Consider the following 46,030-nt stretch of genomic DNA (forward strand, 5'->3'; position numbering starts at 1 on the left):
GCTGGCACGGTCGTAGGCCATCAGCACGGCAGGCCGCGTCCCGCTCCATTCACGTCTCGTGATCTGGGCCTTTCTGCGGACGGTGAGCCCGGCAGGCATGAAACTGGTGGCCTGGATCCACGCATCGCATTTCAAATTCTGGGAAAACTGTTTGAGCTCCTCGGCGAGCACCCGGTGGCCTTCAGCGGTGAGCGCCCGCGTCTCATCGCGAATACCGTCTGCAGGTGGCTCAGTCTGGGCCACTCCCCATCCTGCCATGGCTAGCCACACCGCGGCAAAAACCGGGAAAAGCTGGGGTCGCTTGAGGCGTGGAGCGTATCGCATGTCCGGCCTCAGTCTGTCCCAGACCGGGCCTGAGGGCAACTTCCGGCGTGGCAGCCCTCGGTCCTTGACCCTATAATAAACGGGCTGGAGAGGGTTTTTTGAGGCTGGTTTGAGCGCGCTTGTGAAATTTTTCACAAAATCGCCTTGCCGCTCTTTGGGCAGCGTAGATAGATACCCCTCACGCACGCTACCAGCCCCCTGCTTTTCATGCCCACTGTCACCCGAGAATACGAGGCCCCGGATACCGCCGCCAAAGCGGCCCGGCAGCTCGAAGCTGTGGAAGAAGCCACGACGGACATCGTCGGAGAGAAACTGGTGCTCAACATGGGGCCCAGCCATCCGGCCACCCACGGTGTGTTGCGGCTCATTCTGGAACTCGACGGCGAAATCATCACCAAGTGCGATCCCGATGTGGGCTTCCTGCATCGTGGCGACGAAAAAATCGCCGAGAACATGCACTACAACCAGTTCGTGCCCTACACGGATCGGCTGGACTATCTGGCACCGCTGGCGAACAACGTCGCCTATGCCCTCGCTGTGGAAAAGCTCATGGGCTGGGAAGTCCCTGAGCGTGGCCGCGCGATCCGCGTGATCTGCTGCGAACTGGCCCGCATTTCCGCCCACATGCTCGGAGTCGGGGTGTTTGCCATGGATGTCGGTGCCATGACCGTGTTCCTCTACACCTTCACCGAGCGCGAAAAGATCTACAATCTATGCGAGCAGCTCACCGGCGCGCGCTTCACCACCAGCTACACCCGCGTGGGTGGCCAGATCCGCGATTTGCCGAATGGCTTTGTCGGTGCCGTGAAAACCTTCCTCGATCAGCTGGAGCCTGTCATCGATGAGATCGACAAGCTGCTCTCGCGCAATCGCATCTTCATCGACCGCACGCAGGACATCGGGATCATCTCCAAAGAAGACGCCATCGGTTACGGTCTCACAGGCCCAAACCTGCGCGGTTCAGGTGTCGAACATGACCTTCGCAAGGCGCATCCTTACCTCGATTACGACAAGTACGAGTTCGACGTGCCAGTCGGCACCAAGGGCGACTGCTATGATCGTTATCTGGTGCGCATGGAAGAGATGCGCCAGAGCGTGCGCATCCTCCGGCAGGTGTTCGCGACTCTGCCGGAAGGCCCCATCAATGTGGCCGACGCCAAAGGGCTGCTGCCAAAGAAGGAAAAAGTGCTGATGAAGATGGAGGAGCTCATCCACCACTTCATCATCTCCACCCAGGGCATTGATGCTCCTGCGGGAGAAGTTTATTTCGCCGCCGAAAATCCCAAGGGAGAGCTCGGCTTCTACATCAACAGCACCGGCGGCGGTGTCCCGCACCGCTTGAAAATCCGCGCCCCCTCTTTCCTCAATCTCAGCATCATCTCCAAGCTGATCCCCGGCCACATGCTCAGCGACATTCCTGCAGTGCTTGGCAGCCTGGACTTCGTCATGGGCGAATGTGACCGCTGATTCATCCTAACCATTTCATCCGAGACACTCCCCCGCATGGCCTTTGAAGTTCCAGCCGAATTGGAAAAACGCATGGACGAGGCGATCTCGCACTATCCTGTTTCCAAACGCAGCGCCGTCCTCCCCCTGCTGCATCTGGTGCAGGAGCATTTCCGCTTCATCAGTGAAGAGGCCGTGAACTGGGTGGCCGCCAAGCTCTCTCTGGAGCCGATTCAGGTGCTCGAAGTCGTCACCTTCTATCCGGGCTTCCGCCAAACCGCTCCCGGCAAGTACCACATCCGCGTGTGCCGCACGCTCTCATGCGCCATGGCAGGAAGCTACGAGCTGATGGACGCGCTTTGCAAAGCCGGCAACATCGACCGCTCCCACACGGATCATCATCATCCCATCGCGGTCAGCGCCGATGGCAAGTACAGCATTGAATTTGCCGAGTGTCTGGCAAGCTGCGGTTTTGGTCCGGTTTGCATGATCGAGGACGACTTCTATGAGAAAGTCGATCCTGCCAAAGCGGGTGAACTGCTCGCGCAGCGCGCCTGATCCAGGCATAAAAAAGCGCAGCGGTTTGCCGCTGCGCCTCTAGGTGTAACGGATGTCAGGCCCTGTCACTTGCTCCGCCAGGACACAACGTCGTCTGGAGTCTGTGCCTTCAAGTCCTGGCCCCAGCTGTAAATGGCGACTTCCAGAGGAAGCTTCTGCGGTGGAGGGCTGATGGCGTTCGCAGAGATCTTGGGATCCGAGTTGGTCAAATCTGGATTGGCCACCTGCAGATCACCATTGGTATCAAGCAGCACATAATAGACGGTGCCCCAGAGATCGACCAGCTTGTAAGGGGGCTGGGCATTGACCAGGCCAAACTTGCCATTCCTGGCAATCGGCAGGTCGATGAATTTGATGCCCTTGGGGTTCAGGTTGACTGCTCCACCGCCACCTGAGGCTGAGGATGAGGATGATGTCAGCGTAGTGAGCGCACCGACGATGCCGCTGTTCTCATCTGTCGGCAAAGCCTGAATGTCCTGGCCGGAGGCTGCCGCGCTGAGCAGGCTGGGATTCACCGGCCAGCGGTTGTAATCAACCTGATAGCTCGTGATGGCGCTACGCATGTCTTTGAGGACCACCTGCACCTGCAACTTTCTCCCATCCGCCATCAGCTTGTTGGCCTGTGAGATGACCAGACCTGCAAGGACGGCGATGATGGTGATCACCACCAGCAGTTCGATGAGCGTAAAGCCCGGTCGTGTGGAAAAGTTGGAACGAGGTTTGAGTTTCATGATCTTCGGTTGGGTTTGTGTTGGGCGTGTACCAGGAACGAAAGGGGTTCGAAAAAAACAGTCGTCGTTCCGACTGAAGTATTTAATCGTTTTTGCGTTGCCACGTCAATACTTGTCATGAACAAGCGCCAACTTCGACGGGTGCTGACAAGGTGAACCACGACCCTTGTGACCCTTGATGCGCCGCCTTCACCGGGAGCTTTGATTGTCAACTAATGCTTGCATCATATACTGCAACGATTTAAATCCGCGCTTCAAACCCCACTGAACACACACACAACCACGAATCGCATCAGACGATTCGAAATATCTCATATGGCAAAGACAGCATCCAAGGGCAGCGCAGACAAAAAGAAGTACGTTTACTTTTTCGGACCAGGAAAATCAGACGGCGATGGTTCCATGAAAGCATTGTTGGGCGGCAAGGGCGCCAATCTCGCAGAGATGAGCCGCATCGGCCTTCCCGTTCCTCCCGGGTTCACCATCAGCACAGAAGTCTGCACGTACTTCTACGAGAACAAGAGAACCTACCCTGCCTCTTTGCAGTCGCAGATGGAAGCTGCCGTCAAAGGCATGGAAAAAATCATGGGCTACAAGTTCGGTGACGCCAAAGGCTTCCCGCTTCTCGTTGCCGTGCGTTCCGGTGCGCGTGACTCCATGCCCGGCATGATGGACACGATCCTCAACCTTGGTCTGAACGATCAAACCGTTCTCTCCCTGGTTGCCGCCACGAACAACGAACGCTTCGCCTGGGACTGCTACCGCCGTTTCGTTCAAATGTATGGTGACGTCGTTCTCGGCGTGCAGAAGCTCGAAGGTGAAGACCATGAGCCGTTTGAAATGGCCATCGAAAAGTTCAAACACGAAACCTACGGCAAGGACATCATCGACAGCGATCTGACCGCCGATGACCAGAAGGAACTGGTGAAGCGTTTCAAGGCTCTCGTCAAAGAGCGCACCGGCAAGGTGTTCCCTTCCGATCCATGGGATCAGCTGCGTGGTGCTGCCGGCGCCGTCTTCGGCAGCTGGATGAATGACCGCGCCATCGTTTATCGCCGCAAGTACAACATCCCTGCCGAGTGGGGCACTGCCGTGAACGTGCAGGCCATGGTCTTCGGCAACACCGGTCCGACTTCTGGATCCGGCGTGGCCTTCACCCGCAATCCTGCGAACGGCACCAACGAATTCTACGGTGAGTTCCTCATCAATGCCCAGGGCGAAGACGTCGTCGCCGGCGTGCGCACTCCTGAGCCGGTGATCCAGCTCAAGAAGGAAATGCCGAAGTCCTACGCCGAACTGCTCCTGGTCCGCCAGAAGCTTGAAAAGCATTTCAAGGACGTGCAGGACATCGAGTTCACCATTCAGGAAGGCAAGCTGTTCATGCTGCAGACCCGCAATGGCAAACGCACCGCCGCTGCCGCTCTGAAGTTCTCCATCGACATGGTGAAGGAAAAGCTCATCGACTGGGAGACCGCCGTGCTGCGCAATCCAGCCGATCAGCTCGAACAGCTCCTTGCTCCGATCTTTGACGTCGCTGACGTGAAGAGGGCCAAGGCCATCGCTTCCGGTCTTCCTGCCGGCCCGGGTGCCGCATCTGGCAAGATCTACCTCAACGCCGACCGCGCCGTCATCGCCGAAGCAAAAGGTGAGAAAGTGCTCCTCGTCCGCAACGAAACCAGCCCGGAAGATCTTCGCGGCATGATCGCTGCCGAAGGCATTCTGACCGCACGTGGTGGTGTTTCATCCCACGCCGCTCTCGTCGCCCGTCAGATGGGCAAGGTTTGCATCTGCGGTGCCGCCGCTCTGGAAATCGATTACGACAAGAAGACGGTTTCTGTCGCAGGTGTGACCTTCAATGAAGGGGATTACCTCTCCATCGACGGCACCAGCGGCATCGTTTACGGCGGCGAGCTGAAGACTGCTCCTTCCGAAATCATCACCGGCATGATCAGTGGTGACAAGGCCGCGCAGAGCACCGAAAAATTCAAGAGCTTCCAGCAGCTCATGATCTGGTGCTCCAAGGCCACTCGCATGCAGGTCCGCACCAACGCCGACAATCCGGAGCAGACGCAGAACGCCATCGCTTTCGGTGCTCAGGGCATCGGTCTCACCCGCACCGAACACATGTTCTTTGAAGGTGACCGCATCGACGCCGTGCGTGAAATGATTCTGGCTGACAACGTGGCTGACCGCAAAAAGGCGCTCGCCAAACTGCTGCCTTATCAGCGTGATGACTTCACCGGCATCTTCAAGGCCCTCAAAGGTCTTCCTGCCACCATCCGTCTGCTTGATCCTCCGCTTCACGAATTCGTGCCGCACGAAGAAAAAGCTCAGGCTGAACTCGCCAAGAAAATGGGCGTGTCGGTTGAGAAAGTCACCGCACGTGTTGCTGCTCTGCATGAGTTCAATCCGATGCTCGGACATCGCGGCTGCCGTCTCGGCATCGCCTATCCTGAGATCACCGAGATGCAGGCTCGCGCCATCTTTGAAGCCGCCGCAGATGTGGCGAAGCTGAAGATCAAGGTGAAACCTGAGGTGATGATTCCGCTCGTCGGCTTCAAGAAAGAACTCGACCTGCAGGTCGAAATCGTGCATAAGGTAGCAAAAGAAGTGATGGCTGAGAAAAAAATTAAGCTCGACTATCTTGTCGGCACCATGATTGAGGTGCCGCGTGGAGCTCTCACGGCTGATGAAATCGCCGAGACCGCACAGTTCTTCAGCTTCGGCACCAATGACCTCACGCAGACTGCGCTTGGCATCAGCCGTGATGACATGGGCAGCTTCCTGATGCCTTACACGGAGAACGAAATCTTCAAGAAGAACCCCTTTGCCACGCTGGATCAAACCGGTGTTGGCCAGCTCATCAATATCGCCATCGAAAAAGGCCGCAAGACCAAGCCCGACATCAAGCTGGGCATCTGCGGTGAACACGGTGGCGATCCTGAGAGCGTCAAATTCTGCCATCGTGCAGGCCTCACGTATGTGAGTTGCAGTCCTTTCCGGGTCCCAGTCGCACGCCTTGCCGCAGCGCAGGCCGCGATCGAAGAAAAGCGCGCCGCCGCTCCGGCCGCCGCAGGAAAAAGTGTCCGTGGAGGTGCCAAAAGCGCGTCCGTGGCAAAACAAAACAACAACGCAACCAACAACAAACAGAGGATAAACACCATGGCTAAGAAAGCTGCAAAGAAAGCCGCCAAAAAGGCGCCCGCAAAGAAAGCCGTCAAAGTCGCAAAGAAGGCCGCTAAGAAGGCTGCGAAGAAGAAGTAACGCATTGGCCTCCTAGGGAGGTCAATGTGGCGGAGCAATCCGCCGCCAAAAGCCCTGTGGGGATCACTCCTCACAGGGCTTTATCTTTGAATGCGATGGCCTTTGTCGCGATCTCGGTCCAGAAATGAACGTGCGTCTGTTCTTAACGCTTCACGTCTTGGTCGTAAACGGAGCCGGGAGGCGGCGCAGAAAGATAGGTTCCCCCGGCCGACATGGCATCATTGCGGATGCTTTTGGATTGGCTGAGCTGTTCATTGGCAGCTCGCATGCTGCCCATGCCTGCGGAACCTCCCATGCCTGTAACGGCCCCATAATTCTGGTAGGATGGGCTGTAGAAGGAGTTGCCTCCCTGAGTGACTTGGACTGAATTCAAAGCCACGGGCTGGTCAGGAGTCGGAACCCCGTCGGATTTGCGCTCTGATTCCGCAAGGTAGTGTTTGTTCCATGCCGCGTTGTTGACGTTCTCAGCGACCTTGGAATCCAGCCGGTGCTTTTCTTCCGCATAGTCAGCCTTGCTCAGTGCACCGCTGGCGCGCTTTTTCTCAAGTTCATCGTACATGACCTGATATCTGGCGCGGACCACTTTTTCGTAGGCATTCAGATCTGCCAATGTGGGGATGCTGTCCATGGTTCTGCTGGCGCATGAAGCCAGAAGACCAGAGAGCACTGCGGCCTGGAGGAGTTTCGAGACGTTATTCATGGCTCATTCTAAGCCCCCGCAGCGGCATTTCAAATCAAAGCGCCGTTGCATACCGCACCCCCGCAGTCCATTTTATGATAGAAAACGCCCCTGTTTTGGACCCCATCGACGCTGCTCTGCAAGCCCCCGAACCCCGCGGCAATTACCTGCCGTACCCAGTTTCGCGCCTGGCTGCCAACATCATCCCCCAGGATCTTACCAACTTCAAATCCCGCGGCGTTTCCCGGGTCGAGCGCGTCCTCCAGCAGGAGATGGTGGAAATCCAGGAGCGCTACATGGAGGTCATCGACGCGTTCAACTGGAACAAGCTCATCTACGAAAGCAGCTTCGGTTTTGAACCTGTCTGTGGCGAGGTCTATCACCTCTACGAAGTCTCGGGCAGGCACCAGCTCAGCATGATTTCTCCCGAGGAGTGGCATCAGCGCTGGCTCGGCAGCGTCAGACTGAACGCGGATGGCCGCTGGCAGATTGAAAAAGCTGCGCCAGATTTCAGCATTCGCGACTGGGTGCAGACCTCGGTCGCCTCTTGATGCAACCCACCTTCTCAGACATCGGCCAGCGCCTAGCGGGCCCCAGCGGCATCCAGGAACTCATGGATGATTGCGGAGCTGCGCTCACCACCCATCCGGACATGCGCATGCTCGGCGGCGGCCAGCCTGCAGCCATTCCCGAGGTGCAGCAGCTCTGGCGCACGCGCATGCATGCCATGCTCGATGACGGCAGCATCGATCGCACCTTGCTCAACTACGATCCTCCCGGTGGCAATCCGCTTTTCAGGGAAGCCTTCGCCGCCTTTCTCCAGCGTGAATGCGGCTGGAACGTGACCCACGAAAACATCGCGGTCATGCCGAGTTCGCAGTCCGCGTTCTTCCTGCTCTTCAATCTTCTCGCCGGTCAGACCGGCACTGCCAGGAAGCGCATCCTCTTCCCGCTGCTGCCTGAATACATCGGCTACGCCAATCAGGCGCTCTCCCCCGGCCAGTTCACCGCTTGTCTCCCCCGCATTGTCGAAACCGCCCCGCACGAGATCAAATACCACGTCGATTTCGATCAGCTGCGCATCACACCCGACATCGCCGCGATGTGTGTCTCGTGCCCCACGAATCCCACGGGCAACGTTCTCACGCAAAACGAGTTCGAAAGCCTGCACGCACTGGCGGATGCGCACGGCATTCCTCTCATCATCGACAACGCCTACGGCCATCCCTTTCCCGGCGTCATTCACAACGGCTTCCAACCCCAGTGGCAGCCGGGCATGATCTTCAGCATCAGCATGAGCAAAGTCGGCCTGCCCGGCGTGCGCACCGCCATGATCGTTGCCGATCCTCACATCGTGAAGGCGCTCTCAAACATGAACGCCATTGTCTCGCTGGCGAATGGCAATCTCGGCCAGGCGCTCCTCATGCCGCTGCTCAAAGACGACACCCTCGTCAAACTCGGCCCCTCGGTCATTCGCCCCTTCTACCGCGAACGCTCCGACTTCGCCAAATCCGTGCTCGCATCAGCACTGGGAGATCGCGTTCCATGGGCTCTGCATGCTCAGGAAGGGGCCTTCTTCCTCTGGCTCTGGGTCAATGGCCTGCCCATCCCAGCGGCAGAATTGTATCGCAGGCTCAAAGAACGCAAAGTCCTCGTCATCCCCGGGCATTACTTCGCCTTCGGTCTGGAGAAGGAGTGGCGCCATCCGCATGAGTGCCTGCGCCTCACCTACTCGCAGCCTGAGCACATCGTGCGCGAAGGCTTGGAAATCATCGCTGATGAAATCATCCGCAGTTTCTGAGCCCTTCTCCGCCTTCATGGCACGTGCCCTGTTCGACCCCGAACGCGGTTACTACACCCGCCACATCAAGACCGTCGGCGCACGCGGCGACTTCTCCACTTCCGCTACTCTCTCGCCAGCGTTGGGTCACGCCATCGCAGCATGGCTCAAAGCGGAATCCCGTTTGCAGCCGCAGGTGCGTCACATCATTGAGGTCGGCGCAGGCGATGGATCGCTCATGCATGCGGTGCACAAGGCGCTCGGCTGGTTGGCGCGCCGTCGCTTCACGTTTCACATCGTCGAGACCTCCCCGGTGCTGCGGCAGGAGCAGCAAAAGAAGCTGGGCACCAAGGTGACATGGCATCAAAATCTCGAATCCGCACTCGCTGCTGCGCAAGGCCACGCGCTCATCTACCACAACGAACTCCTCGACGCCTTCCCCGCCACCCTCGTGCAATGGAACGCTGCCGAGCAGCGCTGGCTTGAGGTCTGGGTGCCGGAGCAGTTGCATCCGCACGCTCTCGACTCCGCCCATTACAGCGCCCTGCGTCACACCACCTTTGCCGACCGCCAGCGCTGTGAGCTTCACCCCAGTGTGCGCGACTGGCTGCACCAATGGACACCGCATTGGAAAGGCGGCGCCATGCTCACCATCGACTACGGCGACGAATTCCCCCGGCTCTACCATCGGCGGCCACACGGCACGCTGCGTGCTTATCTCCTGCATCAAAGACTCACCGGAGCCGACATCTATGTCAATCCTGGCCGCCAGGACATCACTGCCGACATCAACTTCACCGACTACGCCGCCTGGCTGCTTGAACTGGGCCTCACAGAGGCTTCGCGCCAGACCTTGGCCGAATTTCTGCATGCACGCGCTGCACCAGCCGCGCTCACCGACGCCGATGGAGCCGGAACTGCCTTCAAATGCTTCGTGCATCGCCGTCAGCCATGCGCATCATCAAATCACCCCACATGAATTCTGTTAACGACCGCCCCGGCACGCTTGAAAAAGCGCTCAAGATCAATCTCGCGCACACCATTTACGGCACCTTTGCTGAAATCGGAGCCGGACAGGAAGTCGCCAATTGGTTTTTCCGCGCCGGCGGCGCATCTGGCACCGTGGCCAAGACCATGTCGGCTTATGACATGACCATCAGCGACGAGATTTACGGCAAATGCTCCCGCTACGTCTCGCGCCAGCGCATGTGCGACATGCTGGAGCATGAATATCCCATGCTCATTCAGCGGCTGAATGCCAAGCGGGGCGCCACCACCACCTTCTTCACGCTGGCAGACACTGTGCGCGCTCGTTCCTACCGCGACACCAAGGAGGAATGCCACGGCTGGATCGGCCTGCGCTTTCAGACAGATCCCGGCGGTCCCAGCAGCGAAATCCAGATGCATGTGCGTCTCTTGGACGACTCCAATGCGCGGCAGTCGGATGCCCTCGGCAAACTCGGCGTCAATTTCATCTACGCCGCTTTCCATTTGCGGGATGATCTCTCCACTTTCCTTCAAAGCCTGCTCGACGACCTCAGCCGCAAGCGGGTGGAAATTGACATGATCGATTTCACCGGCCCTGCTTTCGCCGCCTCGGAGTTCCAGGACCGTCTCGTGGCATTGAAACTCGTCCGCCTCGGTCTGGCTGACGCCGCACTGTTCGGTGCCGATGGCGAAATCTGGCAGGCTTCCGATGTGCTTTACAAAAAGCCGGTCTTCCTCAAGCGCGGCAGCTTTGATCCCATCACCAAGCTCAATCTCGACATGATCGAGCGCGGTCAGGCCGCGTTTCAGGCAGATTTCGGTGAGGCCGCCCGCAACAACATCGAGATTCTTGAAATCACCATGCACAATCTCCTCGCCAGTGGTGCCGAGGTGCCGGACAGCGAATTCCTCGCGCGTGCAGATGTCCTCCAGGCACTTGGCAAAAACGTGCTCATCTCGACATACCCGGAGTTCCACCGTGTCAGCAGCTACCTTGCGCGCCACACACAGTGCCCCATTGGCATCGTGCTTGGCCTGCCTTTGTTCCAAGAACTCTTTAACGAACGCTGGTGCACGGATCTCGAAGGCGGCTTGCTGGAAGCCTTTGGGAGGCTCTTCAAAAATCAGGTCCGTGTCTATGTCTATCCCATGGGCAATCCCATGAACGGCCAGATTCTCGGGCTGAACGACGTTCGCGTCACTCCTGAGCAAAGGCATCTGCTCCGCTACCTGATTGAAACCCAGAGCGTGCGGGCGCTGGAGGAGCCAAATCAGGACTTCCTCTTTCACACCAGCGCCGAAGTGCGCAACATGATCCACGCACGGGATGGCAACTGGCAGTCCCTTGTGCCAGACATCGTTCTTAAGCAGGGGCCGTGGCGTGAGATCGGGCAGCCAGTTATATAACACCGGCATACCTATTGCTTTTCTGGGCGCAACCGCTTGAATTCGCGGCTTCATGCCGGACTTCAAATTCACCAGCACAGAACCGCTCTGGATCGCAGTCTGGGTCGTTTATATCCTGATTTACTGGGTGACTCTCGCCTACCTGCTCAACCGCAGACGCTTTGGTACCCATGAGCGTATCCTCTGGTTCCTGGTCATTACTTTCGCCCCTGTCATCGGCATTCTGTTGTTTTTCTTCATCAGCGAAGACGACAAACTTCCGGCCACTCACGCCTCCCAAAGCCGCCCTCCGCTTTCAGATACCACCGGCACTCCCTGGCAAAACAAGCCCGGCCACACCAAAGACTCCGCCCCATGAGCGATCAAATGCCAGACGACCTCGACCTCATCACGATCACCCAGCTGCGGCAGGTCGCGAATCCAACACCGCAGCCCTACCGCTTGCACCTGCAGGTCGAATCACGCATCGAAAAAGCCACCAGCTCTGGCAGTCCCTTCTTCGAGGTGAAGCTCGTTGATGCCGCCGATTCGTTCATCTGGCGGGTCTTTGACAACAATCCGCTGTTCCAAGACGCGGCCAAGCTGGGGCGCAATGCTTTCATCCAGCTCGCAGGACAGTGGGTGGAGGGCAAATACGGTCTTGAACCACGGCAGGTGCAGATGCGCATGCTCGCCGAAGATGAAGCCAGCACACTGCTTCTCGGAGATCCCGATCTCTCAGCACGCCAGTCGGCCGATTACACTGACATCGTCTCCTTCGTCGAATCCATGCGTGACCCCCGTCTCGCAAAGCTCTGCCGGGTGTTTCTAGAACGCCACGGCGAGCGCTTCCGCCGCACCGGCGCAGCACGCAAAAACCATCATGCCCGCCGTGGCGGCCTGGTGGAGCATGTGGCGCAGATGATGCGCTGCGCGGTGGCGCTGGCGGGCCTCTATCCGCAGTTGAACCGCGACCTCATGATCGCGGGTGTCTTGTTTCATGACTGCGGCAAACTCTGGGAGAATGTCTATGCCGAGTCCGGCTTCACCATGCCGTACAATCTCACCGCCGAAATGCTCGGCCACATCCCGCTGGGACTGGAACTGGTGAACAAGCTCTGGCGGGATCTGCTGGAAGATCCTTCTGCTGCGGAATGGGCCTCCTTGGAGCCCGCTTCGGAAATCGTGCGTCTCCATCTGCTGCATCTCATCGCGGCCCATCACGGCAGCCTTGAATTCGGTTCCCCGGTTCTGCCAAAGACGCCTGAGGCCGTGGCGCTGCATCACGTCGATAACATCGACGCCAAGCTCGAAATGTTCCGTCGCGGCTATGCCAGCAGCAAAGAACTCGCGCCCGGCATCTTTGAAAAATTTTCCCCATGGCCGGTGAACATCGTTGCACCGTTGCCTACAGTGCATCTGCCACCGGCGGAGAGCGTAGCTTCTTAGGCGCGCAGTTTCATCAGTGCTGCGCGTACCATGAGGGTCTCACCCACGTTTTCCGTGGTGAGCAGGCCGATGAGTTCACCGCTGATGGGATCAAGGACCGGCAGGGCCGGGCAATTGCTGGAGTTCAAGGTTTCCAGCGCCTGAGTGAGGTCAATGGTTGACTGAGTCGATTCAGGGCAGGGGCGCATCACATCCACCACCGGCTGCCCCGGGCCCTTTTCCGCGAGAGCCGAGATCAGATCATGTCGCGTCAGCATGCCCTGGATGCCGCCATGGGCGTCCAGCACAGGAAAGTCCTGCTGTGCACCCGCGAGCAGCAGCTCGACTCCATCGCGCAGAGTGGCCTCTGGCGGCAGGCTGCGGAAATCCGTGAGCATGGCATCACGCACGCGCAGATTCCGCGTGGCCTCCTGCTGGGTGACCATGGCCGCCTCCTGGCCTGCGGCCATGAAGATGAAGAAGCAGATGAGCAGCAGCATGGGCTGAAACGTGTGGTTCAGCAGCATGTAGATGGCCACCATCATCGCAATGCCCTGTCCGATCGAAGCCGCCCGGCGTGTGGCAGCACCGTACTCCATGAACATGGCGAACAAGGCGCGCAGCACCCGGCCGCCGTCCATGGGAAAGGCGGGGATCAGGTTGAACACGACCATGAGGATGTTCCACATCATGAGCTTCTGGAAGAAATGGCCTGATTGCAGAAAATCGTAGCCGGGATGGAACGCCGTGTTGATGCCAAGGCCCAGCCAAATGGCCGCTGCGATGATCACATTGACCAGCGGGCCGCTGATGGCCACCACCAGCTCCTGCGAAGGTTTGCGCGGCATGCGCTCCAGCCGCGCCACGCCGCCGATGGGCAGCAGCGTGATGTCCGGCGTGCGGATGCCGTAGCCCCGCGCCGCCGTGACGTGCCCAAATTCATGCAGCACCACACACGCAAACATGGCGGTGATGAACAGGGTCGACTCCAGCGCTGCAGGAAGCCCCTGTCCGCTTAAAAAGCTCTGGCTGGCGACAAACAGCAGCAGCAGCAGGAAGGTGACATGAACACGAACCTCAGTGCCGGCAAAGGTGAAGAGGCGAAAGGACCATTTCATAGAGGGGGAAGTCAAAACTAGAGCTTGGGGGATTTCGAAGGGTCGTAGTAGATACGCACATCAGCGTCTTTGATGCCTAGAATCTCCTGCGCACGGCGCAAAGCATTCCGGGTGGAAAGATTGGGATTGGACGGACTGGCCGGGAAGAGATTGTCCTTGCCGATCACCTCCACCATGCCCGCACCTTTCAGCACGCGGTACAGATCTTTCGACACACCGCTGACGATCAGGTCCCGCCCGTCAGCACGCAGCGTGCGCACCAGTTCTTCAATCGCCATGGCGCAGGTGGCATCGAGGTGGCGTGCATTCTTCAGCCGCAGGATGACAATCCGCAGATTCGGGTCAGTGCAGGAGCCCTGGATTTGCGTGCGGAACAGGTCGGCCGACGCAAAAAACAAATCGCCCTCCACATGCACGATGGAGATGGCCGGATGCTGGCGCCCGCCCTGGTGCGCTTCGGCCAGATTGCCTTCCTCATTGAAAACGTACTCCACCAGCGAGGGCTGGCTGGCTTTGTGCAGATAGAGAATGATCGAAATGCCCACACCAGTGAAGATCGCCACATGCAGAGGCACCATCAGCGTGGCCACGAAAGTTGTGATAAACACCGCCGCATCCGCCCCCGTGGCTCGCAGGGAAATCTGGATCTGCCGCTTGTTGATGAGCGCCACGGCCACGCAGATCACCATCGCCCCCAGCGCAGCCTTGGGGATGAACGCCACCAGCGGGCCGATCGTCAACGCCGCCACCAAACACACCACGCCACTCACAATGGCAGACACTGGCGTCACCGCCCCGCTCTCATACGCTGCCAGCGAACGCGTCAGTGAATGGGATGCAGGCATGCCGCTGAGGTAGGCGCAGGCCAGATTCGCCGCGCCAAGGCTCAGCATGTCCTGGTTGGCATCCACATTGTGCCCTGATCGACTGGCCAGCGTGCGCGCCATCGCGGAGTTTTCCATCATCGCCACAAACGCGAGCGAAAGCGCCAGCCCAAAGAGCTGGCTGAACTGCGCCGAGGCATTTCCACTGGTGAAGTCTGGAAACGGCGGCAGCAGCGTGCGCCAGGTGAAGGACAAATCGGAATACGTGGCCACCTGCAGCCCGGCTTTGTTCATCATCACGGCGATGAGAGACATCAGGATGAGCGTCAGCGTCAGGGCCGGGAAGCGTTTGCCGAAACGTTTGAGGCCGTAGTAGCAGCCTATAGCCAGAGCGCAGATCAGTGCACTCGGCCAGTGAATGCCCCCGAGATTGCCCAGCACATCATGCACATCGGAGACCAGTGTTCGAGCCACCGGTTTCCCGGAAGGCTCGGAGATCTGCTGCCCCAGCACCACCGGGAGCTGATGTGCAAACATCTGCAATGCGGCGCCTGTAAGATATGCCACCACCACCGCCCGGCTGATGAACCGCGCCATGTCCGCCACGCGGAAATACGCGCCGAAGATCAGCAGCGCACCCACGAGGAACACCAGCATTGGCATCGAGGCCATTTGATTCAGGTTGGGAAACGCGGCGAAATAGGACGACACCATGAAGGCCGTGGCATTCGTCGGCCCATAGATGGAGTGCCGTGAGCTCATCAGCAGCGCCCCAACCACACAGGCTACTGCCGAACACGTGATGCCATAGGCCAGCGGCAGCCCTGCCACCACGGCAAACGCCATGCCTTGCGGGATGGCCAGCAGCGCACCGTCCAGCCCGCTTCTGGAGTCCGCCTTGAACATTTCTTTGTTGTAGCCCTTCAGCATCTGCCTGAGCGGAAACGGGTCCAGCTCACTGGCTGCGGCCATGGTCTGCAGCCATGTTCGGCCCCGACTTGCGAATTCACGCAGTTGCTGGAACCTGGCTTGTAGATGGGAGGGCAAAAGAAACTCCTTGGAAACGCTTGGCCCATGCTAAACGCCTCAGCACAGATCACAAGCTTTGTGCTTATACGATTGCCGCTGGACTCAAGGTTCTATCGAATCACCTTTAACCATGCCCGCAGATGCCGACGAACCCATCCCCGATGTGGTGGAGCATCCCATCGGTCCAGAGCTCGACCTGCACACCTTCCGGCCCAATGAAATCGGCAGCCTGCTGCCTGAATATTTCGCCGAATGCCGCAAGCGCGGCATCCTCCGCGTCCGCATCATCCACGGCAAAGGCAGCGGCACCCTTCGAAGCGGCGTGCATCAATTGCTCGCGAAACTGCCCGAAGTTCAGCAGTTCATCTGGCCTGCCGATGAAACCAGCGGCTCTTGGGGCGCCACCTGGGTCATTTTGCGGGCCTGAAGCTCGTCAGGGAGTCCAGTTGGCACTCGTCCACACCTTCGGTTTGGCGTTTTCCAGCTTCTCCAAATCCAGCGCCGTGCCGTTTTTGACTTCGAGTTTCTGCCCGCGGATTTCCAGTGTCAGGGGGCCGGCGAGGTCGGTTTTTTCCAGCCAGAATCGCAGGCGGACGTCGCCCGTGCTCTGGGCTTCGATGCTCGGCGGGCGTTCCACAGGGAGAATAAAAGGGGGCACCTCTTTGCCTGCGCCATTGATCAAACGCACGTCCGGTGCCTGCATGGAGAGCGGCCGGGGGCTGGAATTTTTGTAGCGCACCTCCAAATCCAGCCGGGCATTGCCAAAATCCCGCTCCAGCGTGCTGCGGCGCAGCTGTAGGGGGGAATCGGCGCTCATTTCGGCTCCAGAACTGTTTTCAGCGGGGTTTGGGGCCGTTTGAAACGACCACCAAATAGCGATTCCGCCTACGATAAGCAGCAGCCAGACCTCAAATCTCTGAAAAATACGCATGATGGCTAAAATCGGGGATGTCGTTCTCTGTTTGTCAAAACCGTCAAACTGTCTATCATGCGCGCCCCTCCGGCCCGGACGCGGTTCCCCACCGCCCGGTTGTTGCGATGGAAAACACTTCGCCCCCTAACCTCTTTCTCATGAACATCAACGTCGAACATCAGCCCAACTGCCGCGCCGTCGCCCACGTCCGCGTTCCTTCCGACCAGGTCGGCAAAGAACGTGACGAGATCATCACCTACTTCGCCGGCATGGTCCGCATGCCCGGCTATCGCCCCGGCAAAACGCCGAAGAGCATCGTCGCCAAACGCTACGAAAACGAAGTGAAGGACGAACTCGAAAAGAAGCTCATCAGCGAAGGCCTGCGCCAGGCCGTGAAGAGCGAAGGCCTCGAGCTCCTCAACGTCCTCGCTGTGAACGACAAAATGTATCACGACACGGACAAGAGCTTCAGCTTCACCATCGAGATGAGCCTCGCGCCGAAGTTTGAGCTCCCCGAGTACACCGGCATCCCGGTCAAGCTCCCCCGCATCGAAGTCACCGACGCAGATGTGGACCATGATCTCCTCCACCTCCGTGAAAATCAGGCCACCTACGAAGACGTGGACCGCGTCGCCGCCGTGGGTGATGTCGTCGTTCTCAGCGTCACCGGCAGCCTCGACGGCCAGCCCATCGCCGAAGCCATGCCAGACGCCCCCTCCCATCTCAAGGAGATGAAGGAAAACTGGTTCCTCCTCGCCGACGAAGACGATTTCCTCCCCGGCTTCTACGCAGGCCTCGTCGGCATCGCCAAAGATGACGAGCGCACGCTCAACATCACTCTGGCAGACGACTTCAACTTCGAAGCCCTGCGCGGCAAGACCATCGCCCTGAACGTTAAATGCCACGGCGTGAAGAACAAGGCCGTGCCGGAACTCACCGAAGAGTTCATCAAAAAGATCGCCGGTGAGGAAATGAGCCTCGAAACCCTGCGCGACGAAGTGCGCGACGCCATCCGCCGCCGCCGCGAGCAGGCCCGTGATGCCGCGAAGTCCAATCAGGTCATCGCCCACCTCTTTGAAAAGGTGGAGTTCGAACTTCCCCAGGAAGTCGTGAACCGCGAAGCCCAGCGCCGCACCAACGAAATCGCCCAGCGCGCTATGCAGCAGGGCATCGGCGAAGAAGAATTGATCAAGCAGCAGGACGAGATCCTCAACAGCGCCACCAATCAGGCACGCCAGAACGTCAAAGTCAGCTTCATCCTTGAGCAGATCGCCAAGAAGGAAGCCCTCGAAGTTCCCGCCCAGAAGATCGCCATGGCCCTCGCCCAGATCGCCGAGCGTCAGAAGACCCCCGCCAAGAAGTTCATGGCCGAGGCTCAGAAAAACGGCCTCATCGACAACGTCCGCAGCGACCTGCTCCTGCAGGAAGCCATGGAGTTCCTCAAGTCCAAGGCCATCGTCGAAGAAACCGAGCCCGAGCCGGAACACTGCGACACGCACAGCAAGTAATCGCGGAGCCTGGCTCTTGGGTTGAAAAGTTCCTGAGTTAAATCAGGCTGGAGGCCGGCGAATTTTCGCCGGCCTTCGCATTTTGCTGCGACACACTTTGGGGTGAGCCCAGCCTCAAGGTTTGCATTGCATGTCAAAGCCCGCATGTGCCATGAGTGCGCATGCCCCAAGATCTCCACGCCGCCCTCAAACAGCACTTTGGCCACAAGGCCTTTCGTGCCGGACAGGAGCAGGTGATGGAGGCCCTGCTCGCAGGAAGAAGCGCACTTGCGCTCTTCCCCACCAGCGCCGGCAAATCACTTTGCTATCAATTGCCAGCGCTGCTCATGGACGGTGTCACGCTGGTCATCTCGCCGCTGATTGCGCTGATGAAGGACCAGGTGCAGGCGCTGCGCGCACGTGGCATTGCCGCAGCACGCTTGGATTCCTCACTTTCAGCGGATGAAGCGGCACAGGTCTTTGACGACATGCGCAATGGCACGCTCAAGCTGCTCTACATCGCCCCGGAGCGGCTCATGAATGAAAACTTCGTCGAGCGTCTCAAGCGCCTGCGCATCTCCATGATGGCGGTCGATGAAGCGCATTGCATCTCCGAGTGGGGCCACAATTTTCGCCCGGAATACCTGCGTCTGGCACTCGTCGCGAAGGAGCTCGGCATCAAGCCCGTGCTCGCCCTCACCGCCACCGCCACGCCTTCGGTCGCGGCAGACATTCGCAAGGCCTTCGGCATCGAGCCAGCGGATCATGTCCAGACCTCTTTCCTGCGGTCAAATCTCCACTTTCGCATCACACCCTGCACCGCCCAGCAGCGCCTGCCTGTGCTCACCAAGCTGCTGCTGAAGCGCAAGGTGCCCTCCATCGTTTACGTGACGTTGCAAAACACCGCCGAGCATGTGGCCACGCATTTGCAGAAGAATGGCGTGAACGCTCTCGCCTATCACGCCGGTTTGCCGGACGAGCACCGGCACGCCGCACAGGATGCCTTCATGAACGGCCAGACCGATGTCATCGTCGCCACCATCGCTTTCGGCATGGGCATCGACAAAGCGGACATCCGCGCCGTCTATCACTACAACCTTCCCAAGACCCTCGAAAACTACTCCCAGGAAACCGGCCGTGCGGGTCGCGATGGCAAGGTCTCCGTCTGCGAGCTGCTCGCCTGCGCGGACGACTGCATCGTGCTGGAAAACTTCACCTTTGGCGACACCCCCACGCCGCAGGCCATCCGCCAGCTTCTCGATCATCTGCTGCTCCAAGGCGCGGAATTCGATATCTCGATGTACGATCTCGCCCATGCCACGGACATTCGCCCGCTGGTCATCGAGACGGTCATCACCAACCTCGAACTCGAAGGCATCCTGCGTCCGCTCGGCTCGTTTTACGCCAGCTACCAGTTCCGCTTCATCCAGCCGGAGCAGCGCATCCTTTCCGGCCATAAACCCGAGCGCCAGGCATTCCTCCGCCTGTTGTTTCAATGCGGCAAACGCGGCACCAAGTGGATCACGCTGAATCCTGACGAAGCCGCCGCCGAACTCAATGAACCACGTGACCGCGTGCTCAAAGCACTCACCTGGCTGCAGGAATCCGGCGACATCGAACTCAAGCCCAGCGGCAGCCGCCAGAAATATCGGCTGTCCGAAGACGCGCATCGCCGTGACCCCAAGGAGATCACCAAAAAGATGCAGCAGCTCTTTGCGGACCGCGAACGTCGCGATGTCGAGCGCCTGAACGAAGTGCTCACCTTCGCCCAGCATCGCGGCTGCCTCACCCGCTGGCTCCTGCACTACTTCGGTGAAGAAATGGCCGCCGACTGCGGCACCTGCACCAGCTGCAAAGAGCGCGAAAAAGGCATCACCGACGAATCACCTCGCGAAATCCCGCAGTCTGAGCCGCCGCCAATCACCGTCGAGCACGTGGCCGCCATTCACGAAGTCATCGCCGAGCGCAAAGCCGCGCTGCGCTCCTCCCGCCAGCTCGCCCGCTTCCTATGCGGCCTCACCAGCCCTGCCACCACGCGTGAGCGCCTTGGCAGACATCCCAGCTTCGGTTTGCTGGAGCGCATTCCCTTTGGCGATGTTCTCGCCCAGACGGAATCCATGCTGAGCTAGGAAGCGCGTCAATAACGGGAATTTACAGTGAGGAAGTGCTGCATAGGTTTGCTTGGAATTTTGCTGGCCTGATCTGAAACCGGCGCACTTTCCCCAATGAAACTTAAATGGAGCATCTGCGGTTTGTCCGCTTGTCTCGTCATCGCCCTGATGCTCCCGGCATGTGGTCGGAATTCTCCTCCGCTGCCGAAAGTGACGGTCAGTGAAGTTCCAGCACCCAAGACAACTTCGATCGTGTTGAAAAGCGGTATGCTGCTCAGGGATGTGGCCAGAGAGGTTTATGGGCATGAGCGGTTCTACCGCTTCATCATGGTGGTGAATGGATTGACGGACGAAAGCAAGATTCCGGCGGGGAAGAACCTTCAGACCCCGTCCCTTGCAGCCGCGTTTCAGGATGTTGGGTTGGACCCACATTATCAACCGGCGATCAATGCGCTCGCCAAAGCGACGATGGAGTTTGAATCCCTGATGCCAGCATACATGACAGTCCGGCAGGCCAGTGGAGTCAGTTCAGGAACATTCACCATTCCCAGAAATATTGGATCTGCCTTTTTTGCACAGGCGGATGCTATGGAGGCGGCAAAGAATGTTTTGTGCAAAGCCAAGCCGCCTCACGAAATTCCCACCATAACCATCCAGCATCTGGAGCAGTCTGTAACTCTCCTTCGAATCCTGGCTAAAGGCGAGATCGACGGTTATGGCTATGATTACGATATGGTAAGCCAGCATACAGCTTTGAGTCTCTCCTGCGCCTTTGTCTGGATGAAGGACGGCTACCGCTGAATGCGGAATCCTTCGAGTGAAACAATTCCTTGCCAGAACTCCCCTTTTTTGGAGGTATGTCCCTCTCTCAATTCAACCATCATGCGCATTCTCCCGCTTCTTTGCATCCTCCTCGCCGCAGCCAGCCTGCGTGCGGAATCCCTGCTGCCGCCAAACGCCCGTGTCGCCGTCATTGGTGACAGCATCACGGAGCAGAAGATCTACTCCAAATACATCGAGACCTACCTGCTGGCCTGCACCGGGCGCAGCGATATCAAGGTGTTTCAGTTCGGCTGGAGCGGCGAACGCGCTGGCGGATTCGCGGCACGCCTCGAAAACGATCTCGCGGTGTTCAATCCGAATGTCGCCACAACCTGCTACGGCATGAACGACGCCAGCTACAAGCCCTACGCCCCCGAGATCGGCGCTGAGTATGAGAAGAACATGCGTGCGGTGATCGATGGCATGAAAAAGGTCGGCGTGAAGGTCATGGCCATCGGCTCCCCCGGCGGCGTGGACCCGGATTACTTCAAGAAAAACGTCACCGGCCAGGACTACAACGACAACCTCTCCCACCTGCGTGACATCGCCAAGAAACTCGCCGAAGAGAACAAGCAGCCCTTTGCCAACGTGTTTGACACGATGATCAGCGCTCTCACCAAGTCGAAGGCGGCGCTGGGCAAAGAATACGGTCCTTTCGGCGGTGACGGCTTCCATCCGGCACCTGCGGGTCAGCTCTTGATGGCGCAGGCATTTTTGAAGGCGCTGGGCTTTGAAGGCGATATCGGCACGGTCACGGTCGATATGAAAGGTCCCAACACCGCCAGCACCGGCCATACGGTCAAAGGTCTGCAACTCGGCAGTGTGACCCTGGAAAGCACCAAGTGGCCGTTTGTATTCGACGCAGATCCATCCTCAGCAGGCAGCAATCGCAGCATCCTGCCCTTCACCAGCTTCAATCAGGACCTCAACCGCTTCACCCTCAGGGTGCTGAACTTGGGCAGCGCCAAGGCCAAGGTCACCTGGGGCACCCAGAGCAAGGAATTCAGCCGCGAGCAGCTCGAAGCAGGCGTTAATCTAGCCGCCGAGTTCACCAAGACACCTTTTGATAATGACTTTGCCGCATTGACCAACGCCATCACCCAGAAGGAGAGCTATGAAACGATCCTGATCAAAAATCTCGTCACGCACATGCGCGTGATCGCCGCCGAAGCGGCCGAAGATCCCAAAGTGGCCGTGGCTCTGACGAAGCTGAAGAAGAAACTGGCCGATGAGCATGCCAAGCAGGACGCCAACGTCCGCAAGTTCATCAAGCCCGTCACGCACACGATCAAGGTCGAAGAAATCCGCTGAGGCGGCACTCAGAGCAGATCTTCCCAGGGCAGGCAGCGGTAGATGCAATACTCAAGCCGGCGCACCAGCGACGCGCCGGGTTCGATGCGTCGCACGGTTCGCCAGCCATTGGGAAGCTGCCCTGTCCAGATGAAGGAGCCGTTGGCCGCACGCGTGATGTGCCAGCTGTTCTCCGGCTGCAAACCCTTCATCAAATGTGATTTCAAGCGCGCCGCGAATGCCGCGCTTTGGATGATCACGCCCGTCTCGGTATTGATGTACTTGGAGCGGGGATCCATGTTGTAGGAGCCGATGAACGACAGGCGGTCATCGATGACGAACCCTTTCGTGTGCATGCCCAGCGGCGTGAGTCTGCGGGCATGGATGTAGTCTTTACGGTCTGCCGCATGGGAGTTGAGTTCAAAAAGGCTGACTCCGCTGTCCAGTACGTCGGCGCGACGGTTCGCGATCCCCGCCATCGCGGCCACCCCGTCGATGGAAGCCAGGGAATTGGTCAGCACCTGCACCTGCACACCGCGTGCGGTGGTCGTTCTCAGCAGCTCCAGCGTGTCTTCCTGGGGAATGAAATAAGCGGCATGCATCGTCACGTCGGACTTCGCCTTGCGAACGGCAGTTTCAATTTTGCGCCATACTGGTGAGGCTACTTGTCCCTGTCGCAGCATGCGTTCCGGCGGGTCCGCCACAAATTCGTACTCCGCCCAGATCATGCGGCTCACAATCTTGTGCAGGGTGTCCAGTGACTCCGCCCGGCTCAGAGAGAGGGGGAAGGGGCGGCCGCTCCTCATGGCCAGCGTGCGTTTTTTGCGTGCAATGTGTCGGCGCAAATCTTGGAGTTCTTCACGATCACGATCAGTGATTTTTGTCTGATCGCCCATGCGTGTCAGCGGCGAGCGCCAGAAGAGCTGAAAAGACCTGGCAGCCGCTTCCACCACCGGCCCTGCGGCAATGAAATCCAAATCCCGCATGTTGTGCCGGCGATCAATGCCAAAATACGCATCTCCCAGATTGCGCCCGCCGCCCATGACGAGGGTGCCGTCCGCGATCATGAGCTTGTTGTGCATGCGGCTTTGCATGCGGTCGATCTCGCCGATCACCGGAATGGGGTTTCCGGCGAAGATGCCCTTGAGGTCGGTCATCGGATTGAAAAAGGCCACACGGATGTTGGGATGCGCCGCCAGCGCCGCAGAACGCACCTCCACCTGGGCGTCGGTGGTGTTGTCCAGTAGCAGGCGCACCTTGACGCCGCGGTCGGCGGCTGCCAGCAGACGGTCGGCAAAGGTGGTGCCGACCACATCGTCTCTCCAGATGTAATATTGCACGTCCAGCGTGCGCTGCGCAGCCTCCACCATGGCCAGACGTGCCAGGAAGGACTCGCGGCCATCCTCCAGCATTTCAAATCCAGCCGTGCCCTCGCGGCGCACGGTGCGCTGGCGGCAGGCATGCGCGATGGTTTCCTGACTGACAAACCCCACCGTGGGTAGCGCGCCATTTTTCGGACCGGAGGTCCCGCAAGCTGCCTGCAGAATGAGTGTCCCACCAAGCAGTAGACGGGGCCATAATTTCATCAGGCAGGATTCCAGCGCGGAACAAAGATGCAAGTCCATCAAAAAACGAATCGCGAATGGCGTTCTAATCGGATGCTTTTAGCTGATCTCACCTGGCCCGCTGTGGCCGCCCTGGACAAAAACACCCCCGTCATCTTTCCCGTCGCCGCCTTGGAGCAGCATGGCCGCCACATGCCGGTCTTTACGGACAGCATGCTGACAAACGAACTCGTCCGCCGCACCGAGGCCGCCCTGGGAGAGCGGGTGTTGATTGCGCCGCTGACCTGGCTCGGAAATTCGCACCATCACATGGACTTCCCCGGCACCTTGTCCGCAGAGCCACGGCTGTATCTCGATCTGCTCAACGGCCTGATGGACAACTTCATCGCCCATGGCTTCAAGCGCCTCGTCTTCCTCAACGGCCACGGCGGCAACGACATCCCCGGCAAACAGGCTGTCTTCGAGACCCGGCAGAAATATCGTGATCGCAGCGATCTGCTGCTGCTCTTCGCCACCTACTGGAACCTCGGTGCCGAGCCCTGGACTCGTGATCCTTCCATCCAGCAGCGCGTCATGGGCCACGCCTGCGAATGGGAGACCAGCATGGTGCTCCGCCTCCGCCCCGAACTCGTCGTCGATCTGACCAAGACCACTGATGTCCCCTTCGGCAACGCCTTCGAACCCGCCTCCCGCGGCTGGATCATGCCTGACCGCAGCGAACCCGGCCACGTCGGCGATCCCCGCTCCGCCACCGCCGAAAAAGGCGAGGTGCTGTTCCAATGCTTCAGCGAGTCGGTCGTGACGATGTTGGAACGCGTGATCGCATGGGATGGCAAAAGCTGGGAAGGGTAGTCACATGCCCCAAAGATGTCCGTCTGCTAATGAGGCTCGCGGACATTGATGCCGCGATTTCACTCAGCTCTGTTGGTCTGATTTTTGCATGCGAAGAAAAATGCAGTGATCTCCTTTTGTTTCCGTACACACCTACATGCCCACTCCCCGCTCCTCCCTCTGGAAATGGTACCTCTGCGGCCTCCTGCTGCTGGCCACGACGATCAATTACATGGACCGCCAGACGCTGGCGAATGCCTCGACGCGGGTGACGAAGGAGTTTAACCTGTCGCAGGAGCAGTATGGCGACATGGAGCTGGCCTTCGGCTGGGCCTTTGCGGTGGGATCGCTGGTCTTCGGCTTTCTGGCGGACCGCTTTCGCATTTACTGGCTCTACCCCGTGGTGCTCAGCGGCTGGTCGCTCATGGGCATTGCCTCCGCACAAACGGAAGGCTACTGGCCGCTGCTGTCTTGCCGTGTGCTGCTGGGTTTCTTTGAAGCAGGCCACTGGCCCTGTGCGTTGAAGACCACGTTCGCACTGCTGCAGCCAAAAGACCGCACCATGGGCAACAGCGTACTGCAAAGCGGGGCGTCCATCGGCGCTGTGGTGACACCTCCGCTGATGATCTGGCTCATGACGGACGAGCTTTCCAGCTGGCGTCTGGCCTTTGAAGCCATCGGCTTCATCGGGCTGCTTTGGGTGGTGCTTTGGTTCGTGTCGATGCGCAAAAATGATCTGGATGTGGTGGTGGAGGATGATCCATCGAAACGCGAGAGCATGTGGGGCATTCTTCGGGGCGGCCGCTTCTGGGCGCTGGCCATTTTAATCTTCGGTGCGCAGACCTGCTGGCATCTCTTCCGCGTTTGGCTGCCCAAGTTCATGCAGGAAGGCCGTGGTTACTCAGAGACAGAAGCACTGGCGTTCAATTCCGCCTACTACATCGGCACGGACATCGGCTGCATCGCCGCTGGGATCATCTCACTCTGGCTCGCCCGGCGGTTCACCATCTCCGCTCACGGCGCACGGCGTTGGGTGTATGCAGGCGCTTGTTTCATGACGTCGTTCAGCGTGCTCCTGCTGTGGCTGCCCAAAGGCTGGCCGCTCATGGGCGCGATCCTCATCGTCGGTGCCGGAGCCCTGGCTTTGTTCCCCTGCTATTACAGCTTTGTGCAGGAGCTTTCGGACCGCCATGTGGGAAGGCTCACCGGCTTGCTCAGCACCTGGGTGTGGGCGGTCTCCTCACCCATGCACAAGCTGTTTGGCAGACTCGTGGATGAAACGAAGTCCTTTGATCTCGGCATGGCAATGGCTGGTCTTGTGCCTTGGCTCGGCGTTGTCGCCATGAAGCTCCTATGGGACACGCAAAAATCGAAGGACCCGGCAGCTGCAGTGCGTTGAGTGGGCATGATTCGTCTGCTGACACCTGCCTTGCTCGCCGTTTCGGTGCTGCACGCCGCCGAGCCCTACGAACTGAAGCTCGAAACAATCACCAAAGGCTACGACGGCACAATGTGCTGGGTGCACCCTCGTGCAGGCGCCATCCCCGGCAGCCCTCCGCAGGTCGTGTTGACCATACAGAAACTGCTGCTCACCGGCAGCGATGTCTTTTATGCGCTGAACCATGTCAGTACCTCCGATCTCGGCAAGACGTGGACCCCGCCTGTCGAGCACACGAACACCCTGGGCCGGCGTGCGGAACCGGATGGCGTGATCGTGGCCGCCTGCGACTTCACCCCGAAGTGGCATGCCAAGTCAGGCAAACTCCTCGGCATCGGTCACAACGTGCGTTATTCCGGCGACAAGGTCATTCACGAACGCCCCCGCGAAACCTGCTTCTCCGTCTATGATCCGCAGAAGTCCACCTGGACGCCATGGGCCACGTTGCCGATGCCCTCAGATCCGAAATTTGAAAATGCAGGCGCAGGTTGTGTGCAGCGGGTGGATTTGGAGAATGGCGACATCCTGCTGCCCATCTATTTCAAAGCCAAAGGAGATAAATACTACCGCGTCACCGTGCTGCGCTGCAGCTTTGACGGCAGCACACTGCGCTTCATTGAGCAGGGCAATGATCTCGCACTGGAATCAGGACGCGGTGTGTATGAGCCGTCATTGATCCGCTGCGCGGGGAAATTCTATCTGACCCTGCGCAATGACACTGCAGGCTACGTGTGTGTCAGTGAGGACGGCCTGCACTTCAGCGAACCGAAACGCTGGGACTGGAGCGGCGGCGGCGATCTGGGCAACTACAACACCCAGCAGCACTGGGTGGCGCACAAAGACCATCTCTACCTCGTGTACACCCGCAAAGGCGCGAACAACGATCACGTCTTCCGCCATCGCGCCCCGCTTTTCATGGCGGAGGTGGACAAGGCCGGCCTCACCGTGAAACGCGAAACCGAACGCATCCTGGTGCCGGAACGCGGCGCACGACTCGGAAACTTCGGCGTGTGCGAGGTCAGTGAAAACGAAACCTGGGTCACCGTGGCCGAGTGGATGCAGAAGAACGGCCCGGACATCGTCATCAAGCCCGACAACAAGTATGGCGCTGACAACAGCGTCTATGCCGCGCGCATCCTGTGGAAGGATGGCAGATAGCCTGCATCAGCCCAGATACTCACCCGCAATGACCTCCTCCTCGCCCTCATTCTCATGGATGGCACTGGATATGACCCGTTCGGTCACTTCATCGAGGTAGGTTTGCAGTACCTTGCTAAGTTCAAGGAACTCTGGCCACAGCGTTTCGTCCACAAAACTGCGCGGCACTCTGACCATGACCGTGGTCCGCCGCTGACGCGCATAGCGGTACGGTCTGAGCTCATACCGGCGCAGCAGGGCGGTGAAGAGTTTTTTCGACCAGCCATCCGCAAGGGTGAACTTGTACTCAATCGGTCGCTCAACCTTGGCGGTCTCCCCCAGTCGGCGTTTGATGCGCAGGATGGCATCGGCGGCGGCTTCTTTCTCACCGGGTGTCGCAGCACCTGCATAAAGCCGCTCGATCTTGCTGAGCTTGTCGAGAAGGTCCTGTTCGCGCATGCAGGTTCTTTCTCAAACCAGACACACTTGTCAACGCAAGCCCCGCTTACGAAGCGCGGCGGATGCCACGTGTCGCCAGGATGTTGCGCACCAGCCGCAGCATGTCGGCAGGTTCATAGGGCTTTGGCAGCACGGCGGCAAAGCCGTAGGCTGCCGGATTGGCCATCACCGGATCATCCGAGTAGCCGCTGGAAACGATGGCAAAGACCTCGGGGTCGATGGCACGAAGCTTTTCCATCGCACGCACCCCACCCATGCCATTGGGAATGCTGAGGTCGAGAATGACGAGGTCAAAGGCTCGGCCTTGGGTCACGCTTTCCTGATACATGCGCACCGTTTCACTGCCTTCGGAGCTCTCAGCCACATCGAAGCCGTTGCCCGTGAGATTTCGGACGATCAACGAGCGCACCAGCGGATCATCCTCCAGCACCAGGATGCGCGGATTGGCGGCGTTCAGTTCCGGTGCCGCGTCGAACACCTTGCTGAGACCAAAGGCATCAGCTTCCTCACCATCGGAATCCAGCGGCAGGTAGAAGCGCACCGTCGTGCCCTTGCCATGCTCGGAACTGACGGTCAGCGAGCCGCCGTGGGCTTTCGCAATGGATTCGCAGACCGTGAGGCCCAGACCCGTCGCGTTGTCAGCCTTGCGGGTGCTGAAGTAGGGCTCAAAAATATGCGGCAGATGTTCCGTCGTGATGCCTTCGCCTTTGTCTTCCACTTCGATGGCAAGGCCCGAGGGCTGGAAGTTCGTGTCGGTGACCATTTCACCCGGGAACATTTCGGCATGATCAGGTGCGAAGCAGCGCACGGTGATTTCCCCGCCATCGGGCTGCGCCTGTTCGGCGTTGCGGATCAGATTGCTCAGCAGACGACGGATCTGGGCACCATCAATGGCGATCTGCGGCAGCCCCGGCTGTACTTCGATCCGGTACTCCACGCGATTCGCACGTGTGTGATGCGTGAAGAAGGTCTCAATAAGGTCGCCAAGGCGGATCTGTGTTTTGATCGGCGCACCGCCACGGGCGAAGGTCAGCAGCTGCTGCACAAGGTTCTGCGCCTGCAGTGTGGCCTGCTTGGCCGTGTGCAGTTCAGGCAGAGTGATGGCATTGCGCAGGCGCATCTCGGCCAGCGAGATGTTGCCCAGCAGCACGGTGAGCAGATTGTTGAAATCGTGGGCAAAGCCACGCGCCAGCAGTCCAAGAGATTCCAGGCGGTCGATGCGGTTGCGGCGCTCCGCTTCCTCGCGGCGCGCCGTCACATCCTGTACCAATAGCAGCAGGCCTTCACCAAAGGGGTAACCACGCAGTTCCAGCCAGATCTGTTTTTCGTCCAGGTAAAGCTCACGGTTCACCGTCTCCCGGTGCAGCATGGCATGGGCAAAGGCCTCATGATGCAGTTCACGCGTGGCGCTGGGCATGATGTCCCACAAGGAAAGGCCCAGCATGTTCTGCAGGTTGCGGTCAAAGAGGCGCAGCGCGCTCGCGTTGGCATAGGTCACCCGCCAGCGGGCATCCAGCGCAAACAGCGGGTCGGAAATGCTCTCCACCACATCCACGAGCGGCGCAGTGCTGCGGTTCGGGATAGGCGTTGCTTCCACCGGCGCTGGCACAGCAGCGGCCCGGAAAAGAATGATGAGGCCGGTCAGCTGGCCCTGCGCATCACGCAGCGGTGCCGTACGGTCCTGGATCGGTACGCGCTCACCCGCCAGGGTCGTGAGGTAAACCGTGCGCTCGGCGGCTTGCGTGGCTGACTCCGCAGAAAGAATCTCCGCAGGCTCACCCGTGCTCTGATAAATACGAAACACTTCGTTCAAGGAGCGGCCGACGGCTTCCTGCGCATCCCAGCCCGTGGCACGGGCGGCGGAGGGGTTCATAAACACCACGCCTCCAGACAGATCCGCCGCGATCACGCCATCAGCCAGGCTTTGAAACGCCTCAAAATAGCTGTGCTCACGGCGCTGACGCTCGTTTTCCTCAAAATGGCGCTGCGCAGCCACTTCCACGGCAAGACGCAGTTCGTCGTGATTGAAAGGCTTGAGCAAGTAACCATGGGGGTGCGTTCCTCGAGCGCGGGCCACGGTGTCCAGATCCGCGCACGCAGTCACATAGACGATGGCCACGCGGCTGCGGCTCTGCAGCTCACGGGCAGTGTCAATCCCATCCATCTGTCCCGCCAAGTGCACGTCCATCAGGACCAGATCAGGCCGAAATTCATCCAGCCGCTCCAGTGCTTCCTCTCCAGAAGCACAGATGGCGACCACCACATAGCCGAGTTTGCCAAGAGTCGTGGCCATGTCGCAGCCCACGAGGCCCTCGTTCTCGACGATTAATATACGAATGCGGTCAGAATTGGTCATTTCCCCGTTAGTTCCATTATTCTAACCGATATGAATTAGAAACGCCATAGGAATTCTAAGTCCTTTTACTCGACTGGTGAGAATTTGCCAGAAAGGACTCACGGTTCGGACGGCACTTGTCCGGATACCTTGCCTGTGGTTACTGACAGGGCCGTTGTTTGCTGAGACATAGAAATTTACATCAGTGCCTTTGCACAGCCCGCCTTCACTGCATCGCTCAATGAGGCATAGTGGCTTCTGAAAAAAACGAGGTCTGCGAAAATTTGGCTCGCCATCCCTCCTGTTCTTTTAATAACCTTGCTGCTCACTTCACAAAATCTCTCTCATGAAATCGTTCCTCGCATTTCTTGCTGTTCTGGCTCTCAGTTTCTCGCTCTCCGCCGCTGAAACCGCTCCGCCAAAGAAAAGTCCGGAGAAACCCTCAGCCAAAGTGGAGGCTGTAGCCAAAACACTGGCCCCCCAAGAAAGAGCCCAGCTGCTGACTTTGCTGAATCAGGGTGATCTGGCGGCACTCATGGCGATTCCCGGCATTGGTGAAGTGCGCGCCAAGGGTATTCAAAAAGCCCGCCCCTTGGCCGATGTGACCAATGTGGTCAGTGTCGATGGCATCGGCGAGGGCATTTTTGCTCAAATGGTCGCCTATGCGAAGGCCGGCTTTCCCCAGCCGGAGAAAAAAGCTCCCGCCAAGAAAAAGGCCGCGCCGAAAAAAGCGGACGCTCCGAGCCCCAAATAGCCTGCAGAGGGGAGCTTTGGAGCCCCTGCCGCTCATTCAGGCGATTCAAGGCCCATTTCGGCCTGATTTTGGGATTCCGGCCCGGCCTTGTGAAATTTTTCACAAATAGCGGTTGCCGCACTGCGGGACGTTCGGATAATCAAACCCGGTTCTCCTGCGGTTCCCTGCTCATACATGGCCACTATCATTGTACAACGTCCCAAACTTGCCTGGCATGAACGCTGGTTCATTTCCACGCTGCTGAAAGGGCTGAAAATCACGATTGGGCACGGCATCAAGACCTTCCTCCAGATTGCCGGGGGCAAGCCCAAGGTCACGATGGAATACCCGGAGCAGAAGTGGGACGAGCATTTGCCCGAACACTACCGTGGCGCCCCCGCCCTCGTCACGGACGAGCACGACCGCGAGCGCTGCGTCAGCTGCCAGCTCTGCGAGTTCATCTGCCCGCCCAAGGCCATCAAAATCATCCCCAGTGAGATCCCCAGCGATGATCCATGGGCCAAGGTCGAAAAGCGGCCCAAGGAATTCGACATCGACATGATTCGCTGCATCTACTGCGGCATGTGCGAGGAGGTCTGCCCGGAGCAGGCCATTTTCCTGCGCAAGGATTACGCCATCACCGGTCTCTCACGCCAGGAGATGGTGCACAACAAAAAGCGCCTCTATGAAATCGGCGGCCAGCGCGTGGGGCTGGTGAACAAGTGGAACGAGCTCAAGTAATGCCCCCTCTGCTGTTCTATCTCTTTGCACTGATCACCCTGGGCTTCGGCTTCTTGGTCGTCACCGGTCGCAATCCAGTCACATGCGCTCTCGCGCTCGCGGCCAGTTTCGTCGGCCTCGCCGCGCTGTTCCTCAGCCTTGACGCCTACTTTATAGGAGTCATCCAGATTCTCGTCTACGCCGGCGCGGTGATGGTGCTCTTCCTGTTCATTATCATGCTGCTGGACATCAAGACGGAGGAGGGCAAGAAAATCAATGTCCCCGCCATCGTGTCCGGTGTGCTGCTGGCGGTGCTGCTCACCCTGCAGATCATTGCAGTTGTCGGCAGTACCGAACTGGCGAACAAAACCTCGCAAAATACCCCCCTGGCTCTGGCCGAGGCGGCCGGAAAGATCGGTAAAGCGGCGCTGCCCACGATTACCAACGACCTCAAAACAGGCACGCTGCCGGATGCCAAGCTGATCGGCTTCACCCTTTTTGATCAATACGGCTTCCACCTTCAAGTCATCGGCCTGCTCCTGCTCGTCGGTACGATCGGTGTCGTCGTTCTCAGCAAACGCGAAAGGAGCGCCCCATGATCACCCTTGGCCACTATCTCGTTGTCAGCGGCATGCTGTTCTCTCTGGGTCTCGCTGGCGTCATTGCCAGAAGAAACATCATCATCGTCTACATGTGCCTGGAGATGATGCTCAGCGCTGCCAATCTCGCTCTCGTCGGTTTCTCCCGCTTTCATCTTGTCAACGGCCTGCCGGATTACACCGCGCAGTCGCTCGTGTTCTTCACCATCACCGTGGCTGCTGCTGAAGTGGCCGTGGGTCTCGCCATCATCGTGGCTCTCTTCCGCTCCAAGCAGAGCGTGGATGTGGAGTCCGTCACCAAACTTCAAGGATAACGCGCCCGCATGCACGCCAGCATCATCCTACTGCTGCCATTCTTTTCGGCGCTCGTCATCCTACTGGGGCACCGTCAGCTCAAAGGGGCCTCCGTGCTCATTTCGGTGGGTTCCTCGATCATTTCCTTCATCGCCTGCCTGTTTTTCCTGGCGGCTGAAGATGACAACAAGCTCCTCCTGCCCTTCCTCGATGTCGGCGGCCATTTCCATGCAGGCATCGATGTCCTGATCGACAAACAGAGCCGGGGCATGATGTTCATCGTCAGCTTCATCGGCATGCTGGTGCACAACTTCTCGCTCGGCTACATGAAGGACGACGACGCGAAGCCTCGCTTCTTCGGTTCTCTCTCCCTCTTCATGTTCTCCATGACCGGCATCGTGCTGGCTGGAAACCTGATCATGATGTTCATCTTCTGGGAGCTCGTCGGTCTGAGCTCATACCTGCTCATTGGTCACTGGTACCAAAAGGCCAGTGCCGCCGAAGCCTGCAAAAAAGCCTTCCTCACCAACCGCATCGGCGACTTCGGTTTCATGATCGGCATTTTGCTGCTCTTTGGGGCCAACCACGGCAGTGTGAACCTCGATGATCTCGCCACGGCCTTCAAATCAGGCCCGCTGGCTCCCGGGGCACCCGGTTACAGCGCAGGTTTCACCACGGCGGCCGCCTTGTGCATCTTCCTCGGCGCTGTGGGTAAATCCGCCCAGTTCCCGCTCCATGTCTGGTTGCCGGACGCCATGGAAGGCCCCACCCCCGTCTCCGCCCTCATCCACGCCGCCACCATGGTCGCTGCAGGTGTTTACATGCTGGTGCGCGTGAGCTTCCTCATTGAGGCTTCGCCCTTGGCGGCGGAAATCATCGCTGGCATCGGCTGCTTTACCGCCTTGTTGGCGGCCTTGATGGCCACCCAGCAGAACGACATCAAGCGTGTGCTGGCCTATTCGACTCTCTCCCAGCTCGGTTACATGGTCATGGCCGTCGGTGCCGTGGCGATGGCCGCCCAGCACGGCCACGAGGCGCACGGCCCGAACCCCGGCCATCCGGCCATGTTCCACCTTTACACGCACGCCTTCTTCAAGGCGATGCTCTTCCTCGGCTCCGGTGCCGTCATCTATGCCTGCCACCATGAGCAGGACATCTGGAAGATGGGCGGCCTTCGCAAGCACATGCCCGTCACCTTCTGGACCTTTCTCATCGGCACCCTGGCATTGATGGGCCTTCCATGGATCACCAGCGGATTCTACAGCAAGGAAGCCATCCTCGGCGCGGCTTATGACAGCGGCTGCAGCATCCTCTTCCACTCTGCCTCGCTCACCGCGCTGCTGACTTCGTTCTACATGATGCGTTTGGTCATCATCGCCTTCTTTGGCAAGCCCCGCACTGAATCTGCGCATCATGCCACCGAGGTGCCTGTGATCATGCTGCTTCCTCTCGTCCTGCTGGCGGTCTTTTCCATCTTCTCCGCCTGGGACGGCTTCGCCACGCCGCTGCAGGCCTACAAGCCGGCGCATGAGCCGCCCCATACCACGGTGCTGGCGGCTTCCATCCTGGCATTCCTCTTTGGCACCGGCGGCGCCATCTACCTCTATCGCGGCAAGGACAAGGACCCGCTCAGCATCAAGCTTTTCGCCAACAAGTTCTACTTCGACGAAATCTACGCCGTCATCGTCCGCATCTGCCAGGACCGCCTCGCTTGGATCGTCACCGCCTTGGAGCGTGTGTTGGTCGATGGCCTCATCGCCCGCCTGCCCACGGCGATCGTCGCCCGTCTCGGAGCCGCCACCCGTCTGCTGCAGGGCGGCCATCTGCAAGGCTACACCTTCCTGCTGGGCGGTGGCGTCATTGCTGTGATTTATTTAGTCGTGTTTGTGCTGCCCCGCATGGGCCATTGATGGAGAAACTGAATGAGCGTTCTTGAACTAATCATCGCACTCCCGCTGCTCGCCGCTCTGGCGATCTGGCTCGGTGCGCCTGCCCGCGCTGCATCCCTCGGTGCCACGTTCATCAATCTGATCCTCGTGTTCTACACGGCGGTTCAATACTGGGGCAAAACGGGTCTCGCCTTCACCCATTCCCGCCCGATCCTCGAAAATCCATCGCTCAGCTTCGCCGTCGGTGCGGATGGCATCTCGATCATCCTCGCCCTGCTCACCGGGTTGGTGATGCTTGCTGCCATCTGGCAGATTGAGGATCGTCCCCCGATCTTCTACGTTTCCTCGCTGCTCATTGGCGGAGGTGCACTTGGGGCCTTCCTCACCACGGATGTTTTCTTCATCTACGCATTCCATGAGCTCGCGTTGATCCCCACCTTCCTCATGATCGCCTTGCATGGGCGTGCCGAGCCTGCCCAGCGCAAGGCCGTTGCATGGAAGGCCACCATTTATCTCGGTGTCGGCAGTCTCGTGCTGCTCGCCGGTTTGGTCTGGCTGGTGCTCGAATTCAGCGGCGGCTCCAAGCTCACCTTCGACCTCGAAGCCCTCCGCAGTCAGGCCAAGTTGAATCCTCTGCCAGATGCCAAGCAGGCGCAGATCTTCTTTGTCCTCCTTCTTGGGTTTGGCTCACTCGTCAGCCTCTTCCCTTTCCATAGCTGGGCCGCGCCGGCTTACGCCACTGCTCCCACACCCGTGGCCATGCTTCACTCCGGCGTGCTGAAAAAGTTCGGTCTTTACGGCCTCATCCGCATCGCGCTTCCGCTGCTTCCTCAGGGCGCTCATGTGGAATGGGTGCAGAACGCGCTGCTCTTGATGCTGCTCGGCAACATCCTCGTCATGGGCCTCGTCACCATCCATGCGAGCCGCCTCGACAATACCCTGGCCAACTCCAGCGTCATGCACATGGGCTACATCTTCCTCGGCATTGCCGCAGGCACCGAGATCGCGCTGAAAGGTGCGGTGATCCTCATGTTCGCACATGGTATCTCCATCGCGCTGCTGTTCGGCCTGTGCGGCCGCATGCGCAATCAGCTTGGCACTCTGGAGTACAACAAGCTCGGCGGCCTCGCCACCCATGCTCCAGCGTTCACGGTGCTGTTCGCCTTTGGCTCCTTTGCTTCCATCGGCCTCCCGGGCCTCACCAACTTCGCCGGCGAAGTGCTGATCTTCCTCGGCAACTTCACCGAGTTCAAAGCAGGCGTCCTGACCAATTTGCAATGGACCGTCATCCTGGCGCTCTGGGGCGTGGTGATGTCCGCAGTTTACATGCTGCGCGCCTACCGCAGCATCTTCCACGGCAGTCCTGCCACAGGCCTCTTCATGATCGATCCTGTGTTCTCCCAGCGCGTGCCGTTCATCATGCTCGCCACCACGCTGCTTGTCACCGGCTGCTGCCCTTGGCTGCTGCTCAACCTCATGAAATCCGCGCTGTAGTCCTGCCATGAGCGTTTTCACCATCGAAGCCGGCCTCGCCATTCTCGGACTCTTCCTCCTTTTGCTGGAGGCCTTCAAGCCCGACATCTCCCGTCGCACTCTCGGTCTCACCGCCATCGCTGGCGCCGCCCTCGCGCTCGTGCTGTTGACTCTCGCGCCGCACGACTCTGCCAGCCTGCCCGGCTTCATCCAGCCCTGGCATCAGCTCGACAGCCTCGCCCTCTTCTACAAGGGCTTCGCGCTCGTCATCACCATTCTCGTGCTCTGGCTCACGCTGGAATGCGCCCCCTACCTCACCCGCTTCACTGTCGATGGCAAACTGGCCGAAATGTTCAGTCTGCCCCTCATCGTCTGCGCCGGCATGATGTGGATGGCCTCCGCCCGTGACCTCGTCACCGTCTTCGTTGCGCTCGAACTCGTCACCGTCTCCTTCTACGTCCTCGTCGCCTTTGCACGCAAAAGCGCCTTCAGCCTCGAAGCCGGCGTCAAATACCTCATCCTCGGTGCTCTTTCCACCGGTGTCCTCGTCTATGGCATCGCCTGGATCTATGGCGCCACCGGCACCATGAGCTTCGATGGCATCGCCAAGGCGCTCGCCAATCCTGCCACCAGCAAAACCACCGCCCTTTTCGGTGCCGCCGTGCTGCTCTGCGGTCTCGGCTTCAAAGTGGCCGCCGCACCCTTCCACATGTGGGTTCCGGATGTCTATCAGGGCGCTCCCACTCCTGTGACGGCCTTCCTTTCCGTCGGCTCCAAGGCCGCTGGCTTCGTCGTCCTCACTCGTGCTCTGGACGCCTTCATGGCCGAAGGCTCCATCATTGGCAGCGAGGTCCAGGGCTTCCTGCTCGTCATCGGTTCGCTCACCGCCCTGCTTGGCAGTCTGCCCGCCATGTTCCAGACCAGCGTCAAGCGTCTGCTCGCCTACTCCAGCATTTCCCACGCAGGCTACCTTCTCCTTGCCCTCGCCTGCCGCGAAAGCGCCCGCTTCGATCTCTCCTCCGGGGGTGTCGTCGCCTTCTATCTCGCCACCTACCTGCCCATGACCGTCCTCGGCTTCCTCGGTCTCGGCCTCATGCGCGCCAACGGCCTTGGCGAAGACATAAAAGACTTCACCGGACTTGCCAAACGCAACCCGCTGCTCGCATTGCTGATGACCATTTCCTTCGCCTCGCTCGCCGGGTTGCCGCTCACTGCCGGTTTCCTCGGCAAGCTCTTCGTCTTCCTCGGCCTCGCCGATCACGGCTACTGGGGTGCCATGAGCTGCGCAGTCATCGCCGCCGCCGCCGGTTTCTACTACTACTTCAAGACCATCCTCGCGATGTACACCACCGAAGGCACCGACGTCCCCGCGCTGACCTTCTCAGGTCCCGCCAAAGCCGTCGCCGGTGCCCTCGCTCTCGTCATCCTGATCCTCGGTGTCTATCCCAAGCCGCTGCAGAACGTCCTGACAACGGATCGTCCCGCTGTTGTGGCGAAGTGATTGACTTGGATGGGGCGCAGCGGTTAAAACCGTTGCATGAACCGTGGCGTTAGTCTGGCAATCCTCGCTTGTCTCCTTTCCTTGCCGGCACAAGCCCAGGAGCGCAAGCTTCCCGAGCTCTCCGCCAATCTCGATGCATTGCTGAATTTCGCAGATCTCTGGAAATGGAGTGCGTCAGACATGGAAAAGCACTACGTGCTGAAGCTCGAAGATCAGGAAAAGCAGCAGAAGCCCCCGCAGTTTGAATGGGTGAGCAGTGCCAGGGACCGCGCGCGCTTCTCCCGTCACATGTTCAGCAACGCGGAGACCAATCTGACCATGTTTGGCGGTTCCATCAAACTGGAGGAAGCCATTCTGGAGTTCGTGAACGGCAAGGCTGCTCGTGCCACCATCTCCTTCTACAATCGCGGCGACTCGGGCGATATCACCACGGCGGAATTCGACCGCATTTTCAAACTGATCGGTCAAAACCTCGGCCAGGTGATGAAGGTCGCTCCCAAGCGTCAGATATTGTCTTCCAATGCTGCGCTGCCAGTCACCGGCTGGAACTGGACTTCGCCCGCCGGGGTCGCCCTGCTCGAGTACAACGAATACAACACACCCGGTAAAGTCACCAAGCCCGAGTTCCTGCGCCTGAAACTCGCCGCACCCAATCAGGCCGACTGGAGCATGGGCAAGATGGCCACCGGCGTTCAGCGCATGGAACTGCTCCAGCGTGTGAAAAAGACCGCCGAAGGTGATGTCTATATTTCCGGCGTACCCATGGTGGATCAGGGGCAGAAAGGCTACTGCGTCGCCGCCAGCTGCCAGCGCCTCTTTGAATACATGCGCATTCCCTGTGACCAGCACGAGATGGCCAAACTCGTCAGCATCGATGGTGAAAGCGGCGCTGATATCACCACCATGCAGAAGAGCCTCGCCAAGATCGATGGCGCCTTCAACGTGACTTTCAAACCGCTGGTGAATCCCGAACAGTATTATTCCAGAGGCAAGCGCCGTGTCTCAGAGAAGGAGTTCCTCTCCATCATCAAGGAATACACCGACAAAGGCGTGCCTTTGCTCTGGGGTTTGTTCCTGGGCCAGAAGCCCGAGGATCCACCGCTGCCAAACGGTGGGCAGGTCAGCGGCGGCCACATGCGCATGGTCATTGGTTATAACCTGGCCAAGAATCAGGTGCTCTTCACAGACTCCTGGGGCGCAGGTCATGAGCTGAAGCGCATGACATTGCTCGACGCCTACGATGTCACCTTGGGCCTCTACTCCATGGCACCACGCGGGTTCTGATCAGGGCGCACGTCCTTCTTCGACATCCATCATGTCAAAGAACGTTACCAGGTCTTCCCGATGAGCCAGGCCTGCCTCGGCCCGCTGCTTGATGAGCCCTTCACTGGCGGCATCGCGCCAGCCACGCTTGTGCATGAAGCCGTTCCAAATTTCGATCTGCTCTGCCGTCGGCCGGTTGCCATTCAGGCAGCACCATTCCAGGATTTCTTCGTCCGTTCCACCTGCCAGCGTGCGCTCTGACAGATCATTGAAGTCCACCCCCAGAAACTTGCACACACGCTCGTCAAAGGTGCGATTCCCCGCCAGGTAGCCCAAGTGGTAGCCGTCGGGCAGTTTGCCTTCCTTGGCGTTGAGCCGGATTTTATCGAGGATGCGCCCGAAGACGGCAATGCCGCCGACCAGATCACGAGGAGAACGAATGGGAAATGCCATGCGCCTTTTTAACGAGGACGCATGGCAAAGTCAATTCGCCGCCTTATTCCGCCTTCTTCTTCTTCCCTTTGCCAGCCGGTTTGGCAGCAGCAGCCACCTTTTCACCGGGCTTCGGCAGGGTGGCCTTCACCTCTTCCCACGCAGGATTGAGCGTGGCTTCAGTCAGTGAAAAGTTACGAAAATCCACCGACTGGCCGCTCACCGTGAATCCGGGGCTGGCTTTCTCAGTCAGGAAAAGGTCACTGGCACCCCAGGCCACGAGGTCATCCACTTTGCCCAGCATCTTGTCTCCCACCATTTCCAGGCGGACCTTGTGCCAGCCCTCGCCGAGTTCCGTGGGAAAACGGGCAAAGACGACCGCCTTGTCCGGCCCCTCATGGTCGTTGTCATCACGCTGGATGGCCACCGTCTTCGGCGTGATCATGATGCGCGCCATATGGTCCTTGATGGCATTGATCGAAAGGCTCGTGGCCTTGGCCCCTGAAAACTTAAACTCATACTCAATGACAAAATCCTTCAGCTTGTTGGGCAGGCGCGTCACCGCACCATGCTTGTCAGCCTCCAGCTCAGAGCCGCGCAGCACACCATCCACCGCCTCCCACTTGCCCTTGGCCGCTTTCCACGGAGCGCCTGCACCGTCGGTGAGCTTGTTTTCATAGATGACTTTGCCTGGGATGGCGAGCAGTGGCTTGTCCTCGCCACGTGCCGCAAAGGCGGCAAGAGCAAGCGTCAGGGTGAGCAGGGAGGTGTGTTTCATGGGCCGTTGTGAACGACAGTACCGCATCCATGTTGCGCGAAAATTCCCGACCTGATACAACCGGCGCATGCGCACCACCGCTGTCTGCCTCACTCTCCTGCTCACCTCCATGCAAGCCGCTGAACCCAATGCCGCCGCCGAAGCCTGGCTCGCGAAGACAAAGATCGCCCCACCTCTGCAGGTGCCAGCCTCCCTCGACGCATGGCAGCAGCAGCGGGCACAAATCCGCGCGAAGTTAAACGAACTCCTCGGTGACCTCCCACCGCGTCCACCCATCTCCGCATTCCAAGTGATCAGCCGCGAGGACAAAGCCAGCTACACTCTGGAGACCCTCCAGTTCGAAAATGGCGCAGGCGAGACCGTGAAAGGCTATGTCTTTGTTCCGAAAACGGCCACTGCACAGAGCAAAGCTCCGGCCATCCTCTACTGCCACTGGCATGGTGGGCAGTACGACATCGGGAAACAGGAGCTCCTTCAAACGAACGCCACCCCCGTCGCCGCAGGCCCCGCGCTGGCCGCTGCCGGTTACGTCGTCCTCGGCATCGACGCCCCCTGTTTCGGCGAGCGCAATGGCCATGGCCCCGACGGCCCGCAGCAGAAAGGCGGCAATGGCGAGATGACCGCCGCCAAATTCAATCTCTGGGCCAGTCGCACGCTCTGGGGCATGATGCTGCGCGATGATCTCACCGCGCTCGATTACCTCTGCTCGCGGCCCGAGGTGGATGCTCAGCGCATCGGCGTCACCGGCATCAGCATGGGCTCCACCCGCAGCTGGTGGATCATGGCCTTGGATGACCGCCCCCGCGCCGCCGTGTGCGTGGGCTGCATGACGCGCTATGAAGAACTCATCCGCGCCGGCATGCTCAAGGCCCACGGCATTTATTACTTCGTCCCCGGCATGCTCAAACATTTCGACACTGAAGCCGTCATCGCCCTCGGCGCACCACGCCCCATGCTCTTCATGACCGGCGATCAGGACAGCGGCTCACCCACCGACGGCGTGCGCCACATCGGCAAGATCGTGAGCCAGGTCTACGCATTGCATGGCCAGGATGCACCATCACATTTCGAGAACGAGATCTACCCAGGCATCGGCCACGTGTATCTGCCGGACATGTGGGAGAAGACGGTGAAATGGATGGACCGCTGGGTGAAGAACGGAAATCCAGCCAAGTAGGTCAAAGCTGCGCTCAGGCGCATCTGGGCTACCAAGAACTCAAATCATCATGCAGCCGCTCCATCTCACGGGAGAAGGCCGCGCGCTCCGGCATGTCAGGCTCGCCGTAAGGCACGATTTCGATGACGTTCTTGCGCAGGGCGGTGATGCCGCTGCCCCCGTCCGCCTGCTGGATGCTGGTCCATGCGCAATCCGCAAAGCGTGCGGCAAGGATGCAATCCTGCGGCGTGGTGTGGCCGCCGCGCTGCAAATGACCAAGCACAGAAGGACGCACTTCAAGGTCGGGGAAGGGTGCCCCGGCGCGTTGGAAATACTGCTGGAAGGCATCCATCAGCACGTAGGCGCGGTTGCGCTTCTGCGGCGGATCAAACTCCACGCCTTCCGCCACCAGCACGATGGCGTGGCCGCGTCCGCGCGTCATCGCGCCTTCGATCTTGGCCGCAAGCTTCTTCATGGCCTCCTCGTTTAGCGCTCCCGACTCCGGGGTGACGATCATCTCCGCACCGGAAGCCAGGCCGGCCATCCGCGCCAGATCTCCGCTCGCGCGACCCATCGTTTCCAGCACCATCACCCGGCGGTGGCTGCGTGCCGTGTCGATGAAGTGATCCACCGCCCAGACCAGCGTGTTCACCGCCGTATCGACTCCCAGCGCCATGTCAGTAAATTGAAGATCGTTATCAATCGTCGCAGGAATGCCGATCACGCGCAAATCGCTTTCTTCCGCCAGCAGCCGGGCACCCGTGAGCGAGCCATCTCCGCCCACGACGACCAGCGCGCGCACGTTGAGGCTTTTGAGAAGCTTGAGCACGCTCTCACGCACCTTTTTCTCGTGGAATTCCAGACAGCGCGCGGATCCCAGGATGGTGCCGCCTTTGCCCATGATGCCGCTCACGCTCGCGTGGTCCATCTGGATGACGTGCAGTTGCTCGGAGATCAGACCCGCCCGGCCCGTGTGGGTGGCGATGTCCTTTTTCAGACGCACCAAAGCTTCAGCATCATCATTCACGGCACGTGCAGTGCGGACGAGGCCGCGGTAACCGTCTCGGATGCCGAGCACCGCGATTTTTTCACGGTTCAGGCCCAGTCGCACGATGGCACGCAGAAAAGCATTCATGCCGGGCGCGTCACCACCACTGAAAAGGACGGCGACGGATTGTTCGGGGAAAGTGGCGCTCATGGGAGAAAATGGAAAATGGGGGATTCTCTGCTTAGCGAGCACTCTGCGCGTGGCAAGTGGCTGCTTGAGAGCTTGAAATTCCTCGCACTTGCTACCCCGCCTGCGCGTGTTAATGGCGGGGGTGTCCCCAGCTTTCGCCACCACGCTTTTCCCGCTCATTGCCGCCCTCCTGTATGCTTTCGGGGCGCTCGTGCTGAAACGCTCCAGCGACCTCGGCGTCGGCCTCTGGCGCACCACATTTGTCGCAAATTTGATTGTCGCGGGGCTGTTCTCCTTCCTCTGGCTGCTCGGCGGCCCTCCGGTGGAAATAGTCGATCTGTGGCAGCCCGGCGTCATCGCCATGTGCCTCTTCATCGGCCAGCTCGCCCAGTTTCTGGCCCTGGAAAAGGGGGATGTGTCCGTCGCCGTGCCCGTGTTTGGGCTGAAGGTCATCCTCGTCGCCTTCTTCACCCCGTTGCTTATCGGTGAGGCCGTGGGGGTGAAACTGTGGATCGCCGCCTTTCTCAGCGTCCTGGGCATCACCTTCCTCAACCGCAAGGATGCCGGCCAGCCGCCGCGTCATCTGCTCATCACCTTCGTTGCGGGTGGCATCGGTGCGGTGGCCTTCGCCATCTTCGATGTGCTCGTGCAAAAGTGGGGCCCCTATTGGGGCGTCGGCCGCCTGCTCCCCTGCATTTTCTGGATCAATGCCCTGCTCTCCTTCGGCCTCATCTTCCGCTTTTCAGCCCCCCTCAGCGCCATCCGGGTCCAGGCCTGGCCATGGCTTGTGGGAGGGGCGGTCCTGCTCGGCACCCAGAGCATCATTTTCGTCAGCACCCTCGCCGTCTTTGGCAAGGCCACCTCCGCCAACATCGTCTACGCCTCACGCGGCCTCCTCAGCGTGGCCCTCGTCTGGATGATCGGCCACTGGTTCATGAACGCCGAACAGCACCTCGGCCCCAAGGTCATGCGCTGGCGTCTGGCCGGCGCCCTGCTCATGATGAGCGCCATCGTTTTAGTGGTGGTTTGATCACGGGTCTGTCGCCACGCAAAAAGAAGCCGTTGCCACCCGGCCATGCGAAGGGCATGTTTCCCCATGATTCTGGAAACAATGCCCGCCTTGAGTGCGCTCACCGTGGATCAAAAGCTCCGTCTCGTGTCGGAGCTTTGGCAGGATGTTTCACGTGACAGCACCATCACCGCCGAGACTGCGGCGTTGCTTGATGAGCGGTTGCAGGAATACGAGGCAAATCCTTCCGCCGTCCGCAGTACGGAACAGGTGGCGGCGGGCATCAAGGAGCTCAAGAAACGCATCGTCGCATCCCGTGCATGACCGCCGTCTGGACACTTGGTGCCGAAGCCGATGCCCAGCGTCTCTACGAACAGCAGGAAAATGGGGAGGAAGGTGCAGGAGATTGCTTCTTCGAAGAAGTCCTGTCCTCTGTCCAGTTGCTGGAGGCGTTTCCTGAAACCGGCCCTGTCGTTCATCGCGGCAACATCAGACGGGTGCTGGTTTTCAAACGACACTTCGGCTTGTTCTACGTGGTGGAACAACGTGGAATCATCCTGCACGCCCTGCTGGATCTAAGACAGGACCCCGAAAGAATCATGCAGCGGCTGAGAAGCATTTAAGTTGCCGGTTGTTCGCGCTGGATGCCCCTTCTTAGATCTTCCAGAATCGTAATCATTCCTCCCGCACAATCACAAACGTCCTCGCACTCAACCCGCTCGCCTCATCCCTCACCTCAATCTCATGCCTCCCCGGCTTGAGGATGGCAAACGTGTGAGCACCCTCACTGCGCAGCTCCAGCGTCTTGCAACTCCACCGCGCCTGACTCGACCCCGCCGCCTGCAGCAGCAGCCGGTTGCCACTGTTGCGAATATCCGGATCAAGAATCACCACCGTGCCCGGAATCGGATTCGTGATCCGCAGCACCGGCCTTTCCCCAGTCTCCGCCGTCGTAACCAAATCCCCCAGCCAGTTGGCGCTGCTGCCGATCCACCCAGCATACTCACGCGGCAGAATCGCACGGCCCCGCGCATCATAATCATCAGCTTGCGCCACAGCGGGGAGCTTGCCGCTGATGAAAAACTCCTCGCGACTCACCCGCGCAGGCGGCGTCTGCGGCGTCAATCGTTTCCCCGTGCGCGGATCAATGCGCGCCCGCACCATGTCCTTCGGCGTCGCGAACCACGTGGCCGGATGCTTCTCATGCAGGTGCTGCATCACATCCCGGAAGATCGGCCCTGCGCCCGTGACACCGCTGACATCCTGCATCGGCGTGTTGTCGAAATTACCCACCCACACTCCCACAGTGAACTCCGGCGTGTACCCCAGCGTCCAGTTGTCGCGAAAGGTGGAACTCGTCCCGGTTTTCACAGCACACTTGAACGGCAGCCTTAGCACCGACCAACTGCCAAATGACATCTCACGCGCTTGATTGTCGCTCAAAATATCCGCGATCAGCCAGCTCTCGTTCTCTCCCAAAAGCCGCCGCTCTTCAGCAGCTCGATCATCCTGCATCAGCGTCCAAGCCTTGAACCGCCCCAGCCGCGCGAGACACGCATACGCATTCGCGAGTTCAACCAGTCGCACCGAAGCATTCCCAATCGTGAGGCCCAGCCCGTAGTGCGCCGCGTCTTCGTTGAGGGTGCTCATGCCGAGTTCACGCAGCTTCGGCAGCAGCGTTTCCGCTCCACCAATGCTGTCCAGCACACGCACCGCCGAGATGTTCAGCGAATTGCCCAGCGCATAGCGGTACGTCATCGGCCCATAGCTCCGCAGAGAAAAATTCTCGGGACAATATGTGCCCGACGCAGTCCCAAATTCCACCGGAAGATCAGCCACAATGCTCGCTGGCGTAGCCCCGCGCTCAAAAGCGATCTCATAGGTAAACGGCTTCATCGCCGATCCCGGTGAATGCGCCGCCCACGCCCCATTGAGCTGCCCACCGTCCTTGGCGAAAAAATCCCGCGACCCGGCCAGCGCCAGCACCGCTCCCGTCGCATTCTCGATCACCACCACCGCCGCATGCGTCACATGGCGTCCTTTCAGCGATTCCAGCCTCTGCGCGATGATCGTCTCCACCTGCTGCTGCAGCGTGGCATTCAGCGTCGTGCGGATCGTTTCTCCATGGCCTCCTCCGCGCAGCATCTCCACCGCATGCGGTGCCTCGAACCCACCACTGAATCGTTGCAGCACGATCTTCTGGTCCAAGGCTACACGATGCTGCTCGTCATCCAGCCAGTGCAGTTCGTGCATCTTGTCCAAAATTCGGCGCTGACGCGGCAGCACGCTCTCCAGTTTGCGAAACGGATTCAGCCGCGCCGGGGACTGCGGCAGCGCCGCCAGCAGCGCACACTCTGCCGGCGTCAGATCACCCAGCGGCTTGTGAAAGTAGCCCGATGCCGCAGTCGAGATCCCCGTCATGAGATTGCCAAAGGAAACCCGGTTCGCATAAGCCGCCAGCACCTCCTCGCGGCTCCAGCACATCGCCAGCCGGCGCGCACGCAGCGCTTCAGCGACCTTCACCCCCAGCGTCCGTTTGCCCCTTTGCGGCGTGGTGTTCTTGATCAGCTGCTGATGAATCGTCGAAGCACCAGAAACAATGTGTCCGCTGCGTCCATTGTCCCATGCCGCGCGCATGACCGCCAGTAGGTCGATGCCGCCATGCGAGAAGAAGCGTTTGTCCTCTGCCGCCAGCAGCGCATGCACCAGCGCAGGCGGAATCTCCGCGTATTTCACCGGCGGTGCAGAGCGCGTTCCATCTTCGTTCAGCAGATGCCGCAGCGGCGTGCCATCACGGGCAAGATAAAGCGTGGAAGCTGGCGGCGGCTTGAGCAGCGCCTCCGGCAGCGGCAGCAGCCACGGCAACCCCCACCACCCACCTGCCGCCAGCACGAGCAGGGTGATGAGAAAGATTTTCCAGCGGCGGCGCATGCGGCAATCAAGCCCTGAGTGGCGGTGAAATCCAGAGCGCTGTGTTTTTGAGAAGCCGCCTGGCACATTCAAGCATCGCGGCAGCGTCTTGGAGTGCGGTGGCAGAGATGCACGGCGCAAGCCTGCATCGGCG

General features: G+C 59.5%; 42 protein-coding genes. 29 read left to right on the forward strand and 13 right to left on the reverse strand.

All coding sequences use genetic code 11. The features are described 5' to 3' along the window. Window positions 1–243, reverse strand: a 243-nt coding sequence (locus tag WAW39_RS08055) for a hypothetical protein (RefSeq protein ID WP_422317584.1), incomplete at its 3' end; no start/stop codon positions are given. A gap of 288 nt (window positions 244–531) precedes the next feature. On the opposite strand from WAW39_RS08055, the gene nuoD reads away from it, so the two are divergent. After that, window positions 532–1,791 carry an NADH dehydrogenase (quinone) subunit D gene (nuoD, locus tag WAW39_RS08060; protein ID WP_422317586.1) on the forward strand — a complete coding sequence of 420 codons (1,260 nt, stop codon included), beginning with the start codon at window positions 532–534 and terminating at the stop codon, window positions 1,789–1,791. A 36-nt stretch (window positions 1,792–1,827) separates the two neighbouring features. Next, entirely contained in the window at window positions 1,828–2,328 is a 501-nt protein-coding gene (locus tag WAW39_RS08065) for an NAD(P)H-dependent oxidoreductase subunit E (protein ID WP_395730411.1), read from the forward strand. A 65-nt stretch (window positions 2,329–2,393) separates the two neighbouring features. Here the strand turns inward: WAW39_RS08065 and WAW39_RS08070 are convergent, their stop codons facing one another. Continuing rightward, window positions 2,394–3,059, reverse strand: coding sequence for a type II secretion system protein (locus WAW39_RS08070; RefSeq protein WP_422317590.1), 666 nt, complete (start codon window positions 3,057–3,059; stop codon window positions 2,394–2,396). Window positions 3,060–3,374: 315 nt separating this feature from the next. On the opposite strand from WAW39_RS08070, the gene ppdK reads away from it, so the two are divergent. Further along, window positions 3,375–6,323 carry a pyruvate, phosphate dikinase gene (ppdK, locus tag WAW39_RS08075; RefSeq protein WP_422317592.1) on the forward strand — a complete coding sequence of 983 codons (2,949 nt, stop codon included), beginning with the start codon at window positions 3,375–3,377 and terminating at the stop codon, window positions 6,321–6,323. Window positions 6,324–6,465: 142 nt separating this feature from the next. On the opposite strand, the gene WAW39_RS08080 is transcribed toward ppdK, so the two are convergent. Further along, window positions 6,466–7,023 carry a hypothetical protein gene (locus WAW39_RS08080; RefSeq protein WP_422317594.1) on the reverse strand — a complete coding sequence of 186 codons (558 nt, stop codon included), beginning with the start codon at window positions 7,021–7,023 and terminating at the stop codon, window positions 6,466–6,468. A gap of 74 nt (window positions 7,024–7,097) precedes the next feature. Here WAW39_RS08080 and WAW39_RS08085 point away from each other — a divergent pair, with 74 nt between their 5' ends. The 6 genes from WAW39_RS08085 to WAW39_RS08110 are packed head-to-tail and all read left to right on the forward strand — an operon-like array spanning window position 7,098 to window position 12,604. Then, window positions 7,098–7,553: a DUF2452 domain-containing protein gene (locus WAW39_RS08085; protein WP_422317596.1), complete on the forward strand. Its 456-nt coding sequence runs from the start codon at window positions 7,098–7,100 to the stop codon at window positions 7,551–7,553. Further along, window positions 7,553–8,803 carry a valine--pyruvate transaminase gene (locus WAW39_RS08090; protein WP_422317598.1) on the forward strand — a complete coding sequence of 417 codons (1,251 nt, stop codon included), beginning with the start codon at window positions 7,553–7,555 and terminating at the stop codon, window positions 8,801–8,803. The genes WAW39_RS08085 and WAW39_RS08090 overlap by 1 nt, the downstream gene beginning before the upstream one ends. After that, complete coding sequence (locus WAW39_RS08095; RefSeq protein WP_422317600.1) at window positions 8,781–9,761, forward strand: SAM-dependent methyltransferase; 981 nt, start codon at window positions 8,781–8,783, stop codon at window positions 9,759–9,761. The genes WAW39_RS08090 and WAW39_RS08095 overlap by 23 nt, the downstream gene beginning before the upstream one ends. Then, on the forward strand, window positions 9,758–11,176 hold the full coding sequence (locus WAW39_RS08100; protein ID WP_422317602.1) for a TonB-dependent receptor: 1,419 nt from the start codon (window positions 9,758–9,760) through the stop codon (window positions 11,174–11,176). Before WAW39_RS08095 ends, WAW39_RS08100 begins: the two co-directional genes overlap by 4 nt. 52 nt (window positions 11,177–11,228) lie before the next feature. Continuing rightward, entirely contained in the window at window positions 11,229–11,534 is a 306-nt protein-coding gene (locus WAW39_RS08105; RefSeq protein ID WP_422317604.1) for a PLD nuclease N-terminal domain-containing protein, read from the forward strand. Continuing rightward, a complete protein-coding gene (locus WAW39_RS08110; protein WP_422317605.1) occupies window positions 11,531–12,604 on the forward strand; it encodes an HD domain-containing protein in 1,074 nt (357 codons plus the stop codon). Before WAW39_RS08105 ends, WAW39_RS08110 begins: the two co-directional genes overlap by 4 nt. On the opposite strand, the gene WAW39_RS08115 is transcribed toward WAW39_RS08110, so the two are convergent. Both WAW39_RS08115 and WAW39_RS08120 read right to left on the reverse strand, forming a co-directional pair. Further along, window positions 12,601–13,701: a site-2 protease family protein gene (locus tag WAW39_RS08115; RefSeq protein WP_422317607.1), complete on the reverse strand. Its 1,101-nt coding sequence runs from the start codon at window positions 13,699–13,701 to the stop codon at window positions 12,601–12,603. The genes WAW39_RS08110 and WAW39_RS08115 overlap by 4 nt on opposite strands. 17 nt (window positions 13,702–13,718) lie before the next feature. Next, window positions 13,719–15,497, reverse strand: a complete 1,779-nt coding sequence (locus WAW39_RS08120; protein ID WP_422317609.1) for a SulP family inorganic anion transporter — start codon at window positions 15,495–15,497, stop codon at window positions 13,719–13,721. 187 nt (window positions 15,498–15,684) lie between these two features. On the opposite strand from WAW39_RS08120, the gene WAW39_RS08125 reads away from it, so the two are divergent. After that, window positions 15,685–15,981, forward strand: a complete 297-nt coding sequence (locus WAW39_RS08125) for a Smr/MutS family protein (RefSeq protein ID WP_422317611.1) — start codon at window positions 15,685–15,687, stop codon at window positions 15,979–15,981. 6 nt (window positions 15,982–15,987) lie between these two features. On the opposite strand, the gene WAW39_RS08130 is transcribed toward WAW39_RS08125, so the two are convergent. Then, on the reverse strand, window positions 15,988–16,371 hold the full coding sequence (locus tag WAW39_RS08130) for a hypothetical protein (protein ID WP_422317613.1): 384 nt from the start codon (window positions 16,369–16,371) through the stop codon (window positions 15,988–15,990). A 254-nt stretch (window positions 16,372–16,625) separates the two neighbouring features. Here WAW39_RS08130 and tig point away from each other — a divergent pair, with 254 nt between their 5' ends. The 4 genes from tig (at window position 16,626) to WAW39_RS08150 (ending at window position 22,198) form a co-directional block, all read left to right on the forward strand. Continuing rightward, entirely contained in the window at window positions 16,626–17,975 is a 1,350-nt protein-coding gene (gene tig, locus WAW39_RS08135; protein ID WP_422317615.1) for a trigger factor, read from the forward strand. A gap of 161 nt (window positions 17,976–18,136) precedes the next feature. Then, window positions 18,137–20,083, forward strand: a complete 1,947-nt coding sequence (locus WAW39_RS08140; protein WP_422317617.1) for a RecQ family ATP-dependent DNA helicase — start codon at window positions 18,137–18,139, stop codon at window positions 20,081–20,083. Window positions 20,084–20,179: 96 nt separating this feature from the next. Beyond that, the gene (locus WAW39_RS08145; RefSeq protein ID WP_422317619.1) at window positions 20,180–20,866 is read left to right on the forward strand and encodes a hypothetical protein; all 687 of its coding nucleotides are present in this window, start codon (window positions 20,180–20,182) and stop codon (window positions 20,864–20,866) included. 81 nt (window positions 20,867–20,947) lie between these two features. After that, on the forward strand, window positions 20,948–22,198 hold the full coding sequence (locus tag WAW39_RS08150) for an SGNH/GDSL hydrolase family protein (protein WP_422317621.1): 1,251 nt from the start codon (window positions 20,948–20,950) through the stop codon (window positions 22,196–22,198). An 8-nt stretch (window positions 22,199–22,206) separates the two neighbouring features. Here the strand turns inward: WAW39_RS08150 and WAW39_RS08155 are convergent, their stop codons facing one another. Then, window positions 22,207–23,763, reverse strand: a complete 1,557-nt coding sequence (locus WAW39_RS08155; RefSeq protein WP_422317623.1) for a phospholipase D-like domain-containing protein — start codon at window positions 23,761–23,763, stop codon at window positions 22,207–22,209. Window positions 23,764–23,835: 72 nt separating this feature from the next. Between WAW39_RS08155 and WAW39_RS08160 the strand changes: the two genes are divergently transcribed. The 3 genes from WAW39_RS08160 to WAW39_RS08170 all read left to right on the forward strand — a co-directional run bounded on the left by WAW39_RS08160 (window position 23,836) and on the right by WAW39_RS08170 (window position 27,169). Then, window positions 23,836–24,594, forward strand: a complete 759-nt coding sequence (locus tag WAW39_RS08160; RefSeq protein WP_422317625.1) for a creatininase family protein — start codon at window positions 23,836–23,838, stop codon at window positions 24,592–24,594. A 136-nt stretch (window positions 24,595–24,730) separates the two neighbouring features. After that, window positions 24,731–25,972: an MFS transporter gene (locus WAW39_RS08165; protein ID WP_422317627.1), complete on the forward strand. Its 1,242-nt coding sequence runs from the start codon at window positions 24,731–24,733 to the stop codon at window positions 25,970–25,972. 6 nt (window positions 25,973–25,978) lie between these two features. Then, entirely contained in the window at window positions 25,979–27,169 is a 1,191-nt protein-coding gene (locus WAW39_RS08170) for a sialidase family protein (RefSeq protein ID WP_422317629.1), read from the forward strand. 6 nt (window positions 27,170–27,175) lie between these two features. Here WAW39_RS08170 and WAW39_RS08175 read toward each other — a convergent pair whose 3' ends face one another. Further along, the gene (locus WAW39_RS08175) at window positions 27,176–27,607 is read right to left on the reverse strand and encodes a hypothetical protein (protein WP_422317631.1); all 432 of its coding nucleotides are present in this window, start codon (window positions 27,605–27,607) and stop codon (window positions 27,176–27,178) included. A gap of 46 nt (window positions 27,608–27,653) precedes the next feature. Then, entirely contained in the window at window positions 27,654–29,963 is a 2,310-nt protein-coding gene (locus WAW39_RS08180) for a response regulator (protein WP_422317633.1), read from the reverse strand. Between the two features lie 325 nt (window positions 29,964–30,288). On the opposite strand from WAW39_RS08180, the gene WAW39_RS08185 reads away from it, so the two are divergent. From WAW39_RS08185 to WAW39_RS08220, 8 genes are all read left to right on the forward strand, one after another. Then, the gene (locus tag WAW39_RS08185; protein WP_422317635.1) at window positions 30,289–30,696 is read left to right on the forward strand and encodes a hypothetical protein; all 408 of its coding nucleotides are present in this window, start codon (window positions 30,289–30,291) and stop codon (window positions 30,694–30,696) included. Window positions 30,697–30,870: 174 nt separating this feature from the next. Beyond that, entirely contained in the window at window positions 30,871–31,416 is a 546-nt protein-coding gene (locus WAW39_RS08190) for a NuoI/complex I 23 kDa subunit family protein (RefSeq protein WP_422317637.1), read from the forward strand. After that, a complete protein-coding gene (locus WAW39_RS08195; RefSeq protein ID WP_422317639.1) occupies window positions 31,416–31,994 on the forward strand; it encodes an NADH-quinone oxidoreductase subunit J in 579 nt (192 codons plus the stop codon). The genes WAW39_RS08190 and WAW39_RS08195 overlap by 1 nt, the downstream gene beginning before the upstream one ends. Further along, a complete protein-coding gene (gene nuoK / locus WAW39_RS08200; RefSeq protein ID WP_294401205.1) occupies window positions 31,991–32,308 on the forward strand; it encodes an NADH-quinone oxidoreductase subunit NuoK in 318 nt (105 codons plus the stop codon). Before WAW39_RS08195 ends, nuoK begins: the two co-directional genes overlap by 4 nt. Before the next feature lie 9 nt (window positions 32,309–32,317). Continuing rightward, a complete protein-coding gene (gene nuoL, locus WAW39_RS08205) occupies window positions 32,318–34,198 on the forward strand; it encodes an NADH-quinone oxidoreductase subunit L (RefSeq protein WP_422317643.1) in 1,881 nt (626 codons plus the stop codon). A 12-nt stretch (window positions 34,199–34,210) separates the two neighbouring features. After that, window positions 34,211–35,671 carry a complex I subunit 4 family protein gene (locus WAW39_RS08210; RefSeq protein WP_422317645.1) on the forward strand — a complete coding sequence of 487 codons (1,461 nt, stop codon included), beginning with the start codon at window positions 34,211–34,213 and terminating at the stop codon, window positions 35,669–35,671. Between the two features lie 7 nt (window positions 35,672–35,678). Then, window positions 35,679–37,151, forward strand: coding sequence for an NADH-quinone oxidoreductase subunit N (locus WAW39_RS08215; RefSeq protein ID WP_422317647.1), 1,473 nt, complete (start codon window positions 35,679–35,681; stop codon window positions 37,149–37,151). An 81-nt stretch (window positions 37,152–37,232) separates the two neighbouring features. Further along, window positions 37,233–38,435: a C39 family peptidase gene (locus tag WAW39_RS08220; RefSeq protein ID WP_422317649.1), complete on the forward strand. Its 1,203-nt coding sequence runs from the start codon at window positions 37,233–37,235 to the stop codon at window positions 38,433–38,435. Here WAW39_RS08220 and WAW39_RS08225 read toward each other — a convergent pair whose 3' ends face one another. Both WAW39_RS08225 and WAW39_RS08230 read right to left on the reverse strand, forming a co-directional pair. Beyond that, on the reverse strand, window positions 38,436–38,867 hold the full coding sequence (locus tag WAW39_RS08225) for a DUF5069 domain-containing protein (protein WP_422317651.1): 432 nt from the start codon (window positions 38,865–38,867) through the stop codon (window positions 38,436–38,438). A 43-nt stretch (window positions 38,868–38,910) separates the two neighbouring features. Further along, entirely contained in the window at window positions 38,911–39,624 is a 714-nt protein-coding gene (locus WAW39_RS08230) for a hypothetical protein (RefSeq protein WP_422317653.1), read from the reverse strand. Between the two features lie 67 nt (window positions 39,625–39,691). Here WAW39_RS08230 and WAW39_RS08235 point away from each other — a divergent pair, with 67 nt between their 5' ends. Next, window positions 39,692–40,801, forward strand: a complete 1,110-nt coding sequence (locus WAW39_RS08235; protein ID WP_422317655.1) for an alpha/beta hydrolase family protein — start codon at window positions 39,692–39,694, stop codon at window positions 40,799–40,801. A gap of 28 nt (window positions 40,802–40,829) precedes the next feature. Here WAW39_RS08235 and WAW39_RS08240 read toward each other — a convergent pair whose 3' ends face one another. After that, window positions 40,830–41,978 carry a 6-phosphofructokinase gene (locus WAW39_RS08240; RefSeq protein ID WP_422317657.1) on the reverse strand — a complete coding sequence of 383 codons (1,149 nt, stop codon included), beginning with the start codon at window positions 41,976–41,978 and terminating at the stop codon, window positions 40,830–40,832. Window positions 41,979–42,099: 121 nt separating this feature from the next. Between WAW39_RS08240 and WAW39_RS08245 the strand changes: the two genes are divergently transcribed. From WAW39_RS08245 to WAW39_RS08255, 3 genes are all read left to right on the forward strand, one after another. Then, window positions 42,100–42,987, forward strand: a complete 888-nt coding sequence (locus WAW39_RS08245; RefSeq protein WP_422317659.1) for an EamA family transporter — start codon at window positions 42,100–42,102, stop codon at window positions 42,985–42,987. A gap of 66 nt (window positions 42,988–43,053) precedes the next feature. Next, window positions 43,054–43,290, forward strand: coding sequence for an addiction module protein (locus WAW39_RS08250; RefSeq protein WP_422317661.1), 237 nt, complete (start codon window positions 43,054–43,056; stop codon window positions 43,288–43,290). Further along, window positions 43,287–43,589, forward strand: coding sequence for a type II toxin-antitoxin system RelE/ParE family toxin (locus tag WAW39_RS08255; RefSeq protein WP_422317663.1), 303 nt, complete (start codon window positions 43,287–43,289; stop codon window positions 43,587–43,589). The genes WAW39_RS08250 and WAW39_RS08255 overlap by 4 nt, the downstream gene beginning before the upstream one ends. 52 nt (window positions 43,590–43,641) lie before the next feature. On the opposite strand, the gene pbpC is transcribed toward WAW39_RS08255, so the two are convergent. Then, window positions 43,642–45,897 carry a penicillin-binding protein 1C gene (gene pbpC / locus WAW39_RS08260; RefSeq protein ID WP_422317665.1) on the reverse strand — a complete coding sequence of 752 codons (2,256 nt, stop codon included), beginning with the start codon at window positions 45,895–45,897 and terminating at the stop codon, window positions 43,642–43,644. Between the last annotated feature and the right edge of the window lie 133 nt (window positions 45,898–46,030).

This window comes from Prosthecobacter sp. (assembly GCF_049294395.1).
In the GTDB taxonomy this organism is placed as follows: domain Bacteria; phylum Verrucomicrobiota; class Verrucomicrobiia; order Verrucomicrobiales; family Verrucomicrobiaceae; genus Prosthecobacter.

Bases quoted from the DNA above. Each gene is read 5' to 3' on its own strand.
- WAW39_RS08100 (WP_422317602.1), top strand. From the start codon at position 9,758: ATGAATTCTGTTAACGACCGCCCCGGCACGCTTGAAAAAGCGCTCAAG.
- WAW39_RS08120 (WP_422317609.1), bottom strand. From the start codon at position 15,497: ATGGCCGCAGCCAGTGAGCTGGACCCGTTTCCGCTCAGGCAGATGCTG.
- ppdK (WP_422317592.1), top strand. From the start codon at position 3,375: ATGGCAAAGACAGCATCCAAGGGCAGCGCAGACAAAAAGAAGTACGTT.
- WAW39_RS08140 (WP_422317617.1), top strand. From the start codon at position 18,137: ATGCCCCAAGATCTCCACGCCGCCCTCAAACAGCACTTTGGCCACAAG.
- WAW39_RS08105 (WP_422317604.1), top strand. From the start codon at position 11,229: ATGCCGGACTTCAAATTCACCAGCACAGAACCGCTCTGGATCGCAGTC.
- WAW39_RS08070 (WP_422317590.1), bottom strand. From the start codon at position 3,059: ATGAAACTCAAACCTCGTTCCAACTTTTCCACACGACCGGGCTTTACG.
- WAW39_RS08130 (WP_422317613.1), bottom strand. From the start codon at position 16,371: ATGAGCGCCGATTCCCCCCTACAGCTGCGCCGCAGCACGCTGGAGCGG.
- WAW39_RS08090 (WP_422317598.1), top strand. From the start codon at position 7,553: ATGCAACCCACCTTCTCAGACATCGGCCAGCGCCTAGCGGGCCCCAGC.
- WAW39_RS08250 (WP_422317661.1), top strand. From the start codon at position 43,054: ATGATTCTGGAAACAATGCCCGCCTTGAGTGCGCTCACCGTGGATCAA.
- WAW39_RS08255 (WP_422317663.1), top strand. From the start codon at position 43,287: ATGACCGCCGTCTGGACACTTGGTGCCGAAGCCGATGCCCAGCGTCTC.
- WAW39_RS08225 (WP_422317651.1), bottom strand. From the start codon at position 38,867: ATGGCATTTCCCATTCGTTCTCCTCGTGATCTGGTCGGCGGCATTGCC.
- WAW39_RS08065 (WP_395730411.1), top strand. From the start codon at position 1,828: ATGGCCTTTGAAGTTCCAGCCGAATTGGAAAAACGCATGGACGAGGCG.
- pbpC (WP_422317665.1), bottom strand. From the start codon at position 45,897: ATGCGCCGCCGCTGGAAAATCTTTCTCATCACCCTGCTCGTGCTGGCG.
- WAW39_RS08240 (WP_422317657.1), bottom strand. From the start codon at position 41,978: ATGAGCGCCACTTTCCCCGAACAATCCGTCGCCGTCCTTTTCAGTGGT.
- nuoL (WP_422317643.1), top strand. From the start codon at position 32,318: ATGCACGCCAGCATCATCCTACTGCTGCCATTCTTTTCGGCGCTCGTC.
- WAW39_RS08215 (WP_422317647.1), top strand. From the start codon at position 35,679: ATGAGCGTTTTCACCATCGAAGCCGGCCTCGCCATTCTCGGACTCTTC.
- WAW39_RS08195 (WP_422317639.1), top strand. From the start codon at position 31,416: ATGCCCCCTCTGCTGTTCTATCTCTTTGCACTGATCACCCTGGGCTTC.
- WAW39_RS08170 (WP_422317629.1), top strand. From the start codon at position 25,979: ATGATTCGTCTGCTGACACCTGCCTTGCTCGCCGTTTCGGTGCTGCAC.
- WAW39_RS08145 (WP_422317619.1), top strand. From the start codon at position 20,180: ATGAAACTTAAATGGAGCATCTGCGGTTTGTCCGCTTGTCTCGTCATC.
- WAW39_RS08085 (WP_422317596.1), top strand. From the start codon at position 7,098: ATGATAGAAAACGCCCCTGTTTTGGACCCCATCGACGCTGCTCTGCAA.
- WAW39_RS08185 (WP_422317635.1), top strand. From the start codon at position 30,289: ATGAAATCGTTCCTCGCATTTCTTGCTGTTCTGGCTCTCAGTTTCTCG.
- WAW39_RS08150 (WP_422317621.1), top strand. From the start codon at position 20,948: ATGCGCATTCTCCCGCTTCTTTGCATCCTCCTCGCCGCAGCCAGCCTG.
- WAW39_RS08180 (WP_422317633.1), bottom strand. From the start codon at position 29,963: ATGACCAATTCTGACCGCATTCGTATATTAATCGTCGAGAACGAGGGC.
- WAW39_RS08175 (WP_422317631.1), bottom strand. From the start codon at position 27,607: ATGCGCGAACAGGACCTTCTCGACAAGCTCAGCAAGATCGAGCGGCTT.
- WAW39_RS08210 (WP_422317645.1), top strand. From the start codon at position 34,211: ATGAGCGTTCTTGAACTAATCATCGCACTCCCGCTGCTCGCCGCTCTG.
- WAW39_RS08110 (WP_422317605.1), top strand. From the start codon at position 11,531: ATGAGCGATCAAATGCCAGACGACCTCGACCTCATCACGATCACCCAG.
- WAW39_RS08235 (WP_422317655.1), top strand. From the start codon at position 39,692: ATGCGCACCACCGCTGTCTGCCTCACTCTCCTGCTCACCTCCATGCAA.
- WAW39_RS08160 (WP_422317625.1), top strand. From the start codon at position 23,836: ATGCTTTTAGCTGATCTCACCTGGCCCGCTGTGGCCGCCCTGGACAAA.
- WAW39_RS08125 (WP_422317611.1), top strand. From the start codon at position 15,685: ATGCCCGCAGATGCCGACGAACCCATCCCCGATGTGGTGGAGCATCCC.
- WAW39_RS08165 (WP_422317627.1), top strand. From the start codon at position 24,731: ATGCCCACTCCCCGCTCCTCCCTCTGGAAATGGTACCTCTGCGGCCTC.
- WAW39_RS08095 (WP_422317600.1), top strand. From the start codon at position 8,781: ATGAAATCATCCGCAGTTTCTGAGCCCTTCTCCGCCTTCATGGCACGT.
- nuoD (WP_422317586.1), top strand. From the start codon at position 532: ATGCCCACTGTCACCCGAGAATACGAGGCCCCGGATACCGCCGCCAAA.
- WAW39_RS08190 (WP_422317637.1), top strand. From the start codon at position 30,871: ATGGCCACTATCATTGTACAACGTCCCAAACTTGCCTGGCATGAACGC.
- nuoK (WP_294401205.1), top strand. From the start codon at position 31,991: ATGATCACCCTTGGCCACTATCTCGTTGTCAGCGGCATGCTGTTCTCT.
- WAW39_RS08115 (WP_422317607.1), bottom strand. From the start codon at position 13,701: ATGAAATGGTCCTTTCGCCTCTTCACCTTTGCCGGCACTGAGGTTCGT.
- tig (WP_422317615.1), top strand. From the start codon at position 16,626: ATGAACATCAACGTCGAACATCAGCCCAACTGCCGCGCCGTCGCCCAC.
- WAW39_RS08155 (WP_422317623.1), bottom strand. From the start codon at position 23,763: ATGAAATTATGGCCCCGTCTACTGCTTGGTGGGACACTCATTCTGCAG.
- WAW39_RS08080 (WP_422317594.1), bottom strand. From the start codon at position 7,023: ATGAATAACGTCTCGAAACTCCTCCAGGCCGCAGTGCTCTCTGGTCTT.
- WAW39_RS08230 (WP_422317653.1), bottom strand. From the start codon at position 39,624: ATGAAACACACCTCCCTGCTCACCCTGACGCTTGCTCTTGCCGCCTTT.